Source organism: Mycobacterium sp. IDUB_9, assembly GCF_055419505.1.
Map to the genome: position 1 here is coordinate 115344 of NZ_JBVAXU010000007.1, position 57141 is coordinate 172484.

Sequence of the window (57141 nt, forward strand, 5' to 3'; positions counted from 1 at the left end):
GTACATGCCCTCGTTCTGCAGCAGATGGGTGTTGCAGTTGGTCGGGTGGATGGCGTTGACCCGGATCATCCTCGGTGCCAGGTGAAGACACATCTCGTCGACGTACTCCATGACGATGCGCTTGCTCCAGCCGTACCCCGCTCCGCCCGGACCCATATCCGGGCTGGTCGTGGTACCGCGGATCATGCCCGCGGTGGAACCGGTCACGATGATCGACGCGCCGTCGGGCAGATGCGGTATCGCCACGGCGACGGTGTTCATCACGCCCAGCAGATCGACGTCGGAGGCGTCGACGAACCCCATCGGATCAGGATTACCCATCGCCATCGGCAGAATGCCCGCGTTGGCGACGACGATGTCGATCTTGCCGAGATCGGCGATCCCGGCCTCGACCGCGTCGCGCAACTCATGACGCTCCCGGACATCGGCCACCCGTGCGACGACGCGGCGGCCGAGTTCCTTGATCTTGCGTTCGGTCTCGGCGAGGTCCTCGGGTGTGGCCAGCGGATAGGGATTGGACGGGATGTCTCGGCAGATGTCCGCCGCGATGATGTCGGCACCTTCCTTGGCCATCGCCACCGCATGCGCGCGGCCCTGCCCACGTGCCGCTCCGGTGATGAAAGCGACCTTGCCGTCGAGCTTTCCGGTCATGTTGTGCTCCTCTTGATGTGCGTGCTCAGCCGAGCGGCGTAAACGTGATATGCAGTGCGGCGAGACCACGCATGATGAACGTTGGCTCGTACGCGTAGTCGCGGTTGTCCGCTGGGCCGTGGTGTTCCTCGGAAATCGCGATGTCGCTCATCCGATCGAGAATCCTGTTCAGCGAAATGCGGCCTTCGGCTCGGGCCAGTGGGGCTCCCGGGCAGGAGTGGACACCGCGAATAAAGGCGATCTGCTCCCGCACATTGGCACGGTCGGCCTGGAATGAGTTGGGGTCGGGGAACTTCCGCTCGTCACGGTTGCACGCACCGGGAAGTACCATGACGGTCGTCCCGGCCGGCACCTCGACATCACCGATGCTGGTCGCCTTGCTGGCCATCCGGAAGTGCGATTTGACCGGGCTCTCCAGCCGCAGAGTCTCTTCCAGGAAGGCCGGAATCTTGCTGCGGTCCTCGCGCAGCAACTTTTCGAACCCCAGATTGTCGCCGATGAACCGCACCGCCGAACTCACCAACTTCGTCGTGGTCTCGGTACCGGCCGCGAACAGGAACGTCGACAGGTTCATGACGTCCTCGATCTCGGGTGTCGAACCGTCCTCGTACTTGGCCTGCGCCAGTCCGGTCAGCACATCTTCACGCGGCGCCCGCCTGCGGTCCTCGATATAGGCGTAGAACTTGTCGTTGAGCCACTGCAGCGGGTTGTGCGTTGTCGGTGCCTCCTTGCCGAGCTCCCCCACAGTTTCGAGTGCGAACGCCGCCTTGAATTCCTCGTGATCCTCGGCGGGGACACCCAGCAGGTCGGCGATGACCAGCAGCGAGAACGGTTTTGCGTAGTCGGCGAGAAATTCGCAGCCGCCCTTGTCGATGAACGTGTCGAGTTGCTGGTCGGCCAGCCGCCACATGAAGTCTTCGTTTTCCTTGAGGCGCTTGGGGGTGATCAGCTTGTTCATCAGGCCGCGGGTGCGGCTGTGGACCGGCGGATCCTGCGAGGTGATGTGCTCGGCCATCGGAACCTGCCCGCGGTGCTGCTCGATCAGCTCCGAGACGTCGTCGCTGTCCCCCGGCCCGAACGGCAGGCCGGAGAACGGCCCGGCCACCGACACACACGAGGAGAACGCCGGGTCCTTGTACACCGCAAGCGCCTCGTCGTACCCGGTTACGGCGAGGACGTTGAACGGGGTCGCAGGCGCCACAGGGCATTTGGACCGCAGGTGGTCGAAATAGGGGTAAGGGTCAGGCACCAGTGCCGGGTCGGTGAAGAAATCCACAACGTCGAAATCGGTCACATCAGGCTCCTGACGGGTCGAACAGAACTGGCAACGAGGTCGGTGATCGGAAGACCTGTCCGCGGATGTGGGGATCGTCGCCGTCGGGGTCCAGACGCAGGTTGGGCAGCCGATCCAGCAGAAGGTCGACAGCGGTACGCATTTCGAGTCGCGCCAGGTGCATGCCCAGGCACACGTGCACCCCGTGGCCCCAACCAAGGTTTCCCTTGGCTGTCCGGAAGATGTCGAACTCGTCTGGGTCGGCCCACCGATTTTCCTGCCGATTCGCCGAACCGAGCATCGGCATCACCGAACAGCCTGCCGGAATGTGTACCCCGCCGAGTTCGGTATCGCAGGTGGTGGTGCGCGTGATGGTCAGCAGTGGCGGGTTCCAGCGCACCGCTTCCTCGATGGACTGTGGCAACAGCGACCGGTCGGCCCGGACCGCGTCCAGCTGCGTTGTGTCGGAGAGCAATCCGAAGAGCAGATTGCCCAGCGACCGATACGTGGTCTCCACACCTGCGGGCAACAGCAGTCGCAGGAACGAGAAGATCTCCTCGTCGGTGAGCTTCTCACCGTCGATCTCAGCCTCCGCCAGAAGACTGATCATGTCTTCCTTCGGTTGGGCTCGGCGGGCCTGGAGGATGGGTGCGAAGTACTCGCACAGTGCAGCCGACGCCGCCAGGCCGCGCTCCGGGTTCATGATCCAGCTCAGCAGCGAGATGGACCAGCGCTGGAATTGCGGATAGTCCGCCTCGGGCAGCCCCAACAACCCGGCGATGACACGGCTCGGATAGTCGAAGGTGAAGTCCTTGACCAGGTCGACCTTGCCTTTGGAGGCGAACTTGTCGATGAGCTCGTTGGCGATTCGCCCGACCAGTTCGTCTTCCCACCGCGCCAGGGCTTTTTGCGAGAACGCCTTGGACACGAGCGAACGCAGCCGACCGTGCACCGGTTCGTCCATACCCAGCATCACGCGCTCACCGAGCACCGGGCCGAACGCCGCGATGACACCCGACGACGAGAACGTCAAGTTGTCGCGCAGCATCTGCTGGGCGTCCTCGTAGCGGTACACGATGAAGACAGGCATGCCCTGCTCCCCCGGCATCGCCGACATGTCGATCCGCTGGATCGGCTCCTCGTGCCGAAGCCTGGCGAGCTCCGGGTAGGGGTCGCGAACATCGCCCGACACGGCATCGTCGAAGGAGCCGAAGTCCTCGAGGTCTTCAAATAACTGGGGCATAGCTTCCTCCTTCTCTCGTTCTCCTCTACCGTGCCGGGTATGCGACGGACTTGATCTCGGTGTACTGCTCGAATCCGGCGATGCCGTTCTGGCGTCCGACGCCGCTGTTCTTATAGCCGCCGAACGGTGTGTCGGCGCCGTAGCCCGCGGTACCGTTGAGCCCGATGAACCCGGCGCGAAGCCGGCGAGCGACGGCGAGCGACCGCTCCAGCGAGCTCGACATGACGTTGCCCGCGAGTCCGTAGGGGCTGTCGTTGGCGATCCGGATGGCATCCTCTTCATCCTCGTAGGGAATGACGACGAGAACCGGTCCGAAGATCTCCTCCTGGGCGATCGTCATCGCGTTGTCCACATCGATGAAAAGTGTTGGGTTGACCCAGAATCCCTTGGCATACAGATCCAGTGCCGTCGGCGCCTGCGTACTGCCGACCAGCATCGTGGCGCCCTCGTCGACGCCTTGTCTGATGTAGTCGAGGATGCGCACCTGCTGCCTGGCCGAGATGACCGGGCCACACAGGGTTCCGGGGTCCTGCGGGTCACCGGGCACGATGTTCTCGTAGATGGCCTTCAGAATCGCGACTCCCTCGTCGTAGCGGGAACGCGGCAACAACATTCGGGTGGGAGCGGCGCAGCCCTGCCCCGCGTGCAACAGCGGACCGATACCGATCAGGCAGGCGGTGTTGAACGCTGTGTCATCCAAATCCTCCAAGACGATCGTCGCTGACTTACCGCCGAGCTCGAGGAAGAGCCGCTTCATCGTCGCAGCACCTTTCTCCATGATCCGCTTGCCCACCGTCGTGGAGCCGGTGAACGAGATCATGTCGACCTTGGGCGACAGGGTCAGCTCTTCGCCGACGAGGTGGTCCGATGCCGTCACGACATTCACGACGCCCGCGGGGATGTCGGTGTTCTCGGCGATGAGCCGGCCGAGCCGCGTGGCGTTGAACGGCGTGTCCGGCGCCGGCTTGAGCACCACTGTGTTGCCGGTCGCCAGCGCCTGCCCCAGCTTGTTGATGGCGACCTCGAACGGAAAGTTCCACGGCACGATGGCGCCAACCACCCCGACCGGCTCACGCCACACCTTGCGCGTCGTGTTCACCCCGGTGACGGAGACGAGGGTATCCCCGAGATCCGTTTCCCACGGGAACGTTTCGATGAGCCGGGCGGGGAACTTGAGGCCATCGGCCAGCGGAGCGTCGAGTTGCGGCCCGTGCGTCACCGCACGCGGAGCACCCACTTCGGAGATGAGTTCCTCACGCAACTCGTCCAGCTCAGCTTCGATTGCCTCGTGTAATTGTTCGAGGCACCGCTTGCGGAATTGGTGGTTGGTCGACCAATCGGTCTGGTCGAACGAACGGCGGGCCGCCGCGATGGCCCGGTTCATGTCGGTCTTGGAGGCGTCCGAAACCTCTCCGAGCACCTCCTCAGTCGCCGGGTTGATGTTGGCGAATGTCCCAGTCTGACCGTCGACCAGTTTGCCGTCGATCAGCATCCTCGATTCGAAGTCAGCCATGGCCTGCACCTTTTCGTCGCAGTGCGCCGAACCGCGGGATTCCCATCATCAGCCGCGTCATCTGATGCAGCCCAGCAGCAGGTAGTAAGCGGTTGGCAATCAACAACATTCGTGCGTCACGTCCAACCGCCGTCCTGACGAACGGCTTCGAGCCGTCGAGCGCCTTCGTCAAGCCCGCGGCGAATATCTCCGGCGACTTGGCCGCGTGCTTCATCATGGCCCGCCCACGCTTGTCCATCGTGCGGTGGTGGGCAGCGTACGGCCCGTCCAGATTGCGGTCGTCGGTAGTTCCCGCGTCGGTGATGATCTCGGTGTCGTAGGTCCCGGCGACCAGGATCGTCACACCGATTCCAAATGGGGCCACCTCACCGGCCATCGATTCACCCCACCGCTCCAGCGCGCCCTTGACCGCCGAATACGGCGCCGTGGCAGGCATTCCGCGCACACCCGCTGCGCTGGATATCAGCACGATGCGGCCGCGGCCGGCCTTTCGCATGGACGGCAGAAGAGCCTTGGTGAGCGCCACCGGGCCGAAGATGTTCGTGGCGAACATGCGCTCCCAAAGGTCAGGCGAGCTCTCCTCGACCATTCCCGCCGCCGAGATACCGGCATTGTGCACCAACGCATGCGGCGCGCCGACGGCCTCTTCGATCGTCTTGGCTGCCGCGGCGATCGACGCAGTGTCGGTGAGGTCGAGCTGGACGCCGAGCAGCCGGTCGTCATCCTCGCGGGCTCCTGTCGCCTCGCGCAGTAACGGCATTCCCCGCTCGGGCGTGCGCATCGCAGCGACCACGCGCCACCCCTCGCGATAAAGGCGCGCGGTCGATGCGAAGCCCAGCCCGCGGGACGCCCCGGTGATGACGACGCTGCGCGGTTCGGTGCTGCGGGGCTCAGCCATGGTTCTCCGTTGCGCACCTGTCGCTCTTCGAACCCAGTTCGACGTCGGGGTTGCGAGACGGCCCCTGCTGCCAGGTGGACCACTTGCCGACCGAGTACGGCCCCTCGGCTCCGTTCGCCCGGTAATAGCCCTGCGGGTCATAGATCTTCGCCTCTGGGTACGGCCACGGGCAGGCGACCGAGGTGGCCAACCCACTGGCCTTGATCGCCCAGAACCAACCGCCGTAAGCGAAGTACGACACGTTGATGATCGCGAACATCACCAGGAAGGTGCCGAGGACCGGCTTGGTCGGGAACAGCCTCGCCTTCGCGGCGAGCTTCTCCGCCACCGACTTTCCGGTGTCGTCGCGATACACCAGTATCGCCGCCGGGATCATCACGAAGGTCACCGAGAGCGACTCCCAGATCAACGGGAACTGGAAAGTGCTGCCACCGAACATCGTGCCGAACGGGATCGCCTGCGAGTAGATGTACAGCCCGGTACGCACCAAGCTGACCTCCAGCACGGCGTCGAAGACGAAGCCGATCACCAACACCAGTGCGCCCAAGCTGATCAGCGGGTGCCGTGCGACGAACGCCTTTGGTCCGTGCCTGGCCTGCAACTTGCGCAGGATCCAGACCGCCGGAAAGTACGGGCCGAAATAGAACAAGACGTAGCCGAACACGATGAAGGGTTCCACTGTCGGCGACATCATGATCAGCAACCAGGATTCCGGCCAGTGCAACAGCATCGGGTTGTAGACCGCATACGGCGACCAGTTCATGATCGGGTCCTGCCACACGATCAGCGTCGTGCACAAGACCATCAGCAATACCGGGCTTCCTGGGTTCTTCCGCCAGCCGAGGATGAAGGCGACCGTGAACACCACAACTATGGTCACGGCCCCCACCTGCGGGATGACCTGCCAGTGATCGAACGAGGTCAGGAAGCCGACCGGACGTGGCCTGCCTTCGACATTCGGGTTGGCCACCCGTGGGTCGACTGCGGTCCGCCCGACTGCGGCGAACAATCCCAGGAAGCCCAGCCAGGCGATCAAAGAGATCACTCGGCCCCAGTTCGGGCCGTTGCGCGGTGGTCGCTCGACCCGCGAGTCTGACGGTGGGGATTCCTGTGTCGTCATGTCAGTCCTCCCCGAACCGGTCGACCAGGTGCGAATTGACACCGTCCGCATCGAGGGTCCGCGCGACCAGGTATCCCGAGCCCATCCACGCGCGCCGCGTCCACTTCCCCAGGGACACCCGGGTTCCGGGCGCACCGGAGGCGGCGGGCATCATCTTCACGCGCTCAAGCGCCTCCTTGACCCCGCGCGGGCTCAACGGATGGGCGTCGGTGAAGGCGCGCACCAGCGTGGCCGCGACGTCGTGATTGACCACCGACACGCAGTACTCGGGCCGACTGCCGTTGTACCGCTTGGCATACCGGTCGAGCCAGGCCTGTCCGACCGGGTTGCCCTCGTCGTACTGATCGACCCCAACCCAGCCCAGGAACGCCTGCCACATGATCGGGTTGACCCACGCATTCTGAAATGCGGTGGTGGTGAAGCGCGGCGGATCCCAGTCGACAGCCTCCAGTGCCGGGTTGATGAACACGATTCCGAAACCGAAACCGAGATGAACGATGGCCTCGGCCTTCGCTTGGTGCAGCGTGCTCACCGCGGTATTGATGTCCTGCGCCGTCTGCGCGATCGCGGCTTCGGCGACAATACGAATACCCTTGCGGGCGCATGCACTTCGCAGGTTCTTCAGATAGCTGTCACCGATCAGGTTCTGCTCGACCAGGACGCCGATCTCGGTCAGGCCCCGCTTCGCCACCAGATCGGCCAGAAAGATGGGTTCGTCGGTCATCGACCCTTGAGGGAAGGCGAATGTCCAGTCGCCGAGCCAGTCGTCGGTCCCGGTGACGCTGATCGCCGGTACCTTGAAGCGCTCTTCGATCGCTTCCCGCACCGGCACGCAGTTGTCGGTGATGTTCGGTCCGAACACCACCAGGCAGCCTTCGTCGACGAGTTCGCCATAGGCATCGATGACCGCCTTGACCGAACCCTTCGGCAGCCCCTCCACCTCGCGGTAGATCATCTGCACCGGCCGATCCATCAGTCCCTGTTCCACCGCCTCGGCGAACACGAGATCGAAGGTCCGGGTGAATGAAGCCTGCAGCTCCTCGGGGAATCCGGGCGGCAATTTGAAGTCCATCAGGTAGCCGACCTTGATGGGTTCCGCAGTGCTCTCGTACGACATCTGACCTCCCCGGCAGGCAGCTCCCCGACCGGGAACCGGAGCTAACCTAATATTTGTTCTGACACTAACGGCGACGTTGGACAGCGTCAATCGCCGGATCCGGCAGGCTCGCCGAAGTAGACATCGATCATCTCGGCCAGGCCGCGGCTCACCGTGACATCGTCGGTGAGCGGGCCGGCGATCGCGGCTCGAGCCGCTTCACGCAACGTCAGGCCCTCGGCGGTCAGCCGGCCCGCCGCGATCAGCACCCGGGTCGAGGCGACCTCGCGCAGTCCCCCGGTTTCCAGGCGACGTATCGCCTGGCCGAAGCGGACCAACTCGGCGGACGTCGCGGGATCGACGCCGGCTTCATGCGCGACGATCTTCTCTTCGATATCGGCGGCGGGAAAGCCGAACTCGATGGCCACCATCCGCTGACGAGTGGAGTCCTTGAGATCCTTCAGAACGCTTTGATAGCCGGGGTTGTACGACACCACCAGCCCGAACCCAGGAGCGGCGTCGAGCGTCACGCCGAGGCGCTCGATGGGCAGTTGGCGCCGGTAGTCGGCGAGCGGGTGCAACACCACGGTCGTGTCCTGGCGGGCTTCGACCACCTCGTCCAGGTAGCAGATCGCACCTTCGCGCACAGCGCGGGTCAGCGGACCGTCAACCCAGACCGTCTCGTCACCCCGCAGCAGATAGCGGCCGACGAGGTCTGCGGTGGTCAGGTCGTCGTGGCATGCCACGGTGATCAGGGGGCGTCCGAGTTCATGGGCCATCGCCTCGACGAAGCGGGTTTTGCCGCAGCCGGTCGGACCCTTCAGGACCACCGAGAGGCCCTGGCGGTAAGCCGCCTTGAAAACCGCCTCCTCGTTTCCGACCGGCGTGTAGTAGGGACGGTTCATGGCCTCAGCCTGTGCATCGGACTGCGTGCCGTTCTGGTAGGCGAGCCCGAGTGCAGACCCTGTTGCAGATCCTGTCTCACTGGCCATCGCTTCCTCTCCTCACCCGCTCCGTTGCGGCTTCATCGCAGCCTAGCCGGAACAGATGTTTGTTTCAATCGTCAATTGCTTTCTTAGACAAAGCATCAGGGCTACAGTCAGGCCACGCTCCGTCGGACCTCGGCTGCGCGCAGGGCCGAACGGAACAACGGGCCGATCACGCCCGCCAGTTGGTCGGGGCGGGCGATCGTCGCATGCGCCGCACTGCCGAAAATTCTGCGCAACGAGGCGACGTCGGTGCTCGCGCCCACGGTCAGGCACACACAGCCGGTTCCCCGGCGCCGCGCCTCGGTCAGCGCGCGACGCGCGTCCGCAGCGCCGTAGGCGCGCTCGTACCCGTGGTCGTACGCCAGCCCATCGGACACCACGACGAGGAGTCGCCGCGAGGTGCCGCCGCGGGCCTCCAGCACCGCCGAGCCGTGGCGGATGGCAGCTCCCAGCCGTGAGTAAGCGCCGGGCTCGAGGCTGTTGAGCTTCTGGATCACCCTGGCGTCGAGATGGTCGTCGAACCGCTTGACCGGCACCATCGTCACGTCTTTGCGCCCTTGGGAGAAGTAGGCGAACAGCGCGACCCGATCACCAAGGTCGTGCAGCGCGACCGTCATGTTGGCCACCGCCTCTCGCTGCTGCTGATGCACGGAGCGCCCAGCCGTTCCCGGCTCGGCGGTAGAACCCGAAACATCGAGCAAAACGAGCACCGACAAGTCTCGGCGGCGGCGCAGGCTGTCGAGATAGACGGCCTCGTCCGGCACCGACCGGGCCCTCGCCTCCACCCGCGCCTCGATCGCGGCATCGATGTCGATGTCGTCGCCTTGAGACTGACGATGGCGGCGATGCAAACCCATCCCGAGCCGTGCGAGCGGCCGCCGCACGCCGATGGCCGTGTCGATGGCCTGTGCGGCGGATACCTTCAACCGCGGCTCGACCTCACGCACCGTGCACCAGTCCGGCCGGTAGCCCTTGCGGTCGACGTCCCACTCCGGATACCTGAGGCCGACCGATTCGATGTCGGCTCCATACTTTCCGTCCTCGGCCTCAGCAGAGGCCAACGACGACACCGCATTCGCTCCGCGCTTGCCCGAGTCGACGCGATGCGTCGGCGAATCGGCGCCAGGCGGTCCGCCACCGCTGCCGGTCTTCCGCACCGAGGACAACATCTTCTTCAGCCATTTGCCGATCGCTCCACCGCCGCCGACCGGGCTGGTGAACAGGTCCGGATCGCCGGTGTCGTCCACCTCACCGTCATCGAGTTCCTCGAGTGCCTGCTTGCTGTCGTGCCGTCGCGGGACGTGGCCTGGCGTCTCGTGGTCTACCTGCTGGACCGCACGGCTGCCGGCCGCCAGCACCTTCTTCGGGCGAATGACACCGAAAACACCAGGCGGATCGTCGACCACATCTTTTCCCAACGCGATAGACAATGACTTGGCCGCCGAATCGCTCCGGCCGCCGATGCCGCGGTCTGCCAATGCGCCGAGGACACCCGGCAGCAGCATGTCGTTGGCGAGAAGCGCGCGGTGCCCTTCGACGGCCAGATAGCGTTTAGCCACCCGCGGGTGGCGAACCATCGCTCCGACGACGTCCGCGGTCAGGCTCCCCGCGGCAATCAACGACGCCTGGACTGCCACTGATTCGAGTTGCTTGCGTACGGGCACCGAGGGATCCACGAACACGGTTTCACCGTCGGTCCACGACGGCTCCCCTGACTCGACGGGGGCCACTGCGACCGGGCGGCCGGCGAGCGCGGACGTCAGCAGGCCCAGTCCGAAGAATCGGTCCTCCTCGCCGCCGTCGGACACTCGACCACCTCCGCAACTCGCCGGGTTCCCACCGATTGACCAAATATCTGTTCCACCGTAGAGTTCGGCCCCACTGGCGTCAACAGAAAGTCCGTTGGGACGCGAATCAGCGGGGAGTGCAACATGATCGACTTCACCGGCCAGGTGGCCGTGGTGACCGGAGCCGGACGCGGACTGGGCCGGCTGTATGCCATCGATCTGGCTCGCCGGGGAGCGTCCGTGATCGTCAACGACCTCGGCGGAACCATGCACGGCGACGGCTCGGACGCCGCGGTCGCGGACCAGGTTGTCGAGGAAATCAAGCGGGCCGGCGGCCAGGCAGTCGCGTCCTACGATTCAGTGGACAGTCCCGAAGGCGGCCAGGCGATCGTCGACTCGGCGATGGAGAGATTCGGCCGGCTCGACGTCGTGGTCAGCAATGCGGGAATCTTCAACAGCATTCCGTTCGAGCAACTCGGCGCAGACGACTGGCGTCGCATGCTTCGAGTCCATCTCGACGGCGGCTTCTATCTGAGCCAGCCCGCGTACAAGGTGATGAAGCAACAGTCTTACGGCCGATTCGTTTTCATCTCCTCGTCGGCAGGCAATTTCGGCCAGCCGATGGAGGCACACTACGCGGCGGCCAAAACCGGACTTGTCGGCCTCTCCAACGTCATCGCCATCGAAGGTGCCGCGCACGGGATCAACTCCAACACCGTTTTGCCCACTGGCTTTTCACGGATGGTCACCGAGACCGTCGGCGACGAGAAGTTCCTGGCCGAGTCCGGCTTCATGCGAGCCATTCGACCCGAACTCGTCGTGCCTCTGGTGACCTTCCTCGCGAGCAGAAGCTGCACGTTCACCCACCGCAATTACTCGGCTTGCGCCGGCCGATACGCACGGGTCTTCGTGGGGTTGAGCGAAGGCTGGTTGGCCGGCGCGGAGGGTGAGCCCGCAGCAGAGGACATCGAGCAGCACCTGGAGGAAATATCCTCCACCGACACGTTCATCGTGCCGGACTCCATCGTCGACGAGGTTTTGCAGGTGTGCGACCGACGAGGAATCAGTGCCATGCCCGACAACGCCGATGTCGCCTTCCCGGAACCCCGCAGTGCGGGTGCCGATCGGTAGGATCGGTTCCCGGTTCCGTACCGGCGATGAAAGGAGCAGCGATGGCTGGCGCCGACGCCGTGGGACGGAACTCCAAACGCGGCCGTCCCGTGGGTAAGACGAGTCCGGGTGGTGCCAAGCTCAAAGCCGTCTCCGACTCGGCCTCGGTCGATCCCACGCGGCGCACCGAGATCCTCAAGACCGCAAACGCCGTCATCGCCACCACCGGCTTACGCAGCTCGCTGCAGCAGATCGCCGATGCGGCGGGCATCCTCGCGGGCAGTCTCTATCACCATTTCGAATCGAAGGAAGCCATCCTCGTCGAGCTGATCAGGCTTTATCACGCTGATCTGGATCGCATCGGCGAGGCCGCGCTGGAAAGCCTCGACGAACCCGACGCCCGCCCCGCCGCCGAGCAGATCACTGCACTCGGATGCGCCATCGCCCGGTGTGCGGTCGAACATCGGGCCGCCCTGCAGATGTCGTTTTTCGAGGGGCCGAGTAGTGACCCCCAACTCATCGAGTTGACTGCCCGCGAACCGTCGAAGATCCAGGCCGCCATGTTGCAGGCGCTTCGCGAGGGCCGCAGGAGCGGCGACATCCGTTCCGACATCGACCTTCCAACCCTCGCCGATCGACTCTGCCAGAGCATGCTGCACGTCGGCCTCGACGTGATCCGGCACAACTCCTCGACCGACGCAGTGGCGAAACTGAAGTGCCGGATAGCGCTGGAAGGCCTCGCCGCCGATCCCCCCTCCGATCGAGATCTGGATCGGTCCAATGCCTTCGCCGCGGCGGAAGCAGTCATCGAGAGTTGGGACGACACCGAGGACGACACCGACCTCAAGGCCGCCCATTTGCGCGCGGTGGCCCGCACGGAATTCGGCCGCCGCGGCTATGAGATGACGACCATCCGCGACATCGCATCCGCCGCGGGATTGGGTACCGGGACCGTCTACCGGATCATCGGCTCGAAGGACGAGCTGCTGATGTCGATCATGCTCGAATTCGGCCGCAAAGTCGGCGGCGCATGGACCGACATCGTCCACACGGACTCCACGACCGTGGAGAAGCTCGATGCGCTGAGCTGGCTCAACATCAACGCACTCGACCAGTTCCCCGACGAGTTCCGCATTCAGTTGGCGTGGCTGCGCCAATCGCCTCCGGACTCGGCCAATCCCGCATGGTCATTTGCCACCCGCATTCGCCAGATGAAAGCGCTTCTGTCCGAGGGGGTGCGAGCCGGCGAGATACACATCGACCGGGCAGGCGCGGACATGCTGACCCGGTGCATCATCGGCGAGCAGTGGATTCCGGAGAACATCCTTCAGAAGATCGGCACACGCTACGCATTGGTTCTCGCTCGGGACACCATATTGCGGGGCGTCGCCGTCCGTCGCTCCTGACGCCCACCGCGACCAGACACAAAACTGCCCATTTCGCCTTGAAAATAGGCAGGTTTGTGTCTGCTCGGCGGGAGAAAGTCAGCGGCGAGGCAACCCCAGCACCTGGGTGGCGATGATGTTGCGCTGGATCTCCGAAGTACCACCGGCGATGGTTCCGCCGAAGCTGCGCGCGTAGCGCTCGAACCAGCTGGAGAAGTAGTGGTCGAGGTTCATGTGTGCGTACGGACCCGACGTGGTCGGATGGATCAACCCGTCCGGGCCGGCCGCGGTGAGCGCGTTCTCGAACGCGTTGCGCTCGGCCTCGGAGCCGAACAGCTTGAGCACCGACACCGATGCGGTGTCCGCTTCGCCGCGTGAGGCCTTGGCCAGCGCCGCAGATCCCATGGCGCGCAAGGCCTGGTAGTCCATGATGGTGGTGGCGTACTGGTCGCGCTCCAACTCGGTGCGCGGATGAAAATCGGCCAGCATGTTGTCGATCCGGTCGGCGAAACCGAGCCACATCATGGTGCGCTCATGGCCGAGCGATCCGTTGGCCACTCCCCACCCGCCATTCAGCGGGCCGACCAGGTTCTCGGCCGGTACGCGGGCATCGGTGAAGAAGACCTCGTTGAAGTCCAGGTTCTCCTCGCCGGTCATGTCGGCGAACGGCCGGCACACGACACCAGGGGTGTCGGTCGGGATGATCAGTACGCTGATTCCCTTGTGCTTGGGCGCATCCGGATCGGTCCGCACGAAGGTCAGCAGGAAGTCGGCGTCGTGCGCGCCCGAGGTCCACACCTTCTGGCCGTTGACGACGAAGTAGGGCTCATCTGTATCCGAAACAAACTCAGCGCGCGTACGCAACGATGCCAAGTCCGAACCGGCGCTCGGCTCGCTCATGCCCAGTGAGGCGGTCTTCTCACCGCGCAGCACCGGCACGGCCCAGCGGTGCTTCTGCTCCTCGGTACCGAACGTGAGCAGTGATGCCGCAATGATGTTGACGCCCTGCGGGTTGAAGCTGTGGTAGATCCGGCGGCGGCACAGCTCGTCGAGGTGGACGAAGGTCTGCACCACGGTGGCGTTGCGTCCGCCGAACTCGGGCGGCTGGGCGGGAAGCAGCCAACCGTTGTCGAACAGCAACCGCTGCCAGTCGCGGGCCCACTGCGGCATGTGCGACACCGAACGGGGTCGCTCCAGGGTGTCGGCTTCAGAAGGCAGATTGGCGTCAAGGAATGCGGAGAACTCTGCGCGGAACTCCTCGACATCGGCGTCGTATGTCAGCTGCATGTCACAGTCCCCTGTAGGTCGTGCGGTACTCGGCGGCGATCACGGCTCGGTGCTCGGCGGCGCCGCCCAGGAGCAGCTCGCCGGCCTTCGCTCGCTTCAGCGCGAACTGCACGTCGTTCTCCCAGGTGAACCCCATCCCACCGAACAACTGCACGCCGTGGCGGAACACCACGGTCTGGCACTCCCCCGCCGCCGCCTTGGCCATCCTCGCCGCCAGTCGGCGCCGCGGATCGTCGGCGGCGATCGTCAGCGCGGCGAAATAGGCCAGCGCACGGGCTCTTTCGATGGCCACGTGCATGTCGACGGCCTTGTGCTGCACCGCTTGGAACGTCCCGATCGCCACGCCGAACTGCTGGCGCTGCTTCACATGTTCGAGGACGAGATCCAGCGTCCGCTGGCAGGCACCAACCATGGTGATGGCCAAACCGGTCAGGGCTAGATGGTGCGCCTTCTCGGTATCCACTGGAGCCTTTTCGCTCCTCGCGTGCGCGGTCACACGGTCCGCGTCGTCGACGTGCACGTTGTCGAAGGACACGTCGGCCACGTGCAACACCGGATCGAAGATCGAGCTGCGAACGACGGACGCTTTGGCCGCGTCGACCAGGAACACTCCACCGTCGGTCACCACGGCCAGGTTCTGCGCCCGGTCACCGTCGAGAACGTGATGCGCCGTTCCGGACAGCACCCAACCGGTGGCATCCCGGTTGGCCGTCACACCGCTGTACACCGCGGCGCCGGCCTTGGCCGCGTCGAACCGGTCCCCCGCCAGCGGCGCGTACTGGGTCATGGTCGCCAGATAGGGCGTCAGATCGGTGGCCCGGCCGAGTTCTTCGAGCACGATGGCCAATTCCACCGCATTCTCGGGGTCGGTGAGCTCCGTCCAGCCCTGGTCGATATAGCTCTGCCACAACGGTGTCGGGTCGACACCCTGTTCGGCCACTTCACGGACCAGCGTGGCCGGGCATTGCTTGGTCACCGCGTCACGCACGGTTTCCTGCCATAGCCGCTGATCGGCATCGAATTCGAGTAGCACCCGCCGCCTCCTGCTGCACTGTCGCGTCGAGAGGAGAATAGCATTCTCTTTCTATGGCGAACCCTTCTCCTCCAGCAAGTATCTATTCTCCACAACAGCGCGCTGTGCGGGTGATCAGCACTGGCGCTTACCTGCGACAAAGAGGCGCGACGGTCCGAGAACTATGTTCTTGCCATAGAAGAATATGGATCTAGACTGGCTGTGAGGTCCGGCGCAACAGCACGCCGCCATAGGCCCGTGCACAGCTCGTTCCGGACGAACATCGGAGGACAGTCTTGGCCATAGAGCAAACCGACGGCACACGAGTACCGGTCATCGATGCGAGCGTGCACATATTCGTCCGGTCGAACAAGGACCTGCGGCAGAACTTCCTGAAGGAACCGTTCGCCAGCCGTGGCTTTCCCGATTACGAGATGAACTGGTACGGCGCACCGGGCGGCGAGTACGCCAAGGACACCAAGGGGCCCGACCGCCAGTACCCCGGCTCCGATCCGGACATCGCCGCCCGGCATCTGTTCGCCGACCGAGGCGTCGACATCGCGATCCTGCACCCGATGACCCGGGGCATCATGCCCGACCGTCACCTCGGTTCCGCGCTGGCCGCCGCACACAACGAAATGATGGTGACCCGTTGGCTCGAGCACGACGAACACGGCGAGCGGTTCCGCGGCACCATCCGGGTCAATCCGGACGACATCGCCGGTGCACTGCGTGAGATCGACAAATACAAGGACCACCCGCGCGTGGTGCAGATCGGCATTCCGATGCAGTCCCGTGAACTCTATGGGAAGCCGCAGTTCTGGCCCCTGTGGGACGCAGCCGCCGCGGCGGGCCTGCCGGTTGCCGTACACATCGAGGGCGGGTCGGGCATCCAGTTCGCGCCGACACCCTCGGGCAAGACCCGAACCTACGAGCAGTACCTCGGATTCATGGCGCTCAACTACATCTATCACCTCATGAACATGATCGCCGAGGGTGTGTTCGAGCGAACGCCCACACTGAAATTCGTCTGGGCGGACGGCGCCGCGGATATGTTGACCCCGTTCATGTGGAGGATGGATTGCTTCGGTCGCCCTCACCTCGAGCAGACCCCGTGGGCACCCAAGATGCCCAGCGATTACTTGCCCGGGCACGTCTACTTCGTCCAGGGCGCCCTCGACGGTCCGGGTGACACCGAGTTCGCCGGCGAGTGGTTGACCTTCACCGGCAAGGAAGACATGTTGATGTTCGGCTCCAGCTATCCACATTGGCAGCTCAACGAGCCGGAGGTCCCCAGCGCGTTCAGCACCGAACAGCGCGACAAGTTGTTGTGGCGCAACGCCGCAGAGCTTTACCGGCTGGAGCGCGACCTCACCGGGCTGGTCCCATCGTCCGCAGTCGCGGCGCAGTAGGCATTCGAGGGAGGCACAGTAGATGTCCGTCACAACTCACCCCCGGGTGCCCGCGGCCGAGCGGATCGCGGTTCGATGCGTCGACTCCGACGTCCACCCCATGCCGCGGCGCGGCGAGCTGATCGAGTACATCCCTGAACCGTGGCGCAGCAAGTACTTTCTGAGCCACAAGGTAGGCGAGCAGATCTACTACGACGCACCGGATTACGCACATGCCTACGCCATGCGCGTGGACGCGTTCCCGCCGGATGGCGAATTCGCCTGCAGCGACCCCGACATGGCGCTGCGTCAGCTCGTCATGGAGGCCGGCTCCGATATCGCCATCCTGGAGCCGACCCACACCGAGAGCCGCCTCGGCGAAGCCACTGCCGCCTACTGCACGGCGGTCAACCATTGGCTGGCCGACAAATGGTTGGACTCCAACAACAACTGGCATGAACGGTGGCGGGGGTCCATCTGTGTAGCCATCGAAGAGCCCCAGACCGCGGTTGCCGAAATCGAGCAGTGGGCTGAACACCCGTACATGGCACAGGTTCTGATGAAGGCCGAGCCCCGACCGTCATGGGGCGATCCGAAGTACGACCCGATCTGGGCCGCGGCCACCAAGCACGACATCACGGTGAGCTGTCACTTGTCCCGTGGCGAGTACGAGACGCTTCCCACTCCCCCGGTCGGGTTGCCCAGCTACAACCACGACTTCATGGTGAGCTACTCGCTGCTGGCGGCCAACCAGGTGATGAGCCTGATCTTCGACGGAGTTTTCGACCGGTTCCCGACGCTGCGGGTGGTGTTCGTCGAGCACGCGTTCACCTGGATCCTGCCGTTGATGTGGCGCATGGACGCCATCTACGCGGCACGCAAGGGCTGGATGGACATCAAGCGCAAGCCGAGTGAATACGTCAAGGACCACATCAAGTTCACCACCCAGCCGCTGGACTACCCCGAGGACAAGACCGAGCTGTCACGGGCCTTCGAGTGGATGGAGTGCGACAAGATCCTGCTGTATTCCAGCGACTATCCGCACTGGACGTTCGACGATCCCCGCTGGCTGGTCAAGCACCTGCCCGAGCACGCGCGGGAGGCCATCATGTTCCGCAACGGTATCGAAACCTACAAGCTGCCAGAGACCGTTCCGGCCCTCGAGGGACAGGTGCGGGTGTTCTGATGAGCGAGCCCGAGAAGCGCCCCCGACTCGCGCAGGGACGCGAGCACGTCGTCGCCAACGTCGATGAAATCCCGCCTGGCACACACAAGCTCGTACCGATCGGCCGTCACGGCGTCGGTGTGTACAACGTCAACGGCACCTTCTACGCCATCGCCAACTACTGCCCGCACGAAGGCGGTCCGCTGTGCTCGGGCCGCGCCCGTGGCCGCACGGTGGTCGATGAGTTGGTACCGGGCGACGCGGTGATGGTGCGCGACAAGGAGTTCATCTACTGCCCCTGGCACCAATGGGGTTTCGAGCTGGCGACCGGCACCACCGCGGTGAAGCCGGAATGGAGTATCCGCACATACCCGGTCCGTGTGGTTGGAGAAGAAGTACTGGTGATGGCATGACTGAGCTTACAAAGGATTCGTCGACCATGACTGACCTGGTTTTGGATGGGCCCGAACTCAAGCCGGGCGAGAAGAGCATGGAGATCAACGGCGGCAGCGTCGTCTACGAAATCCTCGGCGACAAAGGCGATTTCATCGCCCTTACCCCCGGCGGCAGGTTCAGTAAGGACATTCCGGGGCTACGACCTTTGGCGGAAGCGCTGGTCGAGGGCGGCTACCGGGTGCTGCTGTGGGACCGGCCCAACTGTGGTCGCTCCGATGTGCAGTTCTACGGTCAGAGTGAATCGCATATGCGTGCCGAGACGCTCTACAAGCTGATCACCGCCCTCGAGATCGGTCCGTGCTTCATCCTCGGCGGCTCCGGCGGCGCCCGGGACTCGATGCTGACCACCATGCTCTATCCCGAGATCGTGCGAAAGCTGGTGGTGTGGAACATCGTCGGCGGCGTGTACGGGTCATTCGTGCTCGGCGGTCATTACATCACCCCGAGCATCCTCGCGGTACGCGGACTCGGCATCGAGGGGTTGCTCAGCGTGCCGGAATGGCGCGAACGGATCGCGGAGAACCCGGCGAACCGGCAGCGCCTGCTCGATCTCGATGCCGACGAGTTCCTCAAAGTCATGCTGCGGTGGCTCAACGCGTTCGTGTCGAAGCCCGGCCAGACCATCCCCGGCGTGCCCGACGAGATGTTCGACAACATCACCGCTCCCACCCTGATCATCCGTGGCGGCGAGAACGACTGGGATCACCCCAAGCGCACTTCGCTCGAAGTCAGTTGTCTGATCAAGGGTTCCGAGCTGATCGATCCGCCCTGGCCCGAGGATGCCTGGGAACGGGCGGGTGAGAGGTTCGCGCAGAGCGGAGGCAAGACGTTCTGCCTGTTCGACACCTGGGTGCAGGCCGCCCCCGCCATCATCGATTTTCTGAGGTCGGCGTGAACGTGGTGCCGGCTGTGGACGTCTCAAACCGTCCGGATGTGCACCTCGCAGTTCAGCGAAGCCTCCAGGGCGGTGTGGATGCGGCTTTCCGGGATGCGGGAAAGGTCGGCCTTGTCCAGGGTCACCGTCACCACGTCCCAACCTTCGGAGTCGACCGTCCGGCTGATGTCGCCCGAGAGGCCGAACCCGGCCAGCACACCGCGAACGTCCTCATCGGTGCCGCGGCTGACGAAGGTGACCACGCCCGCCGCGGGCGTGGTGCCAAACGCCTTGGCGCACAGTTCCATCGCGACGGACTGCAGCTCCGCTGCGTGGTCGCCGGCGATCAGCACCTCGACCTCGCGGCGATGCGCGGGCAGTTCGGCGAGCTGATTGTCCAGCACCTCGGCCCCACGTTCACCCAGCAACTCACGGAGCGTTGCCATGCCGTCGGATAGCTGCTCCGCACCGAGCTCGCCGGCCGGGTCGACTCCGACGCGCACCACCGCAGTTCTCATGCCGGTAAGCCTAACCGGGGACGGGAAGTGACCATGACAGCCGAACTCACAGTCGCGGTATGGCCGGGGATCACCCCGCGCCTGCTCCGCGACGGGCCGGAAAGCCTCGATGAGTATCAGCGGGCCGGGGGCTATGGCGCACTTGCCGATTCGGATCATCTACTGGCCGAAGTGCAGGCCAGTGGATTACTCGGCCGGGGCGGTGCAGCCTTTCCGTTGGCGGTGAAGCTGCGGACGGTGCGCGACAACGGGCGCCGAGCCGCCGGAGATGCCGGCACCGTGGTTATCGCCAATGGCGAGGAGGGCGAGCCGGCTTCGATCAAGGACCGCTGGTTGCTGCGCAATCGCCCGCACGCCGTGCTCGATGGACTGCGGCTGGCCGCCGGGATCGTCGGGGCCGACCGCGCCGTGGTTTACGTATCGGATCCGGCTGCCGCCGAAAGTGTCGAGTGCGCGCTCGATGAACTCGTCGGTGCGCTGCCTGGTGTGGCGATCGAATTACTCACCGTCGCACCGGGTTATGTCGCGGGCGAGGAGACCGCCGCCGTGCATGTGGTCAACGGTGGGCCGGCCAAGCCGACCGACAAACCTCCGCGCCCCTTCGAGGAGGGAGTCGCCGGCAAACCGACGCTGATCAGCAACGTCGAGACACTGGCCCACCTGGCCTACCTGAACCAGCACGGGGCGCAGACGTTCCGGGAACTGGGCACAGAGGCCTCCCCCGGCACCTTCCTGGCCACGATCACCGGCGCCGGACGCGTGCCCGCGCTCTACGAACTGCCGCACGGTATCGCGTTCGCCGATCTCCTGACCCTGCACGGGGTGTCCACCGACAGCGTTCGCGGTGCGCTGATGGGCGGGTATTTCGCCGGGCTGGTCAACCGGGACATCGTCGGCGCCACGCTGGATCACGAGTCCGTATGCGCACTCGGCAGTGGTTTGGGCTGCGGCGCGATCGGCATCCTCACCGACGACTGCCCGGTGGCGGTCGCAGCCTCGGTGCTGGCCTACTTCGACCGGGAGAACGCGGGCCAGTGCGGTTCGTGCTTCAACGGGACCGCCGCGATGGCAGCGGTGGCCGCCGGCCTGCGTGACGGGCTGGCCGGTCAGGAAGATCTGGACCGGCTCAAGCGATGGTCGGTGGTCCTACGCGGCCGCGGCGCCTGCGCGACGCTCGACGGCGCGGCCAACGTGGCGGCCAGCCTGCTGGCCCAGTTCCCCGATGACGTGCAGCGTCACCTCGAAAATGGCTGTCAGGCCTGCCGATCCGGCGCATTCAGCGCCACGCGGCCGTACGAAGTGGAGTCCCTGGAGGCGGTGGTCTCGGTATGAAGGTCAAGCTAGATCGCACCATGTGTGATGGCTTCGGATTGTGCGCCAAGCACGCACCGGAGTATTTCCCGCTCGACGACTGGGGCTACGCCGCACTGCAGGGCGACGGCAACATCCCGGACGCCGACGAGGCCGCGGTTCGGCGTGCCCTCCTCGACTGCCCGGTCCACGCGATCATCGAGTTGAAAGACACGCGCGTCGCGCACGAGGCGGGCTGAGCCCGGAACGCTGGATCACCTATCACGCAAACTGGTAACGTGATTCTCCAGTTGGAATAACCTGCTTACCACCGGAGTCGAATTGTCACAGATACCGGGACGTCCACTCCCGACGGTTACCACGCTCAACGAGTACTTCTGGACTGCCGGCGCCGACGGCGTACTGCGGATCCAGGAGTGCCGGGACTGCAGCGCCCTCATCCATCCGCCGCAGCCGGTCTGCCGATACTGCCGCAGCCACAACATGGGTGTACGCGACGTGTCCGGACGTGGCTCGCTGGCCGGGTTCACGGTCAACCACCGGTTCGGCTTCCCCGATCTGCCGCCGCCGTATGTGGTGGCCGAGGTCGCCATCGCCGAGGATCCCCGGGTGCGGTTGACCACCAACGTCGTCGACTGTGATTCCGAGGACCTCAAACTCGGCATGTCGATGGAAGTCGACTTCCAGCACATCGAGGATGTCTGGCTGCCGGTGTTCAAGCCGTCGGCTGACACCACGTCCACCCCGATGGTCGCCGAGCCGATCGCGCCCCAGGATGTGGCCAAGTACGTCCGGCCGATGCTGACCAAGGAGAAGTTCGAGGACCACTCGGCCATCACCGGCATCGGCATGTCCACGATCGGCCGCCGGCTGATGGTCCCGCCGCTGTCGTTGACCATCGAGGCCGCCGAAAAGGCGGTCGCCGACGCCGGTTTGACGTTCGATGACATCGACGGTCTGTCCACCTACCCGGGACTCGATATCGCCGGCATGGGCGAAGGCGGGGTGAGCGCGCTGGAAGGTGCGCTCGGACTGCGGCCGACCTGGATCAACGGCGGTATGGACACCTTCGGTCCCGGCGGCTCGGTGATCGCGGCAATGATGGCCGTGGCCACCGGGATGGCCCGGCATGTGCTGTGCTTCCGCACGCTGTGGGAGGCCACATTCGGGCAGCTGGTCAAGGAGGGCAAGGCCTCACCCCCGATGGGCGGCCGGACCAACAGCTGGCAGCAGCCGTTCGGCTCGACCTCCGCGGCACACACATTGGCGCAGAACGCCGGTCGCCACTTCGACCGGTACGGCACGACCCGGGAGACGCTCGGCTGGATCGCGCTCAACCAGCGCGCCAATGCGGCGCTGAACCCGACGGCCATCTACCGTGATCCGCTGACAATGGACGACTATCTGTCGGCCCGCATGATCACCACGCCGTTCGGCCTCTACGACTGTGACGTGCCGTGCGACGGCGCGGTGGCCGTCATCGTCTCGGCGATAGACACTGTCGCCGACCGCCCGAAACCGCCGATCCTGTTCGAAGCGGTGGGCACCCAGATCGTCGAACGGCTCGACTGGGATCAGACCACCCTGACCCACGAACCACAGGTGCTGGGCCAGAGCGCACATATGTGGACACGAACCTCTTTGCGCCCCAGCGATGTCGACGTCGCCGAGCTGTATGACGGGTTCAGTTTCAACTGTCTGTCCTGGCTGGAAGGCCTGGGCTTCTGCGGCATCGGAGAATCCAAGGACTTCCTCGAGGGCGGTCACAACATCGCCCGCGACGGCGTCATTCCGCTCAACACCCACGGTGGACAGCTCTCGCACGGCCGCACGCACGGGATGGGTCTGATCCACGAGGCCGTCACCCAGCTGCGCGGCGAGGCCGGCGAACGCCAGGTCAAGGATGCACGCGTGGCGGTGGCCAGCAGTGGAGGTCTGACACCGAGCGGCGTGCTGCTGATGCGCCGGGGCGACTAGGTCATGAACAAGGCCGATCCGCACCCCAGGGTGGTGATGGTCGACGGCGTCCCGATGTCGGCCTTGGTCGCCGAGTCCACTGACCCGAGGGCCGTCGTCGTCGCGTTGCACGGCGGTGCCACCACATCGGCCTACTTCGATTGCCCCGGCCATCCGGAACTGTCACTGCTGCGCAGCGCTGTCGCCCATGGCTACACCGTGATCGCACTGGATCGCCCCGGCTACGGCGCCTCGGCGGCCTACCCGGATGCCATGGCACGCCCCGAGCAGCGGGCCGCCCTGGCGTTCGGCGCAATCCAGCGCATCGCCGGAGAAACGGATGTGTTCCTGCTGGGTCATTCGATGGGGTGCGAGCTGGCGTTGCACCTGGCTGTGCAGCGGCCAGAGGTACTCGGCGTTTCACTGGCCGGCACCGGTCGCCGGTATCACCCGGCCGCGCAGGAACTGCTCAAAGATGCTTCGCCCCAACAACGGCCGCGCGGCCTGCGCGAGCTGCTGTGGGAGCCGGCGCGGCTGTACCCGCCTGATGTCATCGGCGCCGGATTGTCCGCGGGCGGCACCGCCTACGAAGGCGACGTCATCAAAACCTGGGCGCGGCAGGAATTCCCGGCGCTGGCCGGGAAGACGACAGTTCCGGTGCAGTTCCTCGCCGGCGAGTACGAGAACGTCTGGGAATCCGATCCCGAGGCGCTGGACGCCATCGGTGCGATGTTCACCGTCTCGCCGCGGGTGGAGACCGGGGAACTCGCCGACAGCGGTCACAACCTCAGTGTGGGGCTGACCGCCCCCGACTATCACCGCAAGGTGTTGTCGTTTGCCGATGAGTGCGTAACCAAGGCGCCCGCAGCGCTTGAGAAAACCAATGTGGAAGTGGAGGCAGGTTGATGCGAGTCGGATTTATCGGGCTGGGCAGCCAGGGAGCGCCGATGGCCCGGCGAATCGCCGAAGGCGGCTTCGAGACCACACTGTGGGCACGGCGCCCGGCATCCCTGGAACCGTTCGCCGACACCGCGGCGAAGTCCGCAGGCTCCCCCGCCGAACTGGCTGCCGCCAGTGATCTGGTCTGCCTGTGTGTGGTCGGTGACGACGACGTCCGGCAGGTGCTCGACGGCGAAAACGGTGTGCTGGCCGGACTGGCACCGGGTGGCGTCGTCGCCATCCACTCGACAGTGCACCCCGACACCTGTCGCGAGATCGCCGAAAAGGCTGCCGAACAGGGCATTTCCGTCATCGATGCCCCGGTGAGCGGTGGCCAGCCCGCCGCCGACGCCGGCACCTTGCTGGTGATGGTCGGCGGCGACGAAGAGGTCGTCGAGCGGGTGCGCCCGGTGTTCGCCACGTACGCCGACCCGATCGTGCACCTGGGTGGGGTCGGCGCCGGGCAGGTCGCCAAGATCCTGAACAACCTGCTGTTCAGCGCCAACCTCGGCGCCGCCATGAGCGCCCTGGAACTCGGTGAGGCACTGGGGGTTCCACGTCAAGCGCTGTGCGAGGTGATCTCCCGCGGTTCGGCCACCAGCAAGGCACTCAACAGCATCGCGATGTTCGGCGGCACCCTGGACAACCTGGCGCCGATCGCCGGTGCGCTGCTACAGAAAGACTGCCGGCACGCGGCGAGCCTGGCCGATGATGCCTCGGCCCCACAGGGGGCAGTGTTTGATGCCGCCGACAACGCCCTGGCCATCATGAACCACCCCCGCTGATGCGCGTAGGTTTCATCGGCGCAGGCCGGATGGGCGCTCCGATGGTGCGCCGCCTGGCCGAGGCCGGGCACCAGGTGCAGGCCCTCGGGCGCGACGACGAAAAACGCACTGCGGTGGCCGAACTCGGTGCGGAGCCGGTGGACTCCTCGCGCGCGGCTGTCGCCCGCGCCGACGTGACGATCGTGTGCGTGTTCACCGACGAGCAGGTGCGCGATCTCTGCCCGAACCTGATCGACGAGATGCCGGAGGGTTCGGTGCTTGTGCTGCACACCACGGGCAGCCCCCGCACCGCCGAGGCTCTCGCCGAACGCGCAGCCGCACGCGGCATCGCTGTCGTCGACGCTCCGGTCAGCGGTGGACCGCACGACATCGCGGCCGGGACCATCACGGTGTTCGCCGGCGGCGACGACGATGCGGTGGTCCGCGCCCGCGAGGTGATCGCCTCCTACGCCGATCCGGTGTTGCACGTCGGTCCGGTCGGAGCCGGGCAGCGGGTGAAGCTCGTGAACAACGCGTTGTTCGCCGCGCAGATCGGCGCCGTGGCCGAGGGCGTACGCCTGGGCGATCGACTGGGTATCGACGAGGCGACACTGCTGACCGCACTGACTCATGGCAGCGCGGCGAGCCGCGCGCTGGGCGGTATCGCCGCCACCGGCTCGGCCGACGCATTCATCGCCCGGGTCGGTGAGTTCATCGGCAAGGACGTGGCGGTGGTCCGCAGAACAGCCTCTGAACTGGACAGTGACCTCGGCCGACTCGAAGGTCTGCTCGACGCCGCGCTCCAGTGATCCCGCTGGACATCCCGACCTGATCAGCACGCATTTCGTGCTTTTCAAACTATCTCAAACGGACTACTGTTAGCGTTACAGTTCCATAGTTTCCCGTAACGTGTCACAACACTTCCGGCCCAGCCCGCCGCGAAGGAGGAGCCCGCCAATGACCAAGGCCCAGGTGGTTTTCGATCCGTTCTCCGAGGAGTTCTTCAACAACCCGTTCGACATGTACCGGCAGATGCGCGAAGACGCGCCCCTGTACTACAACGAAGACTCCGACTTCTACGCCCTGACTCGGCATGAGGACGTGGCGGCTGCGTTGAAGGACCACGAGGCCTTCTCCTCGTCGCGCGGCTGCGATCTGGCCATGGTGCAGAGCGACGAGCCGCCGCAGAAGTCGATCATCTTCATGGACCCGCCGGATCACCGGCACATGCGCAGCCTGCTGAACAAGGCGTTCACTCCCCGCATGATCCAGTCCCAGCGCGACACCGTCGTCGAACAGATCGACCATCACCTCCGGTTGATCGACTCCGACGAGTTCGATGTCGTCCAGGACTTTTCGGGCCCGTTCCCGGTCGAGGTCATCACCCGCATGGCCGGGGTCGAGCCCGAGTACCGCCAGCAGGTCCGGCACTGGATCGACACCAGCCTGTCCCGTGAGCCCGGACAGATGGTCACCTCCGAGGCCGGAATGCAGGCCAACATCGACACCGGTATCTACTACTACGGGCTGGTGCAGAAGCGTCGCGAAAACCCGCAGGACGACATGATCAGCCGGCTGATCGCCGCGGAGATACCCGGCGAGGACGGCCAGATGCGTCGCCTCGATGACATCGAGATCACCGGATTCGCCACGCTTCTCGGTGGAGCCGGGGCCGAGACCGTCACCAAACTCGTCGGCACCGCGATGGTGCTGTTCGCGCGTAATCCCGAGCAGTGGCAGAAGCTGCTCGATGACCGGGACAAGGTCCCGGCCGCTGTCGAGGAATTGCTGCGCTACGAGGGGCCGGTGCAGTACAACGTGCGGTACACCCTCAAGGAAGCCCACGTGCCCAGCGGCACCATTCCGGCAGGCAAGGCGGTGTTTCTGATCAGCGCGGCGGCCAACCGCGATCCCGACGCGTTCACCGATGCCGACTCGTTCGACATCGACCGTGATCGCACCGAGGCCCAGAACCTGGGGCTGGGCTACGGAATCCACAGTTGTCTCGGGGCGGCGCTCGCCAGGATGGAGAGCGTTGTCGCCATTGAGAAGCTGCTCGACTTCATGCCGCGTTACGAAGTGAAATGGGATCAGCTGAAGCGCGTTCAGATGCAGAACGTCGCGGGCTATTCCAATGTGCCGGTGAGGGTTCTGCGCTAATGGCAAAGAAGGTTCAAGTCGACTTCGAGATCTGCGAGAGCAACGCAGTCTGCATGGGTCTCGCCCCCGAGGTGTTCGACCTCGACGATCAGGATTATCTACACATCCTGCAAGAGGATGTGACGCCCGAGAATGAGGCGCTGATCCGCGAAGCGGTGCGTCAGTGCCCCCGGCAGGCCATTTCGATCACCGACGAGTAGCCCGTGCGATTCGTCTTCGTACACGGCGGTTTTCATGCGGCCTGGTGCTGGGAGCGCACCATTGCCGAGGTGCAGAGCCTGGGTCACGACGGCGTCGCCGTGGACCTGCCCGGACATGGTGCGCGGCTGGCCGAGGAATCAACGCTGGCCAACCGGCGTGCCGCGATTCTCGAGATCATGCAGCCGGGCGATGTGCTGGTGGGACATTCGGGCGGTGGATTCGACGCCACCCTCGCTGCCGATGCCGCCCCGGAACTGGTGGGCCACATCGTCTATCTAGCTGCAGCGTTGCCACGGGAGGGCAGGACATATCCCGAGGCGATGGCCATGCGCTCGGCCGACGATTCGCTCGACGGTGACTTCGATGCGGATGTCGGTGAGATGCTGAGCTATCTGCATTTCGACGACGAAGGCGCGATGCATTTCGCGGACTTCGACGGCGCGTGGCGCTACTTCTACCATGACTGCGACGAGGCAACTGCCCGTTGGGCTTTCGAGCGTCTGGGGCCGGAGCGGTTCGGTGATACCACGGTCACACCGGTGTCGGTGCCGCAGTTCTGGTCGGCCGATCTGCCTCGCAGTTTCATCCGTTGTCTGCAGGACCGCTCGATGCCGCAGTGGCTGGCCGACACCGTGACACAACGGCTCGGTGTCGAGCAACTGAGCATCGACGCGTCGCATTCACCGTTTTTGAGCCGACCGCGCGAACTGGCCGAGCTATTGGTGCACGCGACGACGACCACACCGGTCGCCGCGCTGACGCCGGCATAAGCCACACCGCTGCGCCGCTTTCGACACCGGTAGAGCGGGCTAAGCCGCGATGACTGTCTTGCCGAACTTCTCGGTGGCCTCCAGCGCATGGGCCAGGCTGTCGCCAGGAAGCGTCACGTGCAGCCAGGTCACGCCCAGCGCCGCGAGCTTGTCCACGCCGGCCAGGTACGCGTCGGCATCGAAGTCGTCGTCGCCGGGGCTGCCGCCCTCGAAGTTGTTGAACACGATGTCGATTCCGTCCGGATCGCGACCGGCCGCGGCCAGCCGGGCCCGCAGGTCCTCGATACCGGAGGCCAAGGCATCCAGCGAGTCGATCGCCGCAGTGCCCGCAGTCTTGGCCAGGCCTGGCGGCGCGGCGAACGGGCACCAGCCGTCGCCGTGCTTGGCCACCCGCGCCCGTGCGGCAGAGGTGTTGCCGCCGACCCAGATCGGCGGATGAGGGCTTGCCGCCGGCCGGGGGTGCGCGGTGATACCGCGGGCGCTGAAGTTCTTACCCTCATAGCTGTAGTCGTCCGTGGTCCAGATCCCGCGGATGACTTCGAGTGCCTCGTCGAACAGCACGGCACGGTCGTCGTAGGACACCCCGAGCGCGGCGAATTCCCGCTTGAGATAACCCACTCCGACGGCCAGGGTGAACCGTCCGCCCGACAGGACGTCCAGGGTGGCCCCGGATTTGGCGACCACGAAGGGGTTTCGGTAGGGCAGCACCACGATGTTGGGCACCAGGCGCAACGTCGTGGTGTGTGCCGCCGCGAATGACATGGCCACGAACGGATCGACCGCGTCGTGTCCGCCGGCATCCAGCCAACGTTGTGACGGCGCCGGATGGTCGGTGAAGCCGAATCCGTCGAAGCCCGCCTTCTCGGCCGCAGCCGCTACTGCGGCAATCCCGCTGCCACTCACCAGATCCGGATGATATGGGTGAGTGTGCATCGGATGGGTGATGCTGTAGCGCACTGCGACCGACCCGGTCAGGAGGGGAAGCCGGAGAGGATGACGCCGTTGCACTCCGCGGCACCTTGGCGGACCTTGGCTGCCGCTTGGTAGGCGTCGGAGTAGTACCACTCGCGCGCGGCGTCGACGGACTCGAACTCCAGCACGACGGTCTGGGTGCCGTGCCAGGAACCCTCGATCACTTCCGGCTTCTGGTCGACGGCCACGATCTTGGCGCCGCCCATCGCCTTCGACGCCAGCTTGGCGTACTCACCCATGCCGGCCGGATCCTTGATGTCCTCGGTGATGACGACGTAGCCCTTAGAAGCTCCAGATGCCATTACGAATCTCTTTCTCTAGTTGTCGATTTCGCTGATCGCCCGTTCCGGGCAGTTCTCTATCGCCTCGCGTGCCGCACCTTCGAGTCCGTCTGGGACATCCTCGGGATCTGCGACCGCCCAACCATCGTCCGACATCTCGAAGACGTCGGGGCACAGCGTCAGACACATGCCGTGGCCGGCACAACGATCCTCGTCGACCTTGACCCGCATCAGCTGTCGAACTCCAGGTGCAGCTCGGTCAGGCCGCGCAGGATGAAGGTTGGGATGTAGTTGTAGCGCCGGTCGCCGTCCGAACCGTGATTGGCCTCGGAGATCCGGATATCGGTGGTCCGGTCCAACAACCGCTCGATACCGACCCGGGTTTCGGCACGCGCCAGCGGAGCACCGGGGCAGCTGTGGATGCCACGTCCGAAAGCCAGGTGCTGGCGGGCGTTCTTGCGCGCCGGGTCGAAGGTGTCGGGATCGGAGAAGCGCCGCGGATCGCGGTTGGCCGCACCGTTGAGCACCATCAACGTGGTCCCGGCACTCAATTCGGTGTCACCGATGGTCACGGGGCAGCGCGACAGCCGGAAGTCGCCCTTCACCGGGCTTTCGATCCGCAACGCCTCTTCGATGAAATTCGGGATCAGGCTGCGGTCGGCTCGGAGCCGCTGCTGGATCTCCGGTTGTTCGCACATGATCTTCAATGCGGTGCTGAGCAGGCGCACCGTCGTCTCCTGCCCGGCCGAGAAGACGTTGGTCGCCACCCGTGCGACGTCGCCGACATCGGGGATGCTGCCGTCGGGGAAGGTGGCCTCGGCCAACCCGGTCAGGACGTCGTCGCGTGGGTTGGCGCGACGGTCGGATACGTAGTCGGAGAACTGACCGTAAAGGAACTCCAGCGGGCTGTGGGACAGCGATTCCTTGCTGGTGCTGCCGACGCCGCCGCCGGAATTCTGCTTGATGCCGTTTACGAAGGCTTCACGGTCATCCTCCGGGATACCGAGCAGGTCGGCGATCACCAACAACGTGAACGGGCCGGCGAAGCCCTTGATGAACTCTCCCCCACCGGGCGCGAGGTAGCTGTCGAGCACTTCGTCGGCCAACTGCCACATGGCGTCCTCGTTCTCCTTGAGGCGCTTGGGCGTGATCAGCCGCATGAGCAGCGAGCGATGATCGGTATGGGTGGGCGGATCCAGTGTCGGCAGCTGATCGCTGAACGGCAACTCGTCGCGATGCTTGTCGATGAGCTCGGTGACTTCTTCGGCGCTACGCCCTTCCAACGGGACCGGGAAACCCGGGAAGGGCCCGGTGACCGAAAGGCAGGACGAAAAGGTCTCCTCGTCGTTGTAGACCTGAACGGCCTCGTCCCAGCCGGTCACCATGGTGACGTTGTAGAGATCCTCGCGAGTGACCGGGCACTTGTTCCGCAGGGCCTCGAAGAAGGGGTACGGATCATCGACCAATCGTTCATCGCGGAAAAAATCGATACCGGTTGGGTCGATCGCCATCTGCTGCTCCCGTTCCAGCCACACATATGAGAATGCGGCTCTCATCTATGAATAGCAGATTTCCATAGCGTCGGTTGGCCGTCAACGTCGGCCCCGACCGAACTGCGGCGAGCGACAAGAATCGGATTCTCACCCGCTTCGCCGAGCGTCGGTCCCTGGCGCAACACGCCGCCGTCGGTCACCCTCGCCTCAGCGGCGATAGTTAGACATACGTCAACTATTTCCAACGGCTCAACCCGCTGCTACAGTGCCGATATGCCCAGAACAGCGGCTGCCGACACTGCTGACAGCAGTCAACGCCGCGCTTCGTTCCAACGGGCCCGCTCACACCAGACCAAGCGCGACCTGGTGCAGGCGGCGATGGCGCTCTGGCGGACCAACGGATACGCCAAGACCACGGTCGCTGACATCTGCCGTGCCGCAGGTGTATCGAGGGCCCTGTTCTACTTCTATTTCCCAGCCAAAGAGGATGTGCTGTTCGAGGTTGGCCTGACCTCCACCCGACTGGCACAGAAGCGGGTCAAGTCGATGCTGGTCGGCGATTACGACGTCATGGCCGTCATCGCCGAGGCACTGCGCAGCCTCGAACGGTCGATGGCGCGCAACCCTCCCGAGCTGATCGTCGAGACCATCCTGGAGGGCTACCGGCACGAACACCGGATCCTGGCCGGCGACGTCGACCCGGACACACAGGATGCCGACATGTTCGGCGAGTTGTTCGCGCGCGCCCAGGCCGACGGCAAGCTGGGCGCCCACGTCGACGTGACGCACCTGTCTCGGCTGGCGCAGATCCTCGTCAGCGAGGGCGTCCGGCACTGGGCCGGGGGCAGCTTCGGCGCCCGCTCCTTCACCGACGTCGTCGCACGTGACATCGGCGCACTGATCACCGGCTCCAACACACCCAACAACTAGATCGGAGGACCCCCGATGGCGTGGGATTTCGAGACCGACCCCGAGTATCAGGAATTACTGGACTGGGCCGACAACTTCGTGACCGAGCAGGTCGAGCCGCTCGACCTGGCCTGGCCGCACCTGCAGTTCACCCAGCTGGAGGGCAAGCGTCGGGAGGCGATCGATCCGCTCAAGGCGCAGGTGCGCGAAAAGGGTCTGTGGGCAACGCATCTCGGACCAGAACTCGGTGGACAGGGCTACGGACAGCTGAAACTAGCCCTGCTCAACGAGATTCTCGGTCGCTCGCAATGGGCACCGATCGTGTTCGGCTGCCAGGCCCCCGATACCGGAAACGCCGAGATCATCGCGCATTACGGGACCGAGGACCAGAAGAAGCGGTACCTGCATCCGCTGCTCGAGGGTGAATTGTTCTCCTGTTATTCGATGACCGAACCGCACGCCGGCGCAGACCCGACGCTGTTCACCACCAGCGCGGTACGCGACGGGGACGACTGGGTGATAAACGGATGGAAATTCTTCTCCTCCAACGCCGCAACCTCGTCGTTCCTGATCGTCATGGTGGTGACAAATCCAGAGGTCAGCGCCTACCAGGGCATGTCGATGTTCCTGGTGCCGACCGACACTCCTGGCGTCAAGATCGTGCGCAACGTCGGCCTCTACGGCGAACGGGACAACGAGGGCTCGCATGCTCTCATCCACTACGACAACGTCCGAGTGCCTGCCGAGGCACTGCTGGGCGGTGAGGGCCAAGCCTTCGTGATCGCCCAGACCCGGCTGGGCGGCGGCCGGATCCATCACGCCATGCGGACAATCGGCCTGGCGCAGAAGGCGCTGGACATGATGTGCGAACGCGCGCTCAGCCGAGAAACTCAGGGCAGCCGCCTGTCCGACAAGCAGTTCGTCCAGGGCTACATCGCCGATTCCTACGCCCAGTTACTGCAATTCCGGCTGATGGTGCTGTACACCGCGTGGGAGATCGACAAGTACAACGACTACAAGAAAGTCCGCAAGGACATCGCCGCGGTCAAGGTGGCCATGCCCACCGTGCTGCACGACATCGCCTGGCGGGCAATGCAGGTCCACGGCGCGCTCGGCGTCACCAACGAAATGCCTTTCCTGGGCATGGTCACCGGCGCCGCGGTGATGGGATTGGCCGACGGTCCGACCGAGGTGCACAAGACCACCGTGGCCCGGCAGGTGTTGCGCGACTACCAGCCGACCACCGACACCTGGCCCACCGAATGGATACCGCGCAAGCGCGAGGCGGCGAAGGCGAAGTTCGCCGAATATCTTGAGGCCGAGGTGGGCAACCTGTGAGCGAGATAGATACTGCGCGCCTCGCCGATTGGATGGACAACGCGGGCCTGCCCGGCAAGGGGGACCCGCTGGAAGCCCGGTTCCTCTCCGGCGGAACGCAGAACGTGATCTACGAGATCCGCCGCGGCGAACACAACTGTGTCCTCCGCATGCCCCCACCCGGGGCACCGCCGGACCGGGACAAGGGCATCCTGCGGGAGTGGCGCATCATCGAGGCGCTCGACGGGACAGAGGTCCCGCACACCGCCGCGGTAGGGGTGTGCGCCGATCCCGAGGTGCTCGGCCGGCCGTTCTATCTGATGGGCTTCGTCGACGGCTGGTCCCCGATGGACACCCATGGCCGTTGGCCCGAACCGTTCGACACCGACCAGAGCCTCCGCCCCGGACTCAGCTATCAACTGGCCGAGGGCATTGCGCTGTTGTCCAAGGTGGATTGGCAGGCCAAGGGCCTGAGCGATCTCGGCCGGCCCGACGGCTTTCACGAACGTCAGGTTGCCCGCTGGATCGGGTTCCTCGACCGGATCAAGAACCGCGATCTGCCGGGCCTTGAAGTCGCCACCGCCTGGCTGCGGGCCCACAAGCCGCTCGATTTCATACCGGGCCTGATGCACGGCGACTACCAGTTCGCCAATGTCATGTACCGCCACGGCGCCCCGGCCACGATGGCCGCGATCGTGGATTGGGAGATGGGTACGGTAGGCGACCCGAAGCTCGACCTGGCCTGGATGGTGCAGTCGTGGCCGGCCGACGTGAACAACCCGGAGCCGTCCGAGATGGGCTATGTCGACATGCGTGGAATGCCGTCGCGCGATGACGTGGTGGCCCACTATGCGGAGGTATCGGGACGCCAGGTGGACGACCTGGACTACTACCTGGTGCTCGCCAAGTGGAAGCTGGCGATCGTGCTGGAACAGGGTTTTCAGCGAGCCGGCGACGACGAGAAGCTGCTGGCCTTCGGACCGGTGGTGACCGACCTGATGGCCTCGGCCGCCGAACTCGCCGAGTCCAGCACCTACCGGTGAAGGCCGCGGTCTGCCCGGAGTACGGGCCACCGGAAGTGGTTGGCGTCCAGGAACTTCCCACTCCCCCGATCTCGCCGGGCCTGGTTCGGGTCCAGGTCGGTGTGGCCGCGGTGAACTTCCCGGACGTGCTGCTGGTCGCCGACCGATACCAGATCACGGTGCCGGTGCCGTTCATCCCGGGCAGCGAGTTCGCCGGCCTCATCACCGAAGTGGCCGGGGACACTGGGGATTTCGCCGCGGGCGATCGAGTTACCGGCACCGGACTGTTCGGTGCGTTTGCCGAGCAGGTGTGCGTCCCGACGACCGGGCTGGCCCGGATTCCCGACGGTGTGGACGACCGCACCGCGGCCGCGTTCGGTGTGGCCCACCGCACCGCCTATCACGCACTGCGGTCGGTGGCCCGGGTCTCCTCGGGGGACGAGGTGATCGTGCTCGGTGCCGGTGGCGGCGTCGGTTTGGCCGCGGTGCAGCTCGCGGCGGCGTTGGGCGCGCGGGTGACCGCGGTGGCGTCCTCAGACGAGAAGCTCTCGACCGCCGCACGATACGGCGCCGCCGAGCTCGTCAACCACACAAAGGGTGATCTACGTGCCGTGCTGCGGGAAGCGTCGCCCGACGGTGCGCACGCGGTACTCGACCCCGTCGGTGGCGACCTGTCGGAGCCGGCCCTGCGGTCACTGCGCCGTGGCGGCCGGTTCGTGACGATCGGCTACGCCTCGGGTGTCATCCCCCGCATCCCGCTGAACCTGGTCCTGGTCAAAGGGATTCACGTCCTCGGATTTCAGTTTCAGGACATCGATCCCGCCGAGTACACCCGCAATGAGGCCGAACTACGCGAGCTGTTGGTCACCGGCGCCGTGCGGCCACACATCGGTGCGGTCTATCCGCTGGATGCCACTGCCGCCGCACTGCGATGTGTCGCCGACGGGCGTGCGGTCGGCAAGGTCGTGATCGAGCTCAGGCCTCCTTCGGCGGGTAGAAGTACTCCCGCCAGGCCGTGATCTTGCCGTCTTTCACTTCGTAGGCGCCCATCACCGGCCAGCTCATCTGCTTGCCATCCACGACCCAATAGTCGGTGCGCTCCATCAGCACCACATCGCCGTCGACGGCCAGGTGCAGAACTTTGAGGTCGACACACTTACCACCCGCGAAGAACACCTTCATCATCTCGTGGATGGCCTCGCGGCCGGCAAGTTTCGGCCAGTCGGGACCGATGTCGAAGGTGGCGTCTTCGGCGAAGTGACTCATGATTTCGTCGACATCGTTGGTCCCCCATGCGGCGATCTCGGCACGCACGATCTCTTCAGCGGTCATCGTCTTCCCGTCGGCTTGTTGTGACAGCATATTTACATCTTTCTCCGAAATTGTAACGAGGTTGTGGTTCACGCCACCACCATGGGCAACTGCTCCCAGCCGCGGACCGTGGAGGTGGGCGAGAGGTTTGCGGCCTCGAGATCGACGTCCCATTCCGGGAAGCGGGTCAGCATCTCCTCGAGCGCGATCCGCCCCTCGAGCCGGGTCAGCGCCGCGCCCAGGCAGAAATGCGCCCCCATCCCGAAGGTGAGTGGCGACGAAACCTTGCGGTGGATGTCGAAGCGGTCCGGGTCGGCATAGACCCGGTCGTCACGATTCGCCGCACCGGCCACGAAAAGGATCGCGCTGCCGGCCGGAACCGTCTGACCGTGAAATTCTGCGTCGCTCGCGACATATCGACCGATGTGCGGCGCGGGCGTCTCGTAGCGCAGGATCTCCTCGATGGCGTTGGGGATCAACGAATGGTCCTCGACGAGTTCACGACGCTGATCCGGTTGTGCGGCAAGCACCTTGGCCGTCCAGCCGATCAACCGCGTGGTGGTCTCATTGCCCGCACCGGCGACGACCTGGACATAGGCAAGAATCTCGTCCCGGGTCAGTCGTCGCTGCGTACCGGTCTCGTCGACGAACTCAAGGTGCAGAAGTTCGCTCATGATGTCGTCGGACGGGTTGTCCACTCGCCAATCGAGATACTCGGCGAACACCCCGCCCCGAACCAGAGTGTCCTGCTTGAACTTCATGGCCTTGCCGGGGGCAACTCGCAGGTTCGCATCGCTGCGGTCGCGAATCTGCTCCTGGTCCTCCTCGGGGATGCCGAGCAGCATGCCGATGACCCGCATCGGCATCTTGGCGGCGAACTCGGCGACGAGGTCGAATCGATTCGATCCCACCAGCGGGTCGAGACAGGCCGCGGAGAAGGCCCGGATCTTCGGCTCAAGTGATGCCACGGTCTTCGGCGTGAACATCTTCGAGACCAGCTTGCGGTGGATGGTGTGCGTGGGAGCGTCCTCGTAGATGACCAGCCCCGGCGGCATCTCGATCCCCGACTTGATCAGCTCGAGAATGTTGCCGCGGCCCGACGTGAACGTGTTGCGGTCCGACAGTCCCTTCGCCACATCCGCATGACGGCTCACCGCATAGAAGTCGTGCCGCTCGTTGTGGTAGAGCGGTGCCTCGTCCCGCAGCCTGCGGAAGGTCGGGTACGGGTCCCGGTTGATCTCCAGGTCATACGGGTCGTAGTACACATCTCCGGCGGGCACTGACTGCTCAGTGGACACTTGGCTGGACACTTGGTCGTTCCCTTCGGTGGGCCTGCAGGATTTGACGCGGTTCACGCCCCCATACCGCCATCGACCGCGATCGCCTGGCCGGTGAGGTAGCCCGGGGCGTCATCGCACAGCCACACTGCCGTGTCGGCGATCTCCGCGGCCTCGGCCAGGCGGCCGACAGGGGTTGCGGTGAGCAGGTTTTCGATCACCTCGGGCGACATCGATGCGCGAAACATCGGGGTGTCGACCGTGCCGGGGCAGATGGCGTTGATGCGAAGGCCCTGGCTCGCGTACTCCCGCGCGGCCACTTTGGTCAACCCGACGACACCGTGTTTGGCCGCGGTGTAGGCCGACACGGTCGGCGCGGCACGTAACCCGGCCACCGAAGCGCAATTGACGATGGCGCCGCCGCCCGTCTCGATGATCGCCGGAATCTGGTAGCGCATGCACGACCACGTCCCGGTCAGATCGACGGCGATCACCCGGTTCCAGTTCTCCATGGTGCCTTCGGCGGTCAGCTTGCCGTGCTCGCCGTCGACACCCGCGGAGTTGAACGCCGCATCGAGGCGACCGTACGTCGCGACGGTTCGGGCCACGGCATCGGCGACGAGTGCGTCGTCGGTCACATCGCATGGGATGAACGTCGCTGTCCCCCAATGGTTCAGCTCCGCCTCGACCTTGGCGCCGGCCTCCTCGTCGACGTCTCCGAGCGCCACCGCGTAGCCGCGGCGGGCGAACGCCTCTGCTGCGGCCCGTCCGATCCCGGAACCCGCACCGGTCACGAAAACAACCTTTTGATCTGTCACTGTGGACACAGTTCCTCGTTTCTGGAGTGCACGCGCTCGCTCATCCGGTCGATCACCACCGCGCCGTCGCGGATGACGGCGCGCAGGGCTTCGGCGGGACGGGCGAGCAACGAGAGGTCGGCGACGGGATCGCCGTCGACGATGATCAAGTCCGCCAGGGCGCCGGGCTCGATCACTCCCACCCGCGCCGGCGAATCCACCAGCAGCTGACCGGCGTTGAGGGTGCCCCAGCTGAGCACAACTTCCGGCGAAAGGCCGTCGATCTGGCCGTAGTACGCGAACTCGCGACCGTAGTTTCCGACCTGATGGTCCAGCGGATCGTCGTCCATCATGTCGCGGAAGACCCCGCTGTAATCGTCTCCGATGAGGATGCGCACGCCGGCTTCCTGGGCCGCCGGCAGCGTGGCGCGGACATGGTCGTACTGCTCGCGGCGCACACCGAGGTTCTCGCCGAGGCCGAGCTCGAGCACACTGCGGAGAAAGATCAGGCTCGGCACCCAGAAGGTTCCCGCCTCCACCATGGCCGCGATGACTTCCGCATCGACCTCGTCGCCGTGGTCGACGACGTCGAGGCCGAGTTCGATGCACTCCATGATCATCGCCTTGTCGGCGACGTGCGCACGAACCTTGGCGCCGCGTTCGTGGGCGGTGTCGATGATCGCGGCGATCTCGTCACGCGACATGTTGCGGGTGGTCCGGTTCGGCTGGCCGTGGCCGGCACTGGCGAAGATCTTGATGGTTTCGGCACCGCGGTTGATCTCCTGGCGCACCAGCCTGCGCAGCGCATCGGGACCGTCGGCACAGACATCGGTTCCCGGTGTCTGGTAGGGCTTCCACCATCGGCCGCCGTTATTCATGTCACCCGTGGTACCGAGATGGTGCCCGCACGCGCGGATCCGTGGGCCCGGGATGATGTCTTCGTCGATGGCCATCTTGAGTTGCGCGTCGATGTCGTTGGAGCAGGAGGCGCCCGAGTATCCGGTGAACCCGCTCTCCAACAGCACCCGGCAGGTGCGGACGCCGATCGCCATCAGAACCCCCGGCGGGCGTTCCTTGCCGAGCCGGTCGCTGTCGGCGATGTCGAACTTGTAGAAGTCCGGGTGCAGATGGCTGCTGATGAGGCCCGGCATCAGGGTCATGCCCGCAGCGTCGATCACCTCGTCGGCCGCGGCGGGCGGGGCATCGATCGCGGCGATGGTGTTGCCGTCGAGCGTGACACTACGCAGGCCGGAAAGCAGTGTGCGGCCGTCGAAGACCTTGGCATTGGTGATCACCAACATGTCTGGATCTCCTAGCGGGCAGCCCGGCCCCGCCGGCTCAGGCGCCAGTCCGGGGGAAACTGACTGTCGTTGTCCTTCACCGTGTCGGTCAGGTTTTCCAGCGTCTCCGAATCCAGTTCCATGCCCCTGGTGTCGGGGTCGGGCCGGAGCTGATCGAGGGTGGACTCCAGGAGGCCGGCGACGATACTGCCCATGTATTCACCCTGATGCTGCTTGTAGATCTCGAAGAAGGTCTTCTGGGCGAACACCGTGTCGGTGGGACGACTGCGAGAACAGGCCAGCGCGTACTTGTCGGTCATCGCCTCGAGCTCGTCGAAAGGCACCACGGCGTTGATGAAATTGCACTCGTACATCTCCTTGGCGGTGAACGGCCGGCCGGTGAACACCATCTCCATGAACTTGCGCGCGCCCATCGTGTTGCACCACTGCCATTGCCGCGCGGCGAATCCCGCGTAGCGCCAGGCGGCATGACCGAACAGTGAATCTTCGGACGCGACCACGATGTCGGCGTCGGCCGCCTGGTAGAAGTGCCAGCCGTAGCAGTACCCACGCACCTCCAGGATGCTGATCTTCTTGAAGTCCTGAAGGCTGCGCATGCCGGCGCTCGGATCGGTGTAGAACTGCACGGTCGACGCCCGGCGGCGGTAGGTCCCCACCGGCGGATAGACCACGTCCGCATCCTCGGGAACCCGAACCGCATGGTTCATGCTGCCGTCGCCGCGGCCGGCCATGGTGTCCAACAGTTCGGTGAGATCGGCGCCGCTACCCAGGTTTGGTCCGTTCGCGCGGATCACCAGCACCTTCACGTCGTCATCGATGCTGGCGTTGTGGACGAGGTCCGCGTAGCGATGCTGGGCATCGATCGTCATCGCGTTGAGTTCGTCGGCGCGGTCGAGGGTGATCGTGGCGATCTTGGTGTCCGGGTTCTTCTCATACAGCACAATCTCTTCCGCCGAAGGCCGCTGCTTGTGCTGTGCTTGCTCTACCTGCTCTGACATGTGCCGCGTCTCCTTGTCGGTGTTCACCCGCCGGCCGCAGTCACGTGATGGATCCGTGCCTGCGCCGCGAGGTGGGCTGTGATGAGTTCGGTCAGTTCGGAGAGCCGCACTTTCCCGGTCGGCGTTCTGGGCACGTCGTCGTGGGTGATGAAGACGATCCGACGCGGGATCTTGAAGCTCGACAGTGTTTCGCGCAACGCCGCCCGCAGGCCTCCCTCATCCGGTTCGTGGCCGGCTGCGGGAACAACTGCGGCCGCGACGATTTCGCCGAGTTCCGGATCAGGCAGACCCGCGACGAGAGACAACTCCACCTCGGCCAGGGAGTTCAGCGCCGCCTCCACCTCGAGGCGAGACACGTTGGCGGAGTTGGTCTTGATCATGTCGCTGATCCGGCCGACGAAGAAGGCGTAACCATCGGCATCGATCCGGACCAGGTCTCTGGTCGGGAAGAAACCGTCTGCGGTGAACACCTCGTGCCGCGGTAGCTTGTAGAAACCCGTCATCAGCGCGCCACCACGCAGTTGCAGTTCGCCGACCTCGCCGGGCGCCACCTCGACGCCGGTGTGCGGATCGACCACCCGGCGTTCGATGCCGTTGACCGCACGGCCGGCGGCACCGGCCTTCGACTCGGGCAGGCGCCTGTTCACCGGCTCCGCGCTGTGCGGCGCGAAGCTCTCCGACATCCCGAGCATCCGGGTCTGCAGGTGGCGCGGGATGGGGTCACCGTTCTCGTCCCACGTCGGCCCGGTGGTGATCTTGACGGCGTCGAGATCGATACCACGATCGCGTGCGGCCGCCTGAAGTTTGGCCAGCATGTGCCAGACCACGATGTTGGTGACCTGATGGTGTTCGATGGTGTCGAGCACGACATCGATGTCCGGACTGGTGGAATACACCAATGTACTTCCGGTACTGAGCACTTGCAGCGCCGCCGAGATGCCACCCATCCAGAAGGCGGGCAGTAGGCACAAGGTCCGATCGGTGGGTCGGACGTCGAAATAGGTGGCCAGGACCGGAGGCTGGCGGGCGACTGCCCACTGGCCGTGGACCACGGCCTTCGGTGTGGCAGTGCTGCCCGACGTGTAGACGACGAATGCGTCGTCCCCTGGCACTACCTCGGTCTCGACGGCGGCCAGCAACGCGGCGTCCGGCGAGTCGGGAGTGTCGGCTCGTTCCAGCAGATCCTCGATGGAACGGGCCCAAGGCAATCCGGCGACGTCGTCCAGCCACACGGACCGCAGATACGGGGCGGCAGGCAGGCGAAGCCCCTCAGGCCTGGCCTCGCTGAGACCCGCCAGGGCCGCTTCGAGGTTATGTCCGTAATCACGAGTCAGGAACCGGCGGACCCCGATCAGAATCTGTGCATCGCTGGTCCGAACGATGTGGGAGAGCTCGTTGGGTGTGGTCAACGTGCTGATCGGGGTGACGAGTGCACCGATGCGCAACGCCGCGTAGAACGTGGTGATCAGCAGTGCGCTGTCGGGCGCCAACAGCGCGATCCGGGTGCCTTTCGCAGCACCGATCGCCAAGAGAGCGCGCGCCATTCGTGCCGAACGCTGATCGAGTTCCCGGTAGGTGAACGTCCGCCCGGCGAAGATCAGTGCGTCGTGGTCCGCGCGCGCAGCGACGATCTCGGCGAACAGTTGCGGGAACGTCGAAGCCGGTGCGTCTTCCACGTCGTCAGAGTCGTCCATGTCGTCTGTGTCGTCCATCAGCCTTGTCCGCTTCAGAACCTGGTGATGGGATCGGCGCCGTCCCAAGACTGCGCGGCGGCACGCATCGCGGCGAATCCGGCTTCACGTGCCGGGCTGGGCTCGAGTAGTTCCACCATGAACCCGAGCGCGGGAGTGGTGTCGACCCAACACGTGCGGCTGTTGCCGATCTGCCCCTCGAACGCGAGTGCCGCTCCCCCGTCGATGTAGGCGTCACGCTCGGACTCGTAGTCGGTACAGACCAATGCCATGTGGTGCAGGCCGGACTGTCCCCGCGCGAAGACGTCGCGGAACACCCCTGGTTCGTCGTTGTCCTGGCAGACGAGCTCGATCTGCAGGTCTCCCGCGTAGGCGATGGCCGCGGTCACAGCCGGAAAATCGGCGGGCACACCCCGATGGCGACCCTCGACGCAACCCACACCGTCGAACCAGAAGAACGGGCCTACTCCCGCACTGCGGGACCAGGATTCGATGGCGAGACGAAGGTCCGGAACCACCCAGCACACCTGCATGAAGTTCCGGTTGGGAAAGCGTGAAACAGTGTTCAACAACGTACCCTTCAGCCGATCAGCGGGAATCGCTCGTCGTTCAAGGCGGTCCACTGCGCCATGTCCGTGGTGTCGAAGTTGGGGCACGGCGATCCGTTCCAGCAGACATCTTCGGGCTGGACTATCAGCAGATAGCCCCATCGCGGACGGTCCATCACGTTCGCTCCTGCGCCGTGGATGGTGAGGTGGGTGTGCACGGTGATGTCGCCCAGCTCGTACGTCATCTGCTCACTCATGTCGAGGTCACGCAGCTCCGGGAACACCTCAAGGGCGTCCGCGCCGCCATAGGTGGTGTAGTCACCGAGCACACCGACGCGGTGTGATCCGTTGACGAACGACATGGTTCCGGCCTCTGGCCCGTAGGGCTCCAACGGAATCCAGAACGTCATGCCACCGGTCCGGTCGACTGCGAAGGTGATGTAGTCCTGATGGAACGCCGTCGCTCCGTTACCGCCGTGCCGGGACGACTTCGTGGAAGGCAGCTTGGGCACGAAGAAGTCGTTGTAGTACCTGATCCCGACAGCTGAGCCGCTGTTGGTGCGTCGGCCCAACAGCAGTGTTGCGCTCTTGCCGATCTCGTCGATCAGCGGTCGCAGTACCGGGTTGCCCAGGCCACCACTGCGCTCGGCGTTGAAGTAGGCCAATACACCTTGGGCCTCACCGTCCGTGGGCGGTGCCATGCCCGCCTTCAACGGATTGCTGTCCGCGTCCTCACCCATCTTTTCCCGGGCGAGCTCGAGCATCCTGGCGAGCACATCGGGATCGACGAACCGCTTGAGCTTCACCCACCCGTGCTCATTGAGATGCGCGACCTCCTCGGGCGTGACCAGCCGGCACGGCGCCTTGAGACCAGTGGTGTCGTCCATTGTGGGAATCCTCCTCCGACAGGGAAATTGGCTCTGAATCAGGCTGGTTTCGATCAGACGAAGATTCCCGGCCCGGTCCGGAATGCGTAGAGACCAACCACGGCGTCCTCGGGAAGCGTGTACGGCGTCGCGACCTGATCGACCGTCGGACCGATCCGGTCGGCCACCTTCGTCAACTTCTCGCGATCCAGGCCGTACAGATCAAGAGCGGTCTCGCCCAGGAACTTTCGCGTGTGATCGGGATCGACATCGGAGAAGGTGAAGCGCATGGCCTCGCGGGTGTCCGGGAAGGTTCCCTCGGCATGCGGATAGTCGTCGCCCCACATGACGTTGTCGACGAGGTCGTGCTCTACCGCCAGTTTGGCTTCACCGTTGGACATGAAACTCGCACCGATGAAGCAGTTCCGGCGGAAGTACTCCGATGGCGGCTTGGGCAGCTTGGCCCGGATCGCGGCGCCCGTCGGGCCGTGGTAGAGACCATCCATGTTCGCCATGGCCTCCGGCGCCCAGTCCACCCACTGCTCGGTGAGCACCAGCTTGAGGTTCGGGTAGCGCTCGAACACACCGCTGAAGATCATCACCCAAAGACCTCGGCGGGTCCGGAACGGCGTCTCCATCATGTACATCATCTGCGCGCCCTGACCCTCGTACGGGTAGTGCTCACCGCCGCCGCCGTGCGTGTTCACCGACATTCCGGTCTCGTTACAGGCGGCCCAAATAGGCTCCCACGCAGGGTCATTGAGCATCGGGAAATCGCCTCGGGGGGCGGGCAGATTGATACCCTTCAGTCCTGCCTCGGCGGCCCACTCGATCTCCTGCGGGCACGCGCCCAGATCGGAGATCGGGATATGCGCGATGCCGGCGTGCCGTTCCGGCGCCAATGACACGAAGTCGGCCAACCACCGGTTGTAGATTCGGACCCCGACCCGCTCGAGATCGTTGTAGGCGGAATCCCCCCAGCTGATGAGCCCGGTGGTCGAGAACGGGATCGATTGACCGTTGAGGCCACCGTGGAAGATGACATCTGCGGCAACACCCTGTTCGTCCATGTCGGCGATCCGCGCATCATGGTCCTGCAGTCCGGGCGCCAGACTGTGCTCGTAGCTGCGTTGCAGGAACCGCGCACCGACCTGGTCTGCGTTGCGGATACCGGCCTGTTTCCCGAACTTCTCGGCTTGGGCGTCGTCCAACTTCTCGGCCGCGGCCCTGCCCTGAGTGGCCGGCGCCTTTTCGGCTTGGGCCTTACCTCGTTCAGCCTGCGACTTCCCCAGTGACCAGCTCTGCTTCCCGCCGGAGTTCGCCTCCGACGACCGCCACGACAAGAGGCCCTGGCTCTCCATCTCGTTTACGAAGCGGTCGAACTCGTCGAGGTACTTCGCGTCGCAGTACGGGCGCAGCTGGTCTTTGACCGACGGGCCGACATGGCTGTCGATCGACACCGTGACGTAAGGCCGCCCATCGGAATCGGTGGCGACGGAACCGGACTGATCTTGCGACATATCTTCCCCTTGGTCATCACGCGGGTGGGCAGATGTGATCCGACGCGGAGCCAGAGAGCTCGCGTTTCGGGCGGTTCGTTGGGGAGATGTTAAGCACCATCGTGCGATTTTTGCAACGGTGTTGCGTTTTTGCACCAGCGTGGCAAGCATTGACGGAACCAGTGTGCCCCGGTATGGAGCTTGGCTTACCGCTCGCGTCGCCCCAACCCGCGGTGGAATACGTTGCGCACCAGACTGATCTGGGCCCCAATCCGCCCGATTCCTTGACCGGGCGACCGCTCGTCTGCTAGGCAGGTGCTCAGCACTTTCAATCCCTCCAGGAGATCACCCGTGCCCACATCACAACACCGTCGGCAAACGCTCGTACCGGTGAAGCAGTCATGACCGCACCGGCCGCTGCCGATCTGTACTACGACCCTTACAGCGTCGACCTCAACATGAACCCGTATTCGGTGTTCGCCCGGATGAGGGAAGAAGCCCCGCTGTACTACAACGAGCAGCACGACTTCTATGCACTGAGCCGCTACGACGACGTCAACAAGGCGGTCATCGACCACGAGACGTTCATCTCCGGCCGGGGAGCCGTACTGGAGATCATCAAGTCCGGGATGGAAATCCCCCCGGGGACATTGATTTTCGAGGACCCGCCGATCCACAACATCCATCGCAATCTGCTGTCGCGGATGTTCACCCCGCGCAAGGTGCTGGCCCTGGAACCTCAGATCCGCGAGTTCACTGCCCGCTGCCTTGATCCGCTCGTCGGAGGGGACCGCTTCGACTTCGTCAACGATCTCGGCGAGCAGATGCCCATGCGTGTCATCGGCATGCTGTTGGGCATCCCCGAGGAACGGCAGCGACAGATCACCGACCACGGTGAGGAGATCCTGCAGGGCCAGACGGTCGACGCACTGGCGACCGGTGAGGTGTTCGCCGAGTTCATCGACTGGCGCGCTGAGCACCCCTACGACGACATCATGACCGACCTGCTCAACGCCGAGTTCGAAGACGAGACCGGCACGGTGCGCAAGTTGCGCCGCGACGAGCTGCTGCTCTACCTGACCGTCATCGCCACCGCCGGCTCAGAAACCACCACCCGACTGATCGGCTGGGCCGGCAAGACGCTGGCCGAATACCCGGATCAACGCCGCGACCTGGTGGCGAACCCAGGGCTCATCCCCCAGGCGATCGAAGAGATCCTGCGGTGGGAGCCACCGGCCCTGCAGATCGCGCGCTACGTCACCCGCGACGTGGAGTACTACGGCCGGACCGTGCCGGAGGGGTCGGCGATGCTGATGCTGGTCGGCGCGGCCAATCGCGACCACCGCCGGTTTGCGCCTGATGGTGATGTCTTTGACATCCACCGGGAACAGCACGCGCACATGACCTTTGGCGCAGGAACGCACTTCTGCATGGGTAACGCCCTGGCCCGACTCGAAGGCCGCATCGCGTTGGAGGAGATCCTCAAGCGCTTCCCCGAGTGGGAGGTCGACTGGGAGAACACGGTGCCGTCGGAAACCGCAGCGGTCCGAGGCTGGGCCGCGATGCCGACCTTCATTTCCGGGTAGGGACGCTCAGATGCATCGCATCCTTCTGAGCACCCTCATCATCGACGCTCCGTCCGACGCCCAAGGCGCAACGGCCGATTTCTGGGCCGGAGCTCTCGACGCCGAGCAATACCGTCCACGGCAAGCCCCCGACTACTGCATCCTCCAAGGTGCGTCGGAGGATTTCCGCGTCGTGGTCCAGAATGTGCACTCCGGCCAAGCCGGAGTCCATCTCGACATCCACACCGACGATCTGGATGCCGAAGTGAAACGCCTCAAAGCTCTGGGCGCCAAGGTGATCGACGATTCCTTCGTCGATCATCCCGGGAAGTGGGTCATCATGGCCGATCCTGCCGGCAAGGAATTCTGCGTGGTCTACGCGCTGAATCCGCTGCGACCCCAGGCGGACCGCGACGCGTTCGAGCGAAAGGCAAAACAGGTCAGCTGACCGGGTCACGGCGCACAATGTCCGCTCGGCCGCGTCATCTCGGCCGCGTCGCAAGCCCACTCGATCGGCGGCCGGCGAAGAACTGCCTGCTGAATTCTCGTTGACCCGCAACGCTCCAGTTGTCATGGTCCTCGCCGAACGCGGTGATCCCGTCCCATGTCCATTCGGTCAGGCAGTTCCATGTCCACAGGTTCGGATTGATGACGAAACCGAGACGGTTGAGGGCCTGTCCCGAGGCCTCGACGTTGCGCCCGTGCTCGTCGACCGCGCTGATGGCGACGCGCGTGGGCGCACCCGAGACGTGGTCGCGCTCGACGACCTCGCGCCGGCCGCTGACCAGCTTGCCCCAGACGCCCTCGCGCAGCAGGTAACCGTGGATGACATACGCAGTGCCGTCACCGAAATCCATGGTGATGGCGTGGAAACCGGCATCCTCTGAGGCCGTGGCATAGCTGTATCCACCACGCTTGCTCGGTGTGGCGTGAATGCCCACACCGTGCTGACTACGAGGTCCCCACGACCGGTCGCGGAATCCATACGCGTCCACGGGGATTCGTTCCCCCTGCAACACGATCTCGCCTTGGAAGCGCCCGGGCTGGTCCAGGTGACTCTCACCGAGCAGATGCGGTCTACTCGTGCCGGTGAAGGTGAGGTCGACGTGGATCTCGTCGCCGCCGTCGGGATCGTCGTAGCCGATGCGGTAGCGGCTTCCCAGCTCCAGCACCTCGTAGCGCGATCCGTTGGCCACGTTCAGGTTGGACAGTGGTTCTGCAGGCATCGGAAGGTGCCAGAAGTTCTTCGCGTACAGGCAGTTCCAGACCTGGTCTCCGGTATCGTCCCAGAAGTACGCCCCGGCCGACATCGCTCCGAGCGTGGGTTTGAAGAACGGGTAGAGCTGTCCGGACAGCCTGCGCTCCGGCACAGTGAAGGTGAACCAGCAGGTTTCGCTCCATTCCGGGTCAGCGGGGTCCGTCGGCGGATGGAACTCGTCGTCGGTCGCCGCGTACGGTCCAGTCGTCATGCCCGCGCCTGCGCATGTTCGTCGAGTATTGCCGCGACGAGTGCCGTCGCCGGATTGTCCCGCCAAATGGTGTGGTCGGACGGCACAGCGCCGGATTGCTCCCAGCGGTTCATCACAGAAACCACCGTCGATGCGAAACGATAGGCCGCGAACAGCTCGTACCAGGACAACTGTCGCACCGAAGTCCCGGCTCTACGCTCGTAATGAGCCACCTGCTCGGCGCGGGTGGGCTCGCCGTCCAGGCGCGTCATATCGGAGCCTTCGTGCATCCACCGGTCGGCCATCAACCACCAGCCCAGGTCCAGTTCGCGCTCCCCTACCGCCACACCTTCGAAGTCGGTGAGGCACAACGGTGTACCCGCAGTGCGGTCCCAGATGATGTTGCCCGGTCTGGCGTCACCCCAGAGCAGTACGACGTCTTCGGGGGCCGACGGCAGAGTCGAGTGCAACACCTCCGACGCCCGGTCGAAGACATCGGCGCGGCGCCCTCGCAGGCCCTGCCGCAACTGCGCCTCCCACAGGGCCAGCTGCCGCTGCGCCCCCGGCCGAGCCGATCCGTCGTCGAGCATCGACAGGCCCGACTCCCGCCAGGGCGCGGTGTGCAACCGGGCCAGCGCGTCGAGGCCGGACCGGACCACGGTGCGGCGAAACTCCGGCGCGGCCACGGCGTAGAAACCCTCCGCCGTGCACGGCGGGACCTCGACCGGGACGACGCCGTCGACGAAGTCCATCACCAGAAATGGCACACCCAGAATGCTTGGGTCGGGCTCGAATTCGACACCGGCTGCCACCGGCAGCACATCCGCAAGCGCGCGCATGACCGTTGACTGCAGGGCGACACCGGTGCCGATACCGGGTGCCTGCTCGGGATACGGTGAGTCCTCGGCGCTTTCGCGCCGCAGGACCTGCTTGCTGGCGCGGCCCATGACGGTGGCGGAGAAGACGAGATTGTCGGCGGAAAATCCGCTCCCCGGCCGGTCGTGCATGCTCACCGTGACCGGGCCGCCGAGTCGTTGCTCCAGCCAAGCCTCGAGTCGAGGCACCAGTTGCTCGTCGTCCATCTGCCATCCCGTCCGGCGACGGCACCGAGGACAACCCGGCGCCGACGTGTCCCCACTGACACGCAGCGTCAGCGTATACAAATTTTGCAATGTGTCTACAGGTCATCGATACATCAGGTTTGATGGCACGGAAGGTGCTGTCGAGCGTGTCGTCCCGACACGAGGGAAGGACGACTGTGAAACCACTGGCGGGGTCCCGGATCCTCGTGGTCGGCGCATCCTCCGGCATCGGACGGCAAGTCGGTTTGCAGGCGGTCGCCGCCGGTGCCACGGTGGCATTCGCGGCCCGCCGGGTAGATCAACTCAGGGAGGCGGTGGCCGAGGCGCCGGGTGACAGCCACCTCGCCATCGAATGCGACGTGAGGGACGAAGCCCAATGCATCCGCGCCGTCGAGGCGGTCGTGAAAGCATGGGGCGGGCTGGACCACCTCGTGTACGCCACCGCGATCGACGTGCTCACGAGGCTCGATGATGCCTCGCATGACACCTGGAACAACACTTTCGGCACCAACGTGTACGGCGCAGCGGCGGTGACCCGTGCGGCTCTGCCGCATCTGTTGGCATCCAAAGGGCGGGCGGTCTACCTCAGCGCCTCCTCGGTGCCGCGCCCGCTGCCCGGCATGGGTGTGTATGCCGCCAGCAAGGCGGCACTCGAGACGATGGTCACCGCCTGGCAGCACGAACACCCGGAACTGGCCTTTACGACGGTGCGGATCGGGTCGGTGTTGGGGACCGGCGTCACCGACAGCTGGAGCCATGAACTGCTCGCCGAGCTCGCGCAGGAGTGGGCCACCGGCGGGTACTTACCGTCGAACGGACCCGGCGGAGCAATGACGGTCGAGCAGGCAGCGGCGGCCGTTCTGGCGGTGCTGACGAGCCCGGCATGGCTGCGGGAGGTCACCGCCGTGTCGGACCCGGGGCGGGACAATTACCAGTTCGAGCAAACCTGACCCCACCGATCAGCGACGGGCTCACACCGCCGAAATACGCTCGCGGCGGGATCAGACGGTCATCTCGAGGATCTTGTCGCCCTGGGCGTTGCCCTCGAAGTAGCCCAGACCGTAGTCTCCGCGGATCGTGGTGCGGTGCATGATGCGTGGCTCGTCTGGGTCGTGGCCACTGACAGCGTGCAGCATGCGCAGGTTGTCCCAGATCACCATGTCGGTGGGACGCCATTTGTGGAAGTACGGGGCGATGTCGGCGAGCATCTCCTTGCATACCGATTCGAGGAGCGCGTCGCCCTCGGGTGTCTCATCACCTTCGATGCCCTCGGCCATCCACGGCGAGATGTGCAGCACCTTTTCTCCGGTAGTGCGCGTCCATACCGCGGGATGGACGGCACGGGGAAGCTGCTTGCCGTAGTCGATCGTCCGCTGCAGGGCGGCGTGCGCCTGGATCTCGCGGAATCCGTCGGCCAGGCCGAACCGCATCTCCGAGAAGCGCAGATTGAGCGTGTACACGATGTTGCGTTCTTCAATCTGGCGACGCAACGCCGGCGACATCCGCTTGTAGAGGCCGATACCGTCGGCGAATCCGGTCTCGCCGCCCTCACTGACGCCGGTCACGCAGCGGAGCACCCCGGCCAGGTTCAGTTCATTGTTGTAGCAGTGATCGAAATGCCAAGGCAGCCAAGAGGTCACTTCCTTGCCATCGATCTCGACGATATTGCCCTCACGCGGCTCCTGGCCGATTTCGATGACCCCCGGGTACAAGGCTCCCCCGGCCCGCGGCACCGTCGGAACCGGATGGTCCTTCAACGGGCCAAACACCTTGCTGATCTCCACCTGCAACCGTGCGTCGGGTTCGACCTCCTCGAAAAGGATCATCCCCCGCTCCTGAAAGACCTGTCGCAGCCGCTCGCGTACTTGGTGTTCTTCGAGAACCGTGAGCGTGATGCCGGTGACCCTCGCACCGAACGACAGATCATCCCGAAGGGGCTGGACCTGGATGGATGACATGGCTCATTCCTCCCGCATCGGACACTCGACCCACATGCGACGTATCATTATTTGATATAGTGGATCACTATCCAACATTAGTGAGGTGCGCCGATGGCCGTCAAGGGCAGTTCCACCGCTGCGCGTGTGCTGACCGTGTTCGAGGCGGTGGCAGCCCATGAACCGGTCGGCGTCGCCGACCTCTCCCGGATGCTGCAGATCGACAAGAGTGCCGTGCAGCGTGCGCTGGTGACGCTGGCGGAGCAGGGCTGGATCCAGACGCACGGAGAGCAGCTGACCCGATGGGAGACCACCCCGCGGATTCTCAGCATCGCCCACAGCTCCCGCGCGAAGGCCGACCTGCGCCAGACGATTCAGCTGGCGCTTGAACAACTGGCCGCGCAAACCGGCGAAACTGCGATGTTCAACGAACCGGACGGTCCGCAGCTGGTGGTGTCTCAGGTGGCGGAGAGTCGACAGCCACTGCGGATGGCGCCGCGCATCGGCGCCAATGTCCCCACCCGCGACAGCGCTACCGGCCGTATTCTTTTGCCATTCCTCACCTTTGAACGGCAGGTCGAACTGCTCGGCGAACCACCTGACGCCGAATTTCTGGCCCTGCTCGACGCGTGCCGGGACCGAGGCTACGCCGCCAGCAACGAAGTGAACGGGCCCTCCATGACCATCGCGGCACCGGTGTTCGACGTTGGCGGTCGTCCGATCGGCGCGATCGCAATCAGCGGGCCGGCCGAGCGCATGCCGCCCGCGAGCCACCCCCACTTGGCGGAATTGGTCTGCCAGACAGCAGATTTGGTGTCGCGCAACGTTCGCGCGTAATCGATTCCGTTCCTGAACTCGGTGCGCAATACGCGCGCGAGAAGGGCGTCGCGACGGCCGCCACGATCGTAGAGTTCGGCCAGTCGGTCACCGAACCCTGTCGCCGGTGAGGTCGGGCCGGGTCCGTTCGTGGCCCCGAGTCACCGGTACACGGGGTGGTCGGTATGGACCGCTGTCAGCTGGCCGGAATCAGATCGGCAGGCACCGAGCGGCTGACCATCGTGCCGCATCGGAATGCCTCGGTACTTCCGACCAGAGCGGCCTCGGGATCGTTGACCGCCGCCAGCGCCTGCGCCTTGAAAGCGCGTGCGGCAGCAGACAGTTCGTGACGTACGGGGTCAACGTGCAGGTCGGCCGGACACTCGTCGCCCCACAACGTCACTTCAGTGTGTCCCTGCTCCAACGCGCCGAGGACGCCGCGGCGCACACGCTCATCGGCGTTGAACAGATCGGCGGCCACTGCAACGGTCTGCGGGTGCGGGCGGTCCTCCCAGGACTCCAGGACCGACTCCAGGGAAATGGTCTCCACCCCGAGAATCGCCAGCGGACGGACATCCTCGTCGGCACCGATCAGCACCGTGACATCCCACCCTGCCATCACCCGATCGACCAGCCAGCCACCGGCGAACCGGACCGCGTCCACCACGCAGGGGGCGACCACATCAAGCCGATACCGCATGTCGTCCTCCAATCTCACTGGCCGGCCGCCCCGTTGCGGCCGCCCGGCTGCTCGATCTCCCGCCCCAGCATCTCTGCGTAGTCCTTGAACACGTCCGTCAACGGGAGCGAGGGATCGAGTAGCCATGAGGTCTCCATTCCATTGATGAATGCCAGGATTTCCACGGCCTTGGTGGCCGCGTCGAAGTCAGAGCGGTAACGGCCGTTGAGCTGGCCGCGGGTGATGATGTCCGTGACGATGTCGCGCGCAGCCTGCTGCCGTTTCAGCAAACGGTCGTGCAGTGGGGCGTCGGGCTGAATGTTCTCCACCAGCAGCACGGTGAAGGTGCCGACCAACTCGGGCGCCCGGACGAACCGCTCGGCCACCCGCTTGATCTCCTGAGCAAGGTCCCCGGAACGGTCCGCGTGCGTGTCGTCGTCGTGATCGCGCGCATCGAGTACGGCGTTGAGCAGTTGCTCCTTGGACTCGAAATGGTGCAGCAGACCAGCCGGTGTGACGCCGGCTTCCCGGGCGATCTGTGCCAGCGACGTGTTGCGCCACCCATTGCGGGCCAGCAGCTTCTCAGCCACGGAAAGTATCCGCTGCCTGCGGTCTTCCCCCTTGGCCAGGAGCGTCTCATAGGGCCTTGCGCCCTCAGACTGCCCCTGTAAACCAGAAACCGAAGCCACCGGACTCCTTCGTCGATCCAACCTAGTGAACACACAGTAGGTTGGTTCGACGGTCTGTGACAAGGGTCTCAGAGAAAGAACTTCCCGGCGGCCGTCACAACCGCCGGGTCTGCCCCCTCAGAGTCCCAACGACTTCGCGATGATCACCTTCATGACCTCGCTGGTCCCGGCGTAGATACGGGCCACCCGGGCGTCCGTGTAGAGCCGGGCGATGGGGTACTCCATCATGTAGCCGTACCCACCGAAGAGCTGCAGGCAACGATCGATGACTCGCGCCTGCATCTCGGTGCAGAACAATTTCACCCGGGCTGCATCGGCACCGGACAACTCTCCGTCGACATGCAGGGCCACCGCGCGGTCCAGCATCGCCTGGGCGGCTTCCACCTCGGTCGAACACGCCGCCAGCTCGAATTTGGTGTTCTGAAATGAGGCCACCGGCTGGCCGAACGCCTTGCGATCCTTGGTGTAGCCGATCGCCGCCGCAATCGCCGAGCGGGCCTGAGCCACCGAACCCACCGCCACGGTCAGGCGCTCCTGTGCCAGGTTGTGGCCGAGGTAGCTGAAGGCCTCACCCTCCTCCCCCAGCACGTTGGCCACGGGCACCCGGACGTCGGTGAACGACAGCTCCGCGGTGTCCTGCACCTTGCAGCCCATCTTCTCCAGCTCACGGCCCCGCTCAAACCCCGCCATGCCGTCTTCGACGACCAGCAGTGTCAGCCCCTTGCGGCGGTTCTCCGGGTCGGTGGACGTCCGCGCCACCACGACCACCAGGTCGGCCTGGATGCCGCCGGTGATGAACGTCTTGGCGCCGTTGAGCACGTACTCGTCACCGTCACGAACCGCTGTGGTGCGCATGCCGGCCAGGTCCGAACCGGTCCCGGGCTCGGTCATCGCGACCGCGGTCAGCAGCGTTCCCGCGGCCAGCCCGGGGAACCAGCGCTGCCGCTGCTCGTCGTTCGCATAGTGCAGGAAGTACGGCAGGATGACCTCGAGCTGCGTGCGTACCGTGGACAGCGTCACCAGCGCCCGGGCCGCCTCCTCCTGGAGAACGACGTTGTACCGGTAGTCGTCGATACCCGCGCCGCCGTACTCCTCGGGGATCGCCATACCGAGCATGCCGAGTTCACCCATGTGCTTGAACACGTCACGGGGCATGCGTCCGCCCTTCTCCCACTCGGGATAGGCGGGGACGACTTCCTTTTCGATGAAATCGCGGGCGAGCGCACGGAATGCCTCGTGGTCCTCGGTGAACAGATTGCGTTGCACTACTTCTCCCTGATATCAGTCGATGAGCTCGACCAGCGTGGCGTTGGCGGTACCGCCGCCCTCACACATGGTCTGCAACCCGTAACGAATCCCGTTGTCGCGCATGTGATTGATCATCCGGGTCATCAACACTGCCCCGGACGCGCCGAGCGGGTGCCCCAGCGCGATGGCGCCGCCGAGCGGGTTCAACTTGGCTTCGTCGGCTCCCGTGTCGGCCAACCAGGCCAGCGGCACCGGAGCGAAGGCCTCGTTCACCTCGAACACGCCCACCTCGTCGAGACGCACGCCGGCCTTGTGCAACACCTTCTCGGTGGCCGGGATGGGCCCGGTCAGCATCAACACCGGATCCGCTCCGGTCACCGCGCCCGCGCGGTACCGCGCAATGGGCGAAAGGCCCATGGCCACAGCCGCTTCAGCCGTCATCACCAGCAGCGCGGCGGCGCCGTCGGAGATCTGCGACGAGTTGCCGGCGTGAATCACCCCGTCCTCGGCGAAGGCAGGCTTGAGGCCGGCCAGTTTCTCCACCGTTGTGCCGCGACGCACGCCCTCGTCGGCGACCACCGGGTCCACCTGGTCGGCCGGATCCGGGAAAACCGTGATCATCTGGTTCTCGAAGGCACCGCGGTCCTGGGCGGCCGCGGCCCGCTCGTGGGAGGCCACCGAGTACTCGTCCAGCTGGGTTCGGCTGAAACCCCACTTCTGCGCGATCATTTCGGCGGAGATGCCCTGGTTGAACGCAAAACCCTTATACCGGTCAAGCGCTTTCGGTCCGTACGGCATGCCGGTCGAGCGGGCCGCCCCCAGTGGGACCTTGCTCATCACCTCCACCCCACCGGCGACGACGACATCCTGCTGGCCCGACATCACGGCCTGGACCGCGAAATCCAGTGCCTGCTGGCTGGACCCGCAGGCACGGTTGACCGTGGTGCCCGGGATGTGTTCGGGCCATCCCGCGGCCAGCACCGAGTACCGGCCGATGTTGCTGGACTGATCGCCGACCTGCGAGACGCAACCCCAGACCACGTCGTCGATGATGTCGGGGCTGATACCCGCCCGCTCCACCAGTGCGTTGAGCACCAGCGCTGACAGGTCGGCGGCGTGGAACCCGGAAAGGCCGCCGTTGCGCTTGCCGACCGGAGTGCGGACTGCTTCGACGATGACAGTTTCGCGCATAGGTTTCTCCGCTTCTGTTGATTAGGACTGCCGGTAGGCGGGACCGATCGCGCCCTGCTCACGCAGCGCGGCGATCTGCTCGGCGCTCACGCCGATCCCGCCCAGGATGGCATCGGTGTGCTCGCCGAGGCCCGGCACCGCGCCCATACCCATTTCCATGCCGCTGATCACCGGTGGCGGCAGCAGCGCGGAGATCTCCCCGTTGGGAGTGCCGACCTGACGCCACCGGTCCCGCGCCTTCAGGTGTGGATGGTCGATGACCTCACTGGGCAGGTTGTAGCGCGAGTTGCCGATCCCGGCCTCGTCCGCAGTCTGTTGAATATCAACGAGATCATGCTGGGCACACCATGATTCGATCGCCTTGTTCAGCTCGTCCCGGTGAGCACAGCGATCGGAATTCGTGGCGAAACGCGGGTCGTCGGCGAGATCGGGGCGTTCGATGATCTCGCGGGCCAACCGCTGCCATTCCCGGTCGTTGGTGGTCCCCAGCACCACCGTCTGCCCGTCGCGGGTATCGAAGGCCCCGTAGGGCGCCACCGCCGGCGAACTCATCCCCAGCGGAATCTGGTCGATCCCCGAGTGCTGGGTGTAGGCCAGCTGGTAACCCATGATGTCGGTCATCGTGTCGAACAGGCTGACCGCGACGGCCGGCGCCGCACCGGTGTCGCCGTTACGGGCCCGGCCGAGCAGCAGCGCCATGATGGACAGCGCCGAATACAGGCCGGTGGTGATATCAGCAACCGCCGCACCGGGTTTGGCAGGCATCCCGGCATATCCCGTCGACGCGCATGATCCGGACTCGGCCTGCACCAGCAAGTCGTAGGCGCGCTTGTGCGACAGTGGCCCGCCTGGGCCGTAGCCGTCGATCTCGACCGGGATCACCTGTGGGTGCCGCACCTTGAGGTCCTCGGGCCCGAGTCCCAGGCGCGCGGTGGCACCGGGCGCGAGATTGGACACGAACGCGTCGGCACCATCGAGCAACCGGTGCAGCATTTCCATCCCCTCCGGGGACTTCAGGTTGAGCGTGACCGATTCCTTACCTCGGTTCGCCCAGACGAAGTGGGCCGCCTGACCCAGCACGACATCGTCGTAGTCCCGGGCGAAGTCGCCCCCCTTGGGGTTCTCGATCTTGATCACCCGGGCGCCGAAGTCGGCGAGCACCCGGGTGCACATGGGCGCCGAGACCGCCTGTTCCATGGCGATGACGGTGATACCGGTCAGCGGAAGGTGGGAACCGTCCGTCGTCGAGGGTTCGCTCGTAAACTCGCTCACAACGTCACATAACCATGCCGCCATCGACGGGCAATACCTGCCCGGTGATGTACGACGCGGCATCGGAGGCCATGAAGACGAACGCGCCGGCGATCTCGTCGGCCTCGGCCCACCGTTTGAGCGGGATGCGGTTCATCATGTTGGCCGCGAACTTCTCGTTGGTACGGATGGTTTCCGTCATCGGTGTGGCGGCCAGTGGCGCCAGGGCGTTGACCATGATGTTCTTGGTCGCCAGCTCACGTGCCAGGGATTTGGTGATGCCGATCAGGCCGGCCTTGGCCGCCGAGTAGTTCACCTGACCCAAGGTGCCGGTGATCCCGGCGGCCGAGGTGACGTTGATGATGCGCCCGGTGCCGTCGGTCGGGATGTGCGGCAACGCGGCCTGCGTGACATGGAAGGTGCCCATCACGTGGATGTCGAATGTGAGCCGAAACGTCTCGTCGGTCAGTTTGGGGAACATCGCCGGCGCGGTCACGCCGGCATTGTTGACGACGATGTGCAGGTTGCCCTCGGCGAGTGCGGCAGCCTGGGCGGCGGCAGCCACCGCGGCGTCGCGGTCACTGACGTCCAGCGCGGCACTATCGGCCTTGCCACCCGCGCCATTGATGCGCTCCGCGACCTTGGCGGCCGCCTCACCGCTGATATCGGTCACCAGTACGGACGCACCGGCAGCGGCCAGCGCTTCCGAGACTGCGGCGCCGATCCCGGCACCGGCCCCGGTGACCAGTGCCGAACGTCCGGTCAGGTCGAAATAGGTCCTCATTGAATTGAATATCTCCTCAGTAGCTCTTGGGCAGGCCGAGAACGTTGGCGGCAAGGAAGTTCAGGATCATCTCCTGGCTCACCGGTGCGATCTTCATCAGTCGGGACTCCCGGAAGAATCGGGAGATGTTGTATTCCTCGGAGTAACCCATCCCGCCGTGGGTCTGCAGCGCGCGGTCCGCCGCGCCGAATCCGGCATCGGCGCACAAGTACTTGGCCATGTTGGCCTCCCGACCGCACGGCTTGCCGCTGTCGTAGAGCCAGGTGGCCTTGCGCAGGATGAGCTCGGCGGCATCGAGGC

57 protein-coding genes and 1 pseudogene (2 of these 58 running past the window's edge) are annotated in these 57141 nt (G+C 65.0%); 23 read left to right on the plus strand and 35 right to left on the minus strand.

Translation table 11 applies throughout. From position 1 onward, the window contains the following. The 9 genes and pseudogenes from ACZY08_RS25180 to ACZY08_RS25220 all read right to left on the minus strand — a co-directional run. Window positions 1-651: pseudogene (locus ACZY08_RS25180) on the minus strand (mycofactocin-coupled SDR family oxidoreductase); it reaches 224 nt to the left of the window's first position. A gap of 25 nt (window positions 652-676) precedes the next feature. Continuing rightward, a complete protein-coding gene (locus ACZY08_RS25185; protein ID WP_463747334.1) occupies window positions 677-1945 on the minus strand; it encodes a cytochrome P450 in 1269 nt (422 codons plus the stop codon). 1 nt (window position 1946) lies between these two features. Then, complete coding sequence (locus tag ACZY08_RS25190; protein ID WP_463747335.1) at window positions 1947-3167, minus strand: cytochrome P450; 1221 nt, start codon at window positions 3165-3167, stop codon at window positions 1947-1949. Between the two features lie 25 nt (window positions 3168-3192). Next, window positions 3193-4680 (minus strand): aldehyde dehydrogenase family protein, encoded by a 1488-nt coding sequence (locus tag ACZY08_RS25195; protein ID WP_463747336.1) that lies wholly within the window; start codon window positions 4678-4680, stop codon window positions 3193-3195. After that, the gene (locus ACZY08_RS25200; protein ID WP_463747337.1) at window positions 4673-5578 is read right to left on the minus strand and encodes an SDR family oxidoreductase; all 906 of its coding nucleotides are present in this window, start codon (window positions 5576-5578) and stop codon (window positions 4673-4675) included. Before ACZY08_RS25200 ends, ACZY08_RS25195 begins: the two co-directional genes overlap by 8 nt. Beyond that, window positions 5571-6698, minus strand: coding sequence for a spirocyclase AveC family protein (locus tag ACZY08_RS25205; RefSeq protein ID WP_463747338.1), 1128 nt, complete (start codon window positions 6696-6698; stop codon window positions 5571-5573). Before ACZY08_RS25205 ends, ACZY08_RS25200 begins: the two co-directional genes overlap by 8 nt. Window position 6699: 1 nt before the next feature. Continuing rightward, window positions 6700-7815, minus strand: coding sequence for an ABC transporter substrate-binding protein (locus tag ACZY08_RS25210; RefSeq protein WP_463747339.1), 1116 nt, complete (start codon window positions 7813-7815; stop codon window positions 6700-6702). Between the two features lie 86 nt (window positions 7816-7901). Further along, the gene (locus ACZY08_RS25215) at window positions 7902-8699 is read right to left on the minus strand and encodes an AAA family ATPase (protein ID WP_463747504.1); all 798 of its coding nucleotides are present in this window, start codon (window positions 8697-8699) and stop codon (window positions 7902-7904) included. 194 nt (window positions 8700-8893) lie between these two features. After that, on the minus strand, window positions 8894-10591 hold the full coding sequence (locus ACZY08_RS25220) for a nitric oxide reductase activation protein NorD (RefSeq protein WP_463747340.1): 1698 nt from the start codon (window positions 10589-10591) through the stop codon (window positions 8894-8896). 123 nt (window positions 10592-10714) lie between these two features. Between ACZY08_RS25220 and ACZY08_RS25225 the strand changes: the two genes are divergently transcribed. Next, entirely contained in the window at window positions 10715-11701 is a 987-nt protein-coding gene (locus ACZY08_RS25225; RefSeq protein WP_463747341.1) for an SDR family NAD(P)-dependent oxidoreductase, read from the plus strand. Between the two features lie 41 nt (window positions 11702-11742). After that, window positions 11743-13086, plus strand: coding sequence for a TetR/AcrR family transcriptional regulator (locus tag ACZY08_RS25230; RefSeq protein WP_463747342.1), 1344 nt, complete (start codon window positions 11743-11745; stop codon window positions 13084-13086). A gap of 78 nt (window positions 13087-13164) precedes the next feature. On the opposite strand, the gene ACZY08_RS25235 is transcribed toward ACZY08_RS25230, so the two are convergent. Beyond that, the gene (locus ACZY08_RS25235; protein WP_463747343.1) at window positions 13165-14352 is read right to left on the minus strand and encodes an acyl-CoA dehydrogenase family protein; all 1188 of its coding nucleotides are present in this window, start codon (window positions 14350-14352) and stop codon (window positions 13165-13167) included. A 1-nt stretch (window position 14353) separates the two neighbouring features. Beyond that, entirely contained in the window at window positions 14354-15385 is a 1032-nt protein-coding gene (locus ACZY08_RS25240; RefSeq protein WP_463747344.1) for an acyl-CoA dehydrogenase family protein, read from the minus strand. 275 nt (window positions 15386-15660) lie between these two features. Here ACZY08_RS25240 and ACZY08_RS25245 point away from each other — a divergent pair, with 275 nt between their 5' ends. The 4 genes from ACZY08_RS25245 to ACZY08_RS25260 are packed head-to-tail and all read left to right on the plus strand — an operon-like array spanning window position 15661 to window position 19271. Continuing rightward, window positions 15661-16776, plus strand: coding sequence for an amidohydrolase family protein (locus ACZY08_RS25245; RefSeq protein ID WP_463747345.1), 1116 nt, complete (start codon window positions 15661-15663; stop codon window positions 16774-16776). 22 nt (window positions 16777-16798) lie between these two features. Then, a complete protein-coding gene (locus ACZY08_RS25250; protein WP_463747346.1) occupies window positions 16799-17941 on the plus strand; it encodes an amidohydrolase family protein in 1143 nt (380 codons plus the stop codon). Next, complete coding sequence (locus ACZY08_RS25255; protein WP_463747347.1) at window positions 17941-18333, plus strand: Rieske (2Fe-2S) protein; 393 nt, start codon at window positions 17941-17943, stop codon at window positions 18331-18333. Before ACZY08_RS25250 ends, ACZY08_RS25255 begins: the two co-directional genes overlap by 1 nt. Before the next feature lie 26 nt (window positions 18334-18359). Next, a complete protein-coding gene (locus tag ACZY08_RS25260; RefSeq protein ID WP_463747505.1) occupies window positions 18360-19271 on the plus strand; it encodes an alpha/beta fold hydrolase in 912 nt (303 codons plus the stop codon). A gap of 23 nt (window positions 19272-19294) precedes the next feature. Here ACZY08_RS25260 and ACZY08_RS25265 read toward each other — a convergent pair whose 3' ends face one another. Beyond that, window positions 19295-19768 (minus strand): hypothetical protein, encoded by a 474-nt coding sequence (locus tag ACZY08_RS25265; RefSeq protein WP_463747348.1) that lies wholly within the window; start codon window positions 19766-19768, stop codon window positions 19295-19297. Window positions 19769-19801: 33 nt separating this feature from the next. On the opposite strand from ACZY08_RS25265, the gene ACZY08_RS25270 reads away from it, so the two are divergent. The 9 genes from ACZY08_RS25270 (at window position 19802) to ACZY08_RS25310 (ending at window position 27869) form a co-directional block, all read left to right on the plus strand. After that, on the plus strand, window positions 19802-21100 hold the full coding sequence (locus ACZY08_RS25270) for an NADH-ubiquinone oxidoreductase-F iron-sulfur binding region domain-containing protein (RefSeq protein WP_463747349.1): 1299 nt from the start codon (window positions 19802-19804) through the stop codon (window positions 21098-21100). Then, window positions 21097-21318 carry a ferredoxin gene (locus ACZY08_RS25275; protein ID WP_463747350.1) on the plus strand — a complete coding sequence of 74 codons (222 nt, stop codon included), beginning with the start codon at window positions 21097-21099 and terminating at the stop codon, window positions 21316-21318. The genes ACZY08_RS25270 and ACZY08_RS25275 overlap by 4 nt, the downstream gene beginning before the upstream one ends. 82 nt (window positions 21319-21400) lie before the next feature. Continuing rightward, entirely contained in the window at window positions 21401-23056 is a 1656-nt protein-coding gene (locus ACZY08_RS25280; protein ID WP_463747351.1) for a thiolase C-terminal domain-containing protein, read from the plus strand. 3 nt (window positions 23057-23059) lie between these two features. Next, window positions 23060-23941, plus strand: coding sequence for an alpha/beta fold hydrolase (locus ACZY08_RS25285; protein WP_463747352.1), 882 nt, complete (start codon window positions 23060-23062; stop codon window positions 23939-23941). Beyond that, window positions 23941-24759, plus strand: coding sequence for an NAD(P)-dependent oxidoreductase (locus ACZY08_RS25290; protein WP_463747353.1), 819 nt, complete (start codon window positions 23941-23943; stop codon window positions 24757-24759). Before ACZY08_RS25285 ends, ACZY08_RS25290 begins: the two co-directional genes overlap by 1 nt. Then, the gene (locus tag ACZY08_RS25295; protein WP_463747354.1) at window positions 24759-25547 is read left to right on the plus strand and encodes an NAD(P)-dependent oxidoreductase; all 789 of its coding nucleotides are present in this window, start codon (window positions 24759-24761) and stop codon (window positions 25545-25547) included. The genes ACZY08_RS25290 and ACZY08_RS25295 overlap by 1 nt, the downstream gene beginning before the upstream one ends. A 148-nt stretch (window positions 25548-25695) precedes the next feature. Continuing rightward, window positions 25696-26898 (plus strand): cytochrome P450, encoded by a 1203-nt coding sequence (locus tag ACZY08_RS25300; RefSeq protein ID WP_463747355.1) that lies wholly within the window; start codon window positions 25696-25698, stop codon window positions 26896-26898. After that, window positions 26898-27098: a ferredoxin gene (locus ACZY08_RS25305; RefSeq protein ID WP_463747356.1), complete on the plus strand. Its 201-nt coding sequence runs from the start codon at window positions 26898-26900 to the stop codon at window positions 27096-27098. The genes ACZY08_RS25300 and ACZY08_RS25305 overlap by 1 nt, the downstream gene beginning before the upstream one ends. Before the next feature lie 3 nt (window positions 27099-27101). Next, a complete protein-coding gene (locus ACZY08_RS25310; RefSeq protein WP_463747357.1) occupies window positions 27102-27869 on the plus strand; it encodes an alpha/beta fold hydrolase in 768 nt (255 codons plus the stop codon). 39 nt (window positions 27870-27908) lie between these two features. Here ACZY08_RS25310 and ACZY08_RS25315 read toward each other — a convergent pair whose 3' ends face one another. Genes ACZY08_RS25315 through ACZY08_RS25330 form a run of 4 tightly spaced genes read right to left on the minus strand, consistent with a single transcriptional unit; the run spans window position 27909 to window position 30633 of the window. Continuing rightward, a complete protein-coding gene (locus ACZY08_RS25315; RefSeq protein WP_463747506.1) occupies window positions 27909-28826 on the minus strand; it encodes an LLM class F420-dependent oxidoreductase in 918 nt (305 codons plus the stop codon). 14 nt (window positions 28827-28840) lie between these two features. Beyond that, window positions 28841-29143 carry a DUF1330 domain-containing protein gene (locus ACZY08_RS25320; protein WP_463747358.1) on the minus strand — a complete coding sequence of 101 codons (303 nt, stop codon included), beginning with the start codon at window positions 29141-29143 and terminating at the stop codon, window positions 28841-28843. Window positions 29144-29158: 15 nt separating this feature from the next. Then, entirely contained in the window at window positions 29159-29353 is a 195-nt protein-coding gene (locus ACZY08_RS25325; protein WP_463747359.1) for a ferredoxin, read from the minus strand. Then, the gene (locus ACZY08_RS25330; RefSeq protein WP_463747507.1) at window positions 29353-30633 is read right to left on the minus strand and encodes a cytochrome P450; all 1281 of its coding nucleotides are present in this window, start codon (window positions 30631-30633) and stop codon (window positions 29353-29355) included. Before ACZY08_RS25330 ends, ACZY08_RS25325 begins: the two co-directional genes overlap by 1 nt. 255 nt (window positions 30634-30888) lie before the next feature. On the opposite strand from ACZY08_RS25330, the gene ACZY08_RS25335 reads away from it, so the two are divergent. The 4 genes from ACZY08_RS25335 to ACZY08_RS25350 are packed head-to-tail and all read left to right on the plus strand — an operon-like array spanning window position 30889 to window position 34882. After that, window positions 30889-31545: a TetR/AcrR family transcriptional regulator gene (locus ACZY08_RS25335; protein ID WP_463747360.1), complete on the plus strand. Its 657-nt coding sequence runs from the start codon at window positions 30889-30891 to the stop codon at window positions 31543-31545. Between the two features lie 15 nt (window positions 31546-31560). Beyond that, the gene (locus ACZY08_RS25340; RefSeq protein ID WP_463747361.1) at window positions 31561-32862 is read left to right on the plus strand and encodes an acyl-CoA dehydrogenase family protein; all 1302 of its coding nucleotides are present in this window, start codon (window positions 31561-31563) and stop codon (window positions 32860-32862) included. Window positions 32863-32894: 32 nt separating this feature from the next. Continuing rightward, window positions 32895-33884 (plus strand): phosphotransferase family protein, encoded by a 990-nt coding sequence (locus tag ACZY08_RS25345; RefSeq protein WP_463747508.1) that lies wholly within the window; start codon window positions 32895-32897, stop codon window positions 33882-33884. Then, complete coding sequence (locus ACZY08_RS25350; RefSeq protein WP_463747362.1) at window positions 33881-34882, plus strand: NADPH:quinone oxidoreductase family protein; 1002 nt, start codon at window positions 33881-33883, stop codon at window positions 34880-34882. The genes ACZY08_RS25345 and ACZY08_RS25350 overlap by 4 nt, the downstream gene beginning before the upstream one ends. On the opposite strand, the gene ACZY08_RS25355 is transcribed toward ACZY08_RS25350, so the two are convergent. From ACZY08_RS25355 to ACZY08_RS25395, 9 genes are read right to left on the minus strand one after another with little or no spacing between them, the layout of a single operon-like run. Then, window positions 34839-35225, minus strand: a complete 387-nt coding sequence (locus ACZY08_RS25355; protein ID WP_463747363.1) for a limonene-1,2-epoxide hydrolase family protein — start codon at window positions 35223-35225, stop codon at window positions 34839-34841. The genes ACZY08_RS25350 and ACZY08_RS25355 overlap by 44 nt on opposite strands. Window positions 35226-35263: 38 nt before the next feature. Then, window positions 35264-36484: a cytochrome P450 gene (locus ACZY08_RS25360; RefSeq protein ID WP_463747364.1), complete on the minus strand. Its 1221-nt coding sequence runs from the start codon at window positions 36482-36484 to the stop codon at window positions 35264-35266. 41 nt (window positions 36485-36525) lie between these two features. Further along, complete coding sequence (locus ACZY08_RS25365; protein WP_463747365.1) at window positions 36526-37245, minus strand: SDR family oxidoreductase; 720 nt, start codon at window positions 37243-37245, stop codon at window positions 36526-36528. A 20-nt stretch (window positions 37246-37265) separates the two neighbouring features. Continuing rightward, entirely contained in the window at window positions 37266-38549 is a 1284-nt protein-coding gene (locus ACZY08_RS25370) for an amidohydrolase family protein (protein ID WP_463747366.1), read from the minus strand. Window positions 38550-38560: 11 nt separating this feature from the next. Continuing rightward, a complete protein-coding gene (locus ACZY08_RS25375; RefSeq protein WP_463747367.1) occupies window positions 38561-39547 on the minus strand; it encodes an enoyl-CoA hydratase/isomerase family protein in 987 nt (328 codons plus the stop codon). Between the two features lie 23 nt (window positions 39548-39570). Then, complete coding sequence (locus tag ACZY08_RS25380) at window positions 39571-41259, minus strand: class I adenylate-forming enzyme family protein (RefSeq protein ID WP_463747368.1); 1689 nt, start codon at window positions 41257-41259, stop codon at window positions 39571-39573. A gap of 14 nt (window positions 41260-41273) precedes the next feature. After that, a complete protein-coding gene (locus tag ACZY08_RS25385) occupies window positions 41274-41807 on the minus strand; it encodes a VOC family protein (protein WP_463747369.1) in 534 nt (177 codons plus the stop codon). Window positions 41808-41818: 11 nt separating this feature from the next. After that, window positions 41819-42673, minus strand: coding sequence for a phytanoyl-CoA dioxygenase family protein (locus ACZY08_RS25390; RefSeq protein WP_463747370.1), 855 nt, complete (start codon window positions 42671-42673; stop codon window positions 41819-41821). A gap of 53 nt (window positions 42674-42726) precedes the next feature. Next, on the minus strand, window positions 42727-44172 hold the full coding sequence (locus ACZY08_RS25395) for an amidohydrolase family protein (protein ID WP_463747371.1): 1446 nt from the start codon (window positions 44170-44172) through the stop codon (window positions 42727-42729). Between the two features lie 380 nt (window positions 44173-44552). On the opposite strand from ACZY08_RS25395, the gene ACZY08_RS25400 reads away from it, so the two are divergent. Further along, the gene (locus tag ACZY08_RS25400) at window positions 44553-45737 is read left to right on the plus strand and encodes a cytochrome P450 (protein WP_463747372.1); all 1185 of its coding nucleotides are present in this window, start codon (window positions 44553-44555) and stop codon (window positions 45735-45737) included. A gap of 10 nt (window positions 45738-45747) precedes the next feature. Beyond that, window positions 45748-46164, plus strand: coding sequence for a VOC family protein (locus ACZY08_RS25405; protein ID WP_463747373.1), 417 nt, complete (start codon window positions 45748-45750; stop codon window positions 46162-46164). Between the two features lie 34 nt (window positions 46165-46198). On the opposite strand, the gene ACZY08_RS25410 is transcribed toward ACZY08_RS25405, so the two are convergent. Beyond that, window positions 46199-47185, minus strand: coding sequence for a DUF7065 domain-containing protein (locus ACZY08_RS25410; RefSeq protein ID WP_463747374.1), 987 nt, complete (start codon window positions 47183-47185; stop codon window positions 46199-46201). Beyond that, on the minus strand, window positions 47182-48246 hold the full coding sequence (locus ACZY08_RS25415; RefSeq protein WP_463747375.1) for a phosphotransferase family protein: 1065 nt from the start codon (window positions 48244-48246) through the stop codon (window positions 47182-47184). The genes ACZY08_RS25410 and ACZY08_RS25415 overlap by 4 nt, the downstream gene beginning before the upstream one ends. A 122-nt stretch (window positions 48247-48368) precedes the next feature. Here ACZY08_RS25415 and ACZY08_RS25420 point away from each other — a divergent pair, with 122 nt between their 5' ends. Beyond that, on the plus strand, window positions 48369-49196 hold the full coding sequence (locus tag ACZY08_RS25420) for an SDR family oxidoreductase (protein WP_463747376.1): 828 nt from the start codon (window positions 48369-48371) through the stop codon (window positions 49194-49196). A gap of 51 nt (window positions 49197-49247) precedes the next feature. Here ACZY08_RS25420 and ACZY08_RS25425 read toward each other — a convergent pair whose 3' ends face one another. Beyond that, window positions 49248-50204 carry a TauD/TfdA dioxygenase family protein gene (locus ACZY08_RS25425; protein ID WP_463747377.1) on the minus strand — a complete coding sequence of 319 codons (957 nt, stop codon included), beginning with the start codon at window positions 50202-50204 and terminating at the stop codon, window positions 49248-49250. A 93-nt stretch (window positions 50205-50297) separates the two neighbouring features. On the opposite strand from ACZY08_RS25425, the gene ACZY08_RS25430 reads away from it, so the two are divergent. Continuing rightward, window positions 50298-51020: an IclR family transcriptional regulator gene (locus ACZY08_RS25430; RefSeq protein WP_463747378.1), complete on the plus strand. Its 723-nt coding sequence runs from the start codon at window positions 50298-50300 to the stop codon at window positions 51018-51020. Window positions 51021-51195: 175 nt separating this feature from the next. Here the strand turns inward: ACZY08_RS25430 and ACZY08_RS25435 are convergent, their stop codons facing one another. The 7 genes from ACZY08_RS25435 to ACZY08_RS25465 all read right to left on the minus strand — a co-directional run. After that, on the minus strand, window positions 51196-51699 hold the full coding sequence (locus ACZY08_RS25435; RefSeq protein WP_463747379.1) for a hypothetical protein: 504 nt from the start codon (window positions 51697-51699) through the stop codon (window positions 51196-51198). Between the two features lie 14 nt (window positions 51700-51713). After that, entirely contained in the window at window positions 51714-52367 is a 654-nt protein-coding gene (locus ACZY08_RS25440) for a TetR/AcrR family transcriptional regulator (protein WP_463747380.1), read from the minus strand. 117 nt (window positions 52368-52484) lie between these two features. Next, the gene (locus ACZY08_RS25445; RefSeq protein WP_463747381.1) at window positions 52485-53633 is read right to left on the minus strand and encodes an acyl-CoA dehydrogenase family protein; all 1149 of its coding nucleotides are present in this window, start codon (window positions 53631-53633) and stop codon (window positions 52485-52487) included. A gap of 15 nt (window positions 53634-53648) precedes the next feature. Continuing rightward, complete coding sequence (locus ACZY08_RS25450) at window positions 53649-54806, minus strand: thiolase family protein (RefSeq protein ID WP_463747382.1); 1158 nt, start codon at window positions 54804-54806, stop codon at window positions 53649-53651. Window positions 54807-54827: 21 nt separating this feature from the next. After that, window positions 54828-56078: a CaiB/BaiF CoA transferase family protein gene (locus ACZY08_RS25455; protein WP_463747383.1), complete on the minus strand. Its 1251-nt coding sequence runs from the start codon at window positions 56076-56078 to the stop codon at window positions 54828-54830. Between the two features lie 4 nt (window positions 56079-56082). Continuing rightward, window positions 56083-56841, minus strand: coding sequence for an SDR family NAD(P)-dependent oxidoreductase (locus tag ACZY08_RS25460; protein WP_463747384.1), 759 nt, complete (start codon window positions 56839-56841; stop codon window positions 56083-56085). 16 nt (window positions 56842-56857) lie between these two features. Continuing rightward, a protein-coding gene (locus ACZY08_RS25465) for an acyl-CoA dehydrogenase family protein (protein ID WP_463747385.1) crosses the window boundary here: on the minus strand, window positions 56858-57141 show its 3' end. The gene runs 895 nt beyond the window's last position; the window shows 284 of its 1179 coding nt (coding positions 896-1179); its start codon lies beyond the right edge, outside the window; it ends in the stop codon at window positions 56858-56860.

Bases quoted from the DNA above. Each gene is read 5' to 3' on its own strand.
- ACZY08_RS25330 (WP_463747507.1), bottom strand. From the start codon at position 30,633: ATGGCGATCGACCCAACCGGTATCGATTTTTTCCGCGATGAACGATTG.
- ACZY08_RS25410 (WP_463747374.1), bottom strand. From the start codon at position 47,185: ATGACGACTGGACCGTACGCGGCGACCGACGACGAGTTCCATCCGCCG.
- ACZY08_RS25460 (WP_463747384.1), bottom strand. From the start codon at position 56,841: ATGAGGACCTATTTCGACCTGACCGGACGTTCGGCACTGGTCACCGGG.
- ACZY08_RS25235 (WP_463747343.1), bottom strand. From the start codon at position 14,352: ATGCAGCTGACATACGACGCCGATGTCGAGGAGTTCCGCGCAGAGTTC.
- ACZY08_RS25190 (WP_463747335.1), bottom strand. From the start codon at position 3,167: ATGCCCCAGTTATTTGAAGACCTCGAGGACTTCGGCTCCTTCGACGAT.
- ACZY08_RS25215 (WP_463747504.1), bottom strand. From the start codon at position 8,699: ATGAACCGTCCCTACTACACGCCGGTCGGAAACGAGGAGGCGGTTTTC.
- ACZY08_RS25250 (WP_463747346.1), top strand. From the start codon at position 16,799: ATGTCCGTCACAACTCACCCCCGGGTGCCCGCGGCCGAGCGGATCGCG.
- ACZY08_RS25420 (WP_463747376.1), top strand. From the start codon at position 48,369: ATGGCACGGAAGGTGCTGTCGAGCGTGTCGTCCCGACACGAGGGAAGG.
- ACZY08_RS25285 (WP_463747352.1), top strand. From the start codon at position 23,060: ATGAACAAGGCCGATCCGCACCCCAGGGTGGTGATGGTCGACGGCGTC.
- ACZY08_RS25325 (WP_463747359.1), bottom strand. From the start codon at position 29,353: ATGCGGGTCAAGGTCGACGAGGATCGTTGTGCCGGCCACGGCATGTGT.
- ACZY08_RS25425 (WP_463747377.1), bottom strand. From the start codon at position 50,204: ATGTCATCCATCCAGGTCCAGCCCCTTCGGGATGATCTGTCGTTCGGT.
- ACZY08_RS25295 (WP_463747354.1), top strand. From the start codon at position 24,759: ATGCGCGTAGGTTTCATCGGCGCAGGCCGGATGGGCGCTCCGATGGTG.
- ACZY08_RS25300 (WP_463747355.1), top strand. From the start codon at position 25,696: ATGACCAAGGCCCAGGTGGTTTTCGATCCGTTCTCCGAGGAGTTCTTC.
- ACZY08_RS25255 (WP_463747347.1), top strand. From the start codon at position 17,941: ATGAGCGAGCCCGAGAAGCGCCCCCGACTCGCGCAGGGACGCGAGCAC.
- ACZY08_RS25450 (WP_463747382.1), bottom strand. From the start codon at position 54,806: ATGCGCGAAACTGTCATCGTCGAAGCAGTCCGCACTCCGGTCGGCAAG.
- ACZY08_RS25225 (WP_463747341.1), top strand. From the start codon at position 10,715: ATGATCGACTTCACCGGCCAGGTGGCCGTGGTGACCGGAGCCGGACGC.
- ACZY08_RS25430 (WP_463747378.1), top strand. From the start codon at position 50,298: ATGGCCGTCAAGGGCAGTTCCACCGCTGCGCGTGTGCTGACCGTGTTC.
- ACZY08_RS25290 (WP_463747353.1), top strand. From the start codon at position 23,941: ATGCGAGTCGGATTTATCGGGCTGGGCAGCCAGGGAGCGCCGATGGCC.
- ACZY08_RS25380 (WP_463747368.1), bottom strand. From the start codon at position 41,259: ATGGACGACACAGACGACATGGACGACTCTGACGACGTGGAAGACGCA.
- ACZY08_RS25195 (WP_463747336.1), bottom strand. From the start codon at position 4,680: ATGGCTGACTTCGAATCGAGGATGCTGATCGACGGCAAACTGGTCGAC.
- ACZY08_RS25375 (WP_463747367.1), bottom strand. From the start codon at position 39,547: ATGTCAGAGCAGGTAGAGCAAGCACAGCACAAGCAGCGGCCTTCGGCG.
- ACZY08_RS25435 (WP_463747379.1), bottom strand. From the start codon at position 51,699: ATGCGGTATCGGCTTGATGTGGTCGCCCCCTGCGTGGTGGACGCGGTC.
- ACZY08_RS25320 (WP_463747358.1), bottom strand. From the start codon at position 29,143: ATGGCATCTGGAGCTTCTAAGGGCTACGTCGTCATCACCGAGGACATC.
- ACZY08_RS25200 (WP_463747337.1), bottom strand. From the start codon at position 5,578: ATGGCTGAGCCCCGCAGCACCGAACCGCGCAGCGTCGTCATCACCGGG.
- ACZY08_RS25370 (WP_463747366.1), bottom strand. From the start codon at position 38,549: ATGTTGGTGATCACCAATGCCAAGGTCTTCGACGGCCGCACACTGCTT.
- ACZY08_RS25230 (WP_463747342.1), top strand. From the start codon at position 11,743: ATGGCTGGCGCCGACGCCGTGGGACGGAACTCCAAACGCGGCCGTCCC.
- ACZY08_RS25395 (WP_463747371.1), bottom strand. From the start codon at position 44,172: ATGTCGCAAGATCAGTCCGGTTCCGTCGCCACCGATTCCGATGGGCGG.
- ACZY08_RS25265 (WP_463747348.1), bottom strand. From the start codon at position 19,768: ATGAGAACTGCGGTGGTGCGCGTCGGAGTCGACCCGGCCGGCGAGCTC.
- ACZY08_RS25335 (WP_463747360.1), top strand. From the start codon at position 30,889: ATGCCCAGAACAGCGGCTGCCGACACTGCTGACAGCAGTCAACGCCGC.
- ACZY08_RS25275 (WP_463747350.1), top strand. From the start codon at position 21,097: ATGAAGGTCAAGCTAGATCGCACCATGTGTGATGGCTTCGGATTGTGC.
- ACZY08_RS25355 (WP_463747363.1), bottom strand. From the start codon at position 35,225: ATGCTGTCACAACAAGCCGACGGGAAGACGATGACCGCTGAAGAGATC.
- ACZY08_RS25405 (WP_463747373.1), top strand. From the start codon at position 45,748: ATGCATCGCATCCTTCTGAGCACCCTCATCATCGACGCTCCGTCCGAC.
- ACZY08_RS25260 (WP_463747505.1), top strand. From the start codon at position 18,360: ATGACTGACCTGGTTTTGGATGGGCCCGAACTCAAGCCGGGCGAGAAG.
- ACZY08_RS25415 (WP_463747375.1), bottom strand. From the start codon at position 48,246: ATGGACGACGAGCAACTGGTGCCTCGACTCGAGGCTTGGCTGGAGCAA.
- ACZY08_RS25305 (WP_463747356.1), top strand. From the start codon at position 26,898: ATGGCAAAGAAGGTTCAAGTCGACTTCGAGATCTGCGAGAGCAACGCA.
- ACZY08_RS25390 (WP_463747370.1), bottom strand. From the start codon at position 42,673: ATGGACGACACCACTGGTCTCAAGGCGCCGTGCCGGCTGGTCACGCCC.
- ACZY08_RS25340 (WP_463747361.1), top strand. From the start codon at position 31,561: ATGGCGTGGGATTTCGAGACCGACCCCGAGTATCAGGAATTACTGGAC.
- ACZY08_RS25345 (WP_463747508.1), top strand. From the start codon at position 32,895: ATGGACAACGCGGGCCTGCCCGGCAAGGGGGACCCGCTGGAAGCCCGG.
- ACZY08_RS25270 (WP_463747349.1), top strand. From the start codon at position 19,802: ATGACAGCCGAACTCACAGTCGCGGTATGGCCGGGGATCACCCCGCGC.
- ACZY08_RS25400 (WP_463747372.1), top strand. From the start codon at position 44,553: ATGACCGCACCGGCCGCTGCCGATCTGTACTACGACCCTTACAGCGTC.
- ACZY08_RS25210 (WP_463747339.1), bottom strand. From the start codon at position 7,815: ATGTCGTACGAGAGCACTGCGGAACCCATCAAGGTCGGCTACCTGATG.
- ACZY08_RS25205 (WP_463747338.1), bottom strand. From the start codon at position 6,698: ATGACGACACAGGAATCCCCACCGTCAGACTCGCGGGTCGAGCGACCA.